At 61.8% G+C, this 57,671-nt stretch carries 47 protein-coding genes and 2 pseudogenes (2 of these 49 only partly in view); 37 read left to right on the top strand and 12 right to left on the bottom strand.

Annotation, left to right across the window (positions count from 1 at the left end; genetic code table 11):
* A protein-coding gene (locus tag AB4O25_RS04455; protein ID WP_460150566.1) for a CheR family methyltransferase crosses the window boundary here: on the top strand, positions 1-2,982 show its 3' portion. 1,116 nt of this gene lie to the left of the window's left edge; 2,982 of the gene's 4,098 nt are visible here — the last part of the coding sequence; its start codon lies off the left edge, out of view; the stop codon is at positions 2,980-2,982.
* A gap of 7 nt (positions 2,983-2,989) precedes the next feature.
* Here AB4O25_RS04455 and AB4O25_RS04450 read toward each other — a convergent pair whose 3' ends face one another.
* From AB4O25_RS04450 to AB4O25_RS04440, 3 genes are read right to left on the bottom strand one after another with little or no spacing between them, the layout of a single operon-like run.
* Entirely contained in the window at positions 2,990-3,433 is a 444-nt protein-coding gene (locus tag AB4O25_RS04450) for a DUF421 domain-containing protein (RefSeq protein WP_017529042.1), read from the bottom strand.
* 8 nt (positions 3,434-3,441) lie between these two features.
* Positions 3,442-3,957 carry a hypothetical protein gene (locus AB4O25_RS04445; protein ID WP_017529041.1) on the bottom strand — a complete coding sequence of 172 codons (516 nt, stop codon included), beginning with the start codon at positions 3,955-3,957 and terminating at the stop codon, positions 3,442-3,444.
* 14 nt (positions 3,958-3,971) lie between these two features.
* Positions 3,972-4,193 carry a hypothetical protein gene (locus AB4O25_RS04440; protein ID WP_065879135.1) on the bottom strand — a complete coding sequence of 74 codons (222 nt, stop codon included), beginning with the start codon at positions 4,191-4,193 and terminating at the stop codon, positions 3,972-3,974.
* Between the two features lie 325 nt (positions 4,194-4,518).
* Here AB4O25_RS04440 and AB4O25_RS04435 point away from each other — a divergent pair, with 325 nt between their 5' ends.
* The 6 genes from AB4O25_RS04435 (at position 4,519) to AB4O25_RS04410 (ending at position 10,558) form a co-directional block, all read left to right on the top strand.
* Positions 4,519-4,695, top strand: a complete 177-nt coding sequence (locus tag AB4O25_RS04435; protein WP_017529039.1) for a con-10 family general stress protein — start codon at positions 4,519-4,521, stop codon at positions 4,693-4,695.
* Between the two features lie 577 nt (positions 4,696-5,272).
* On the top strand, positions 5,273-5,449 hold the full coding sequence (locus AB4O25_RS04430; protein ID WP_460151012.1) for a hypothetical protein: 177 nt from the start codon (positions 5,273-5,275) through the stop codon (positions 5,447-5,449).
* 26 nt (positions 5,450-5,475) lie between these two features.
* Positions 5,476-7,104, top strand: coding sequence for an ABC transporter substrate-binding protein (locus tag AB4O25_RS04425; protein ID WP_460150565.1), 1,629 nt, complete (start codon positions 5,476-5,478; stop codon positions 7,102-7,104).
* Positions 7,101-8,051: an ABC transporter permease gene (locus AB4O25_RS04420; protein WP_017529036.1), complete on the top strand. Its 951-nt coding sequence runs from the start codon at positions 7,101-7,103 to the stop codon at positions 8,049-8,051. Before AB4O25_RS04425 ends, AB4O25_RS04420 begins: the two co-directional genes overlap by 4 nt.
* A 3-nt stretch (positions 8,052-8,054) precedes the next feature.
* Positions 8,055-8,939 carry an ABC transporter permease gene (locus AB4O25_RS04415; RefSeq protein WP_065879136.1) on the top strand — a complete coding sequence of 295 codons (885 nt, stop codon included), beginning with the start codon at positions 8,055-8,057 and terminating at the stop codon, positions 8,937-8,939.
* Positions 8,936-10,558, top strand: a complete 1,623-nt coding sequence (locus AB4O25_RS04410; RefSeq protein ID WP_065879137.1) for a dipeptide ABC transporter ATP-binding protein — start codon at positions 8,936-8,938, stop codon at positions 10,556-10,558. The genes AB4O25_RS04415 and AB4O25_RS04410 overlap by 4 nt, the downstream gene beginning before the upstream one ends.
* A gap of 57 nt (positions 10,559-10,615) precedes the next feature.
* Here the strand turns inward: AB4O25_RS04410 and AB4O25_RS04405 are convergent, their stop codons facing one another.
* On the bottom strand, positions 10,616-11,134 hold the full coding sequence (locus AB4O25_RS04405; RefSeq protein WP_017529033.1) for an SgcJ/EcaC family oxidoreductase: 519 nt from the start codon (positions 11,132-11,134) through the stop codon (positions 10,616-10,618).
* A gap of 154 nt (positions 11,135-11,288) precedes the next feature.
* Here AB4O25_RS04405 and AB4O25_RS04400 point away from each other — a divergent pair, with 154 nt between their 5' ends.
* From AB4O25_RS04400 to AB4O25_RS04315, 18 genes and pseudogenes are all read left to right on the top strand, one after another.
* Positions 11,289-12,455, top strand: a complete 1,167-nt coding sequence (locus AB4O25_RS04400) for a sensor histidine kinase (RefSeq protein ID WP_460150564.1) — start codon at positions 11,289-11,291, stop codon at positions 12,453-12,455.
* Positions 12,452-13,105 carry a response regulator gene (locus AB4O25_RS04395; protein ID WP_017529031.1) on the top strand — a complete coding sequence of 218 codons (654 nt, stop codon included), beginning with the start codon at positions 12,452-12,454 and terminating at the stop codon, positions 13,103-13,105. The genes AB4O25_RS04400 and AB4O25_RS04395 overlap by 4 nt, the downstream gene beginning before the upstream one ends.
* Positions 13,102-15,417 (top strand): ATP-binding protein, encoded by a 2,316-nt coding sequence (locus AB4O25_RS04390; protein WP_460150563.1) that lies wholly within the window; start codon positions 13,102-13,104, stop codon positions 15,415-15,417. Before AB4O25_RS04395 ends, AB4O25_RS04390 begins: the two co-directional genes overlap by 4 nt.
* A pseudogene (locus AB4O25_RS04385) lies at positions 15,414-15,854 on the top strand (response regulator); the annotation flags it as partial. The gene AB4O25_RS04390 and the pseudogene AB4O25_RS04385, both read left to right, overlap by 4 nt.
* Before the next feature lie 84 nt (positions 15,855-15,938).
* Positions 15,939-16,469 carry a sterol desaturase family protein gene (locus AB4O25_RS04380; RefSeq protein WP_017529028.1) on the top strand — a complete coding sequence of 177 codons (531 nt, stop codon included), beginning with the start codon at positions 15,939-15,941 and terminating at the stop codon, positions 16,467-16,469.
* A gap of 119 nt (positions 16,470-16,588) precedes the next feature.
* Entirely contained in the window at positions 16,589-17,797 is a 1,209-nt protein-coding gene (locus AB4O25_RS04375; protein ID WP_026067354.1) for a methyl-accepting chemotaxis protein, read from the top strand.
* Between the two features lie 9 nt (positions 17,798-17,806).
* Positions 17,807-18,175, top strand: coding sequence for a response regulator (locus AB4O25_RS04370; RefSeq protein WP_017529026.1), 369 nt, complete (start codon positions 17,807-17,809; stop codon positions 18,173-18,175).
* A gap of 22 nt (positions 18,176-18,197) precedes the next feature.
* Positions 18,198-18,485, top strand: a complete 288-nt coding sequence (locus AB4O25_RS04365; protein ID WP_017529025.1) for an STAS domain-containing protein — start codon at positions 18,198-18,200, stop codon at positions 18,483-18,485.
* 40 nt (positions 18,486-18,525) lie between these two features.
* Complete coding sequence (locus AB4O25_RS04360; RefSeq protein WP_460150562.1) at positions 18,526-20,568, top strand: chemotaxis protein CheA; 2,043 nt, start codon at positions 18,526-18,528, stop codon at positions 20,566-20,568.
* A 30-nt stretch (positions 20,569-20,598) separates the two neighbouring features.
* Positions 20,599-22,257, top strand: coding sequence for a methyl-accepting chemotaxis protein (locus AB4O25_RS04355; protein WP_460150561.1), 1,659 nt, complete (start codon positions 20,599-20,601; stop codon positions 22,255-22,257).
* 36 nt (positions 22,258-22,293) lie between these two features.
* Positions 22,294-22,833, top strand: coding sequence for a chemotaxis protein CheW (locus AB4O25_RS04350; protein ID WP_460060272.1), 540 nt, complete (start codon positions 22,294-22,296; stop codon positions 22,831-22,833).
* 9 nt (positions 22,834-22,842) lie between these two features.
* A complete protein-coding gene (locus tag AB4O25_RS04345; protein WP_017529021.1) occupies positions 22,843-23,652 on the top strand; it encodes a CheR family methyltransferase in 810 nt (269 codons plus the stop codon).
* Positions 23,649-24,137, top strand: coding sequence for a chemoreceptor glutamine deamidase CheD (gene cheD, locus AB4O25_RS04340; protein WP_017529020.1), 489 nt, complete (start codon positions 23,649-23,651; stop codon positions 24,135-24,137). Before AB4O25_RS04345 ends, cheD begins: the two co-directional genes overlap by 4 nt.
* A gap of 4 nt (positions 24,138-24,141) precedes the next feature.
* Positions 24,142-25,224, top strand: coding sequence for a protein-glutamate methylesterase/protein-glutamine glutaminase (locus AB4O25_RS04335; protein WP_017529019.1), 1,083 nt, complete (start codon positions 24,142-24,144; stop codon positions 25,222-25,224).
* Positions 25,225-25,579: 355 nt separating this feature from the next.
* A complete protein-coding gene (gene mexE / locus AB4O25_RS04330; RefSeq protein ID WP_065876897.1) occupies positions 25,580-26,821 on the top strand; it encodes a multidrug efflux RND transporter periplasmic adaptor subunit MexE in 1,242 nt (413 codons plus the stop codon).
* A gap of 15 nt (positions 26,822-26,836) precedes the next feature.
* Positions 26,837-30,016, top strand: a complete 3,180-nt coding sequence (locus AB4O25_RS04325; RefSeq protein WP_017529017.1) for an efflux RND transporter permease subunit — start codon at positions 26,837-26,839, stop codon at positions 30,014-30,016.
* Positions 30,013-31,428, top strand: a complete 1,416-nt coding sequence (locus AB4O25_RS04320; protein WP_460150560.1) for an efflux transporter outer membrane subunit — start codon at positions 30,013-30,015, stop codon at positions 31,426-31,428. Before AB4O25_RS04325 ends, AB4O25_RS04320 begins: the two co-directional genes overlap by 4 nt.
* A 325-nt stretch (positions 31,429-31,753) precedes the next feature.
* Entirely contained in the window at positions 31,754-32,938 is a 1,185-nt protein-coding gene (locus AB4O25_RS04315) for an MFS transporter (RefSeq protein WP_460150559.1), read from the top strand.
* A gap of 86 nt (positions 32,939-33,024) precedes the next feature.
* On the opposite strand, the gene AB4O25_RS04310 is transcribed toward AB4O25_RS04315, so the two are convergent.
* Positions 33,025-34,041 carry an AraC family transcriptional regulator gene (locus AB4O25_RS04310; protein ID WP_017529014.1) on the bottom strand — a complete coding sequence of 339 codons (1,017 nt, stop codon included), beginning with the start codon at positions 34,039-34,041 and terminating at the stop codon, positions 33,025-33,027.
* A 167-nt stretch (positions 34,042-34,208) separates the two neighbouring features.
* Here AB4O25_RS04310 and efeU point away from each other — a divergent pair, with 167 nt between their 5' ends.
* The 4 genes from efeU to efeO (AB4O25_RS04290) are packed head-to-tail and all read left to right on the top strand — an operon-like array spanning position 34,209 to position 38,432.
* On the top strand, positions 34,209-35,054 hold the full coding sequence (efeU, locus tag AB4O25_RS04305; RefSeq protein WP_460150558.1) for an iron uptake transporter permease EfeU: 846 nt from the start codon (positions 34,209-34,211) through the stop codon (positions 35,052-35,054).
* 10 nt (positions 35,055-35,064) lie between these two features.
* On the top strand, positions 35,065-36,267 hold the full coding sequence (gene efeO / locus AB4O25_RS04300) for an iron uptake system protein EfeO (RefSeq protein ID WP_460150557.1): 1,203 nt from the start codon (positions 35,065-35,067) through the stop codon (positions 36,265-36,267).
* A 14-nt stretch (positions 36,268-36,281) separates the two neighbouring features.
* On the top strand, positions 36,282-37,583 hold the full coding sequence (efeB, locus tag AB4O25_RS04295; RefSeq protein WP_267863824.1) for an iron uptake transporter deferrochelatase/peroxidase subunit: 1,302 nt from the start codon (positions 36,282-36,284) through the stop codon (positions 37,581-37,583).
* A 27-nt stretch (positions 37,584-37,610) separates the two neighbouring features.
* A complete protein-coding gene (efeO, locus tag AB4O25_RS04290; protein WP_017529010.1) occupies positions 37,611-38,432 on the top strand; it encodes an iron uptake system protein EfeO in 822 nt (273 codons plus the stop codon).
* Between the two features lie 62 nt (positions 38,433-38,494).
* On the opposite strand, the gene AB4O25_RS04285 is transcribed toward efeO (AB4O25_RS04290), so the two are convergent.
* Together AB4O25_RS04285 and pssA are read right to left on the bottom strand one after the other, a co-directional pair.
* Positions 38,495-42,310: a hypothetical protein gene (locus tag AB4O25_RS04285; protein WP_460150556.1), complete on the bottom strand. Its 3,816-nt coding sequence runs from the start codon at positions 42,308-42,310 to the stop codon at positions 38,495-38,497.
* A 185-nt stretch (positions 42,311-42,495) separates the two neighbouring features.
* Entirely contained in the window at positions 42,496-43,839 is a 1,344-nt protein-coding gene (pssA, locus tag AB4O25_RS04280; RefSeq protein ID WP_460150555.1) for a CDP-diacylglycerol--serine O-phosphatidyltransferase, read from the bottom strand.
* A gap of 124 nt (positions 43,840-43,963) precedes the next feature.
* On the opposite strand from pssA, the gene AB4O25_RS04275 reads away from it, so the two are divergent.
* On the top strand, positions 43,964-44,527 hold the full coding sequence (locus AB4O25_RS04275; protein WP_017529006.1) for a TetR/AcrR family transcriptional regulator: 564 nt from the start codon (positions 43,964-43,966) through the stop codon (positions 44,525-44,527).
* A gap of 40 nt (positions 44,528-44,567) precedes the next feature.
* Entirely contained in the window at positions 44,568-45,047 is a 480-nt protein-coding gene (locus tag AB4O25_RS04270; RefSeq protein ID WP_017529005.1) for a nuclear transport factor 2 family protein, read from the top strand.
* A gap of 72 nt (positions 45,048-45,119) precedes the next feature.
* Here the strand turns inward: AB4O25_RS04270 and AB4O25_RS04265 are convergent, their stop codons facing one another.
* Positions 45,120-46,268 carry a PQQ-dependent sugar dehydrogenase gene (locus AB4O25_RS04265; protein ID WP_017529004.1) on the bottom strand — a complete coding sequence of 383 codons (1,149 nt, stop codon included), beginning with the start codon at positions 46,266-46,268 and terminating at the stop codon, positions 45,120-45,122.
* Positions 46,269-46,278: 10 nt separating this feature from the next.
* A complete protein-coding gene (locus AB4O25_RS04260; protein ID WP_368949619.1) occupies positions 46,279-46,593 on the bottom strand; it encodes a hypothetical protein in 315 nt (104 codons plus the stop codon).
* Positions 46,594-46,780: 187 nt separating this feature from the next.
* Here AB4O25_RS04260 and ku point away from each other — a divergent pair.
* Together ku and ligD are read left to right on the top strand one after the other, a co-directional pair.
* Positions 46,781-47,619: pseudogene (gene ku, locus AB4O25_RS04255) on the top strand (non-homologous end joining protein Ku).
* Between the two features lie 24 nt (positions 47,620-47,643).
* Positions 47,644-50,142, top strand: a complete 2,499-nt coding sequence (gene ligD, locus AB4O25_RS04250) for a DNA ligase D (RefSeq protein ID WP_460150554.1) — start codon at positions 47,644-47,646, stop codon at positions 50,140-50,142.
* Positions 50,143-50,161: 19 nt separating this feature from the next.
* Here the strand turns inward: ligD and lpxO are convergent, their stop codons facing one another.
* Positions 50,162-51,061 carry a lipid A hydroxylase LpxO gene (gene lpxO / locus AB4O25_RS04245; RefSeq protein WP_460150553.1) on the bottom strand — a complete coding sequence of 300 codons (900 nt, stop codon included), beginning with the start codon at positions 51,059-51,061 and terminating at the stop codon, positions 50,162-50,164.
* 331 nt (positions 51,062-51,392) lie between these two features.
* Between lpxO and AB4O25_RS04240 the strand changes: the two genes are divergently transcribed.
* The 4 genes from AB4O25_RS04240 (at position 51,393) to AB4O25_RS04225 (ending at position 56,197) form a co-directional block, all read left to right on the top strand.
* The gene (locus tag AB4O25_RS04240; protein WP_017528999.1) at positions 51,393-51,797 is read left to right on the top strand and encodes a TIGR03067 domain-containing protein; all 405 of its coding nucleotides are present in this window, start codon (positions 51,393-51,395) and stop codon (positions 51,795-51,797) included.
* A 121-nt stretch (positions 51,798-51,918) separates the two neighbouring features.
* A complete protein-coding gene (locus AB4O25_RS04235; protein WP_017528998.1) occupies positions 51,919-53,157 on the top strand; it encodes an MFS transporter in 1,239 nt (412 codons plus the stop codon).
* A gap of 141 nt (positions 53,158-53,298) precedes the next feature.
* On the top strand, positions 53,299-54,885 hold the full coding sequence (locus AB4O25_RS04230) for an ABC-F family ATPase (RefSeq protein WP_026067350.1): 1,587 nt from the start codon (positions 53,299-53,301) through the stop codon (positions 54,883-54,885).
* Between the two features lie 136 nt (positions 54,886-55,021).
* A complete protein-coding gene (locus tag AB4O25_RS04225; protein WP_460060286.1) occupies positions 55,022-56,197 on the top strand; it encodes an MFS transporter in 1,176 nt (391 codons plus the stop codon).
* Here the strand turns inward: AB4O25_RS04225 and AB4O25_RS04220 are convergent.
* Positions 56,191-57,228 carry an alpha/beta hydrolase family protein gene (locus AB4O25_RS04220; RefSeq protein WP_017528995.1) on the bottom strand — a complete coding sequence of 346 codons (1,038 nt, stop codon included), beginning with the start codon at positions 57,226-57,228 and terminating at the stop codon, positions 56,191-56,193. The genes AB4O25_RS04225 and AB4O25_RS04220 overlap by 7 nt on opposite strands.
* A gap of 213 nt (positions 57,229-57,441) precedes the next feature.
* Positions 57,442-57,671, bottom strand: the 3' portion of a protein-coding gene (locus AB4O25_RS04215; RefSeq protein WP_017528994.1) for an FMN-dependent NADH-azoreductase. 382 nt of this gene lie beyond the right edge of the window; only the last 230 of its 612 coding nucleotides appear in the window; the start codon falls outside the window, past its right edge; its stop codon occupies positions 57,442-57,444.

The raw sequence follows: 57,671 nt of genomic DNA, 5'->3' as shown, positions 1-57,671 counted from the left end.
AACGGTGTGTATCCCGAAGCGATCATCACCGACGTGCCGCCGTCACGCTTGCGCCAGTACTTCGCCAAGGAGAAAAACCAGCACTACCGCGTGCGCAAGGAGATTCGCGAAAAGGTGCTGTTCGCCAAGCACAGTCTGCTGGCTGACCCACCGTTCTCGCAGATAGATCTGATCGTGTGCCGCAACCTGCTGATCTACCTGGACCGAGACGTGCAGCGCGACATCCTGCAACTGTTCCACTTTGCGCTGCGCCCCGGTGGCTACCTGTTCCTGGGTTCATCGGAGTCGGCCGACGGTTGCCTCGACCTGTTTGTGCCGGTGGACAAGCGCAACCGTATCTTCCGGGTGCGCGCCGGCTCCTCCGCGGTGCGTCGCGCGCCCACCATGCCGCGTGGCGGTTACCTGCGCCCGAACACCACCGCCGTTGCCGCCGCGGCGCCGGCGCCCAACAAGGTTTCGTTCGCCGATATCCACCTGCGCGCCCTGGCCAAGGCCGCACCGCCTAGCGTGATTGTCGATATCCACGCCGATATCCTGCACATGAGCGAAGGCGCGGGACGCTTCCTGCGTTATGTCGCCGGGGAAATCACCCACAACCTGCTGGCGCTGGTCCACCCCGACCTGCGCCTGGATATCCGCACTACTCTGTTCCAGGTCCAGCAATCGAACACCTGCGTGACTTCGCGCAAGGTTCGCATCCAACGCGAACAGGGCACTTACCTGGTGGACATCAGCGCCCGCCCCTACCGCGACGAGGCCACCGAAAACGACTATGTGCTGGTGATGTTCCAGGAAGCCGAAATCGACCCGCAACAGTCCGAGGCCGACACCGTCAGCCATGCGGAAAACCAGATCATGAGCAACCTGGAGCGCGAGCTGCAACGCACCAAGCTGCACCTGCAGGACACCATTGAGCATGCGGAAGTCTCCAGCGAGGAACTCAAGGCCTCCAACGAGGAAATGCAGGCGATCAACGAAGAGTTGCGCTCGGCCACCGAGGAACTGGAAACCAGCAAGGAAGAGCTGCAATCGATCAATGAGGAACTGTTGACGGTCAATTACGAGCTCAAGACCAAGGTTGAAGAGACGGACAAGGTCAACGACTACCTGACCAACCTGATCGCCTCCACCGACATCGCCACCGTGTTCGTCGACCGCAACATGCGCATCCGCTGGTTCACCCCGCGTGCCACCGATATTTTCAGCATGCTGCCGGTGGACACCGGGCGCTCGCTGATGGACATCACGCACCGCCTCGACTACCCGCAAATGAGCGATGACGCGACGAACGTGTTTGAGTCGCTGAGCATGATCGAACGCGAGATCAGCAGTAAGGATGCGCGCTGGTACATCGCGCGGTTGCTGCCCTACCGCTCCAGCGAAGACCACATCGACGGCACCGTGCTGACCTTTATCGATATCACCAAGCGGCGCCAGGCCGAAGAGGAACTGCGCCTGGGCGAAGAACGCATGCGCCTGGTGGCCGAAAGCACCCATGATTTCGCCATCATCATCCTCAATGACCACGGCGCCATTACCGACTGGAACACCGGCGCCGAACTGATCTTCGGCTACACCAAGAACGAAGTGCTGGGCGCTTATTACGACCTGATTTTTTCGCCCGAGGACCGCTCCGCCGGCGTGCCGGAGAGCGAACTGCGCGCGGCCCGCGAACATGGGCGTGGCGAAGATGAACGCTGGCATGTGCGCAAGGACGGCAGCCGGTTCTATTGCAGCGGCGAAGTCACCCTGCTCAAGAGCGCAAGCTTGCAGGGCTACGTGAAGATTGCCCGTGACCTCACCGGGCATAAACGCACCCAGGACGAACAGAGTCAGCGGTTGATGGAAACCCAGACCAACAGCCATCTCAAGGATGAGTTCTTCGCGGTGATGTCGCACGAACTCAAGCACCCATTGAACCTGATCCAGCTGAACGCCGAATTGCTGCGGCGCCTGCCCGCCACCAAGTCGGCGGGCCCTGCGATCAGGGCGGTGGATACCATCTGCGAGGCCGTGTCCAGCCAGGCGCGGATCATCGACGACCTGTTGGACGTCGCTCGGGTGCGTACCGGTAAGCTCAAGCTGAAAAAACAACCGGTCGACCTGATTCGCACACTCCAGGATATCCATAGCGTGGTGCTCGCAGACGGGCATCGTCGCCAGGTGACCCTGCAAACGCCATCCGAAGGTGGAGCGCTGATCGTCGACGCAGACCCGACGCGCATCGAGCAAGTGATCTGGAACCTGATCAACAATGCGCTTAAGTTCACGCCGGAGAATGGCCAGGTGCAGTTGGTGGTCAGCCGCAAGGTCGGGCACGCCCAGTTGGACGTGATCGACAGCGGCGCCGGGCTCGCCGACGACAGCCTGGAAAAAATCTTCGACCTGTTCGGGCAAGCCGAAAACCAGCACCAGACCCATCAGCGCGAGGGCCTGGGGATCGGCTTGTCGCTGGTACGCCAATTGGTCGAAGCGCACGATGGCACGGTGAGTGTTCACTCCAAAGGCCTGGGCTTTGGTTGCACCTTCTCCATTCTGTTGCCACTGAGCCTGCAACAACACCACCTGCCGGACGCCAGCGACACTCAGGCCGAGGACGAGCGTTTGAATGGCGTCAAGGTGCTGTTGGTGGACGATTCGGCGGAGGTGCTTGAAGTACTGAATTTATTGCTGGAAATGGAAGGCGCCGAGGTCAGTGCGTTCAGTGATCCGCAGAACGCCCTTGAAAACGCCCGCGAGGCTCAATACGACGTGATTATTTCCGACATCGGCATGCCGAAAATGAACGGTCATGAGCTGATGCGCAAACTGCGCAAGATCGACCATCTGCACAAGGTTCCCGCCATTGCCCTGACCGGTTACGGTGCCAGCACGGACCAGAAAAAGCACGCCGAATCGGGCTTCAACACCCATGTCAGCAAACCCGTGGCCCATGACTCGTTGATCAGCCTGATCGAAAAACTCTGCCGCTCACAGCGGTAGGTGGGGCTTATTCAAAGGGGATAATCGAAATTTTGCCGTTGCGCTCAAGGATCGCGAATTTGATCTGATCAATCGCCAGAATGCCTTGGGCGGAGCGGGCCGCTTCGAGAATATCGCTCTCATCCAGGCGCGCGTGCTTGAGACGTTCAGCGAGCACCTTGCCGTCTTCGACCACAATCGTCGGCCCGCCATCCAACACCCTGGAAAACCAGCGCGAACGCTGTTTGACCAAGGACAAACCGATATCGATGGCGATCAACGTGACAATCACCAGCACGGCGTTGGTCAACGAAAAATCTTCGCCCAGCAACGCCTGCTGAGTCGCCTCGCTGATCACCATCAATAGCACCAGGTCGAAGGTGGTGAGTTCCGCCAGGGAGCGCCTGCCGGCGATCTTGAACAGAATCATCAACACCAGGTAAATCGCGGCTGCGCGCAATACCGAGTCCATGGCGCCCCCTACGGATAGATGAATTGTGAAAAACGCACGGACGCGCCGTTGGCGAGCGCCACCTGGGTGTCGAAGCTACCCACGCCGTCGCTGCGCAACGTCAGGTACAACACCGCATGCCCGTCATCGTCGGTGAGCAGCCACAGTTTCACGCCTTCGCCGGCGGTGCTGGCCTTGAGGGGTTGCGGCTGCAGCATTTCAACATTGAAGCCACGCAACAACTCGCCACTGAGGGCTACCTCCAGGGGCTCGCGCGCCTTGCCCCGCAGATGGATGACCAGCACATCGGACGACCCGTTGCGCAGAAACCGTTGATGCTCGACGCGCAGTTGCCCATCGGCGCTGCGCACGTCGGCGGTGCTGAGCGGCCCCTTGGAGAACAGCCCGGCCAAGGTCAGCGCCATCAACACCACCAACCCATACCAACCCCACCGCTCGAAGTGCCAGACCTTGCGCTGCAGGGTCATGTCTTCATTCACCGGATAGCTCCGGCTGTGCAAGTCGTTATGCGCAGGGGGCTTCATAGGGCACCTTCGGCTCAGCCTTTGCTATGTTCGGGCGAAGATGGGCCTTTGGTCACACCGCGCGGCCCCGCGATACTCCAGATCGCCAGCCCTAAAAACGGCAGCAGCACGACCATAGCCGTCCAGCCCGCCTTGTTGCCGGTTGAATTGTCGCTTCGCCAGACGCTGTTGATGACCCACAGGTCGAGCAACAGCAGGATGACGGCCAGGAAAATCCAGAAATAAGTGAATGGCATGATGCACCTCCCGTTGATACAGGTTTGGTTTAACCAGGACGGCCGGGGTTCATTCTTTTTCGCTGTTCACAGATAAACGTATCCACTCAGCGAAGCGGCACGAACGCTATCCATGCACTCTCCCAGGCCTTGATAAAAGTTAGACGAAGCGGCGGTATTTTATGCACCTTGTATAAGTTCTTTCACACGACCGACCGTTCATCGCCGTTTTTATACATTCACAAAACGTTTTCGCAAGCGGCGTTATCGGAATAAGTACCTGTGACATTCACGGGCAACTAGCGAAGCGACAACCCGCTACCAGCTATTCAATTGGAGAAAGACCATGACGACTAGTAATAAGAACCCAGGCAACTTCGCCAACGATCGCGAAAAAGCGTCCGAGGCCGGTAAAAAAGGCGGTCAAGCATCGGGTGGCAACTTTGCCAACGATCGGGAAAAAGCCTCCGAGGCCGGGCGCAAAGGCGGCCAACACAGCCATGGTGGCGGCCGCAAATCGTAAGTGAGCGAAAAGGGGGCGGCCTTGGCTGCCCCTTTCTTACTGGGCAAAGAAGTTAGTCATTTGACCCGCACGCTCTAGGTTGCCGTGGACAACTAACCCTGCCTGCCCATGCCTAACTGTACCTATTAAGCCTTCTTCTCCTGACACAACTTCATCGCTGTAGATATTTGCCCGCGCTGATAAATACCCACCGCTGGGAAGTGCAATTTAAGTTGCATCCACTTCAATATGACGTCCCCTTCTTTATGCCCCTCCGCACGAGCCGCTGCCCCTTGGAAACAGCAGGCCGCCGCACATGCCCTCGCGCGGATGCGGGAAGACCAATGCTCTGCCCACTGCACCACGCCCCGAACGCCGTCCTGTCAACACGTGAAGGCCAGATCGGAAGCGGCATGCAAGGACCTCAACATAAAAACAAATCATTTTATGATTACGCAAGATAACAATATCTGATAATTAGCTTATTCCTAAAAAGACTTTCACTCCGGTTTTTTATAGGCTTATCTTCGCTTCACAGACCGACCCCATGCCCGGCGGAGGACGTACACACCCCCAGCAGACATGGACCCCTCCCCTCATGCCAGACCTTACCGCCCCCGATCACCTGACTGTCAGCGTCGACGGCACCCACATCTTCGACGTACGCCCCGACCAACACGCGGTGTACAGCAACCTCGGCCTGGCGGCGTACGGCAACCCGCCGTTCTACCCGGGCGGTGGCTACTGGCACACCAAGCTGGCCTACGACTTTTAAGCCAAACCGAACACGAGGGCACTCCATTGAATAGATCGCATCTGCCAAGCCGTCTGCTGGCCGCCGGCGCCCTGGCCTTGAGCCTGGTCGCCTGTTCACCGGGCAGCGACACCCCGGCGGGCAAAACCCTGAACATCGCCTTTTTTGGCGACAACACCACCTTGGTCAGTGTCGACCCGTTCCAGGTGTATTGGCTCGAACACCGTGTGCTGCTGCGCAATGTGGCCGAATCCCTCACCGACCAGGACCCACAGACCGGCAAGATCATCCCGTGGCTGGCCACACGCTGGGAAGTCAGCGAAGACGCGCTCACCTTCACCTTCCACCTGCGCGACCATGTGACCTTCAGCAATGGCGAGCGCTTCAATGCCCAGGCGGTGAAAACCGCGTTCGACAGTAACAAGGCCTTGGCCCGCGAGTTGCCGGCCACTTTCGGCGCCACTTACCTGGCCGGATTCGACCACGCCGAAGTGGTGGACGACCTGACCGTCAAGCTGGTGCTGGCCAAGCCCAACGCCGGTTTCCTGCAAGCGACGTCCACCACCAACCTGGCGATCCTGGCGCCAGCCTCCTACGCGCTCAGCGCCAAGGAGCGCTCGCTCGGCAAGATCATCGGCACCGGGCCGTTCGTGCTGGCCAGCTACACGCCGGAAGTCGGCGCGCACCTGACCAAACGCAAGGGCTACGCCTGGGCCTCGGCCAACATGCAAAACCAGGGCGAAGCGCACCTGGATGCCGTCGACGTCAGCTATATCCCCGAAGAGAGCGTGCGCAACGGCCTGTTCCTGCAAGGCAAAGCCGACATCCTGTGGCCGCGCAACCCGTTCTCCGAGGTGGACCTGAAGCTGTTCCAGGCCAAGGGCGCCACCCTCCAGAGCCGCTCGTTGCCGGGCCCGGCGCTGAACCTGTACCCCAACACCCGTGGCGAGCGGGTACTGGCCGACCAACAGGTACGCCAGGCCCTGCAAAAAGCCATCGATCGCAAGAGCTATGCCAGCACCGTGTACAACGCCGACTTCCCGGTGGTGGACGGCATCTATGACGTGACCACGCCTTACTTCAAGAGCCAAGGCAGCAAGTTGGCGTATGACCCGGAAGCTGCCGCGCGCCTGTTGGACCAGGCGGGCTGGGCCAAGGGCGCGGACGGTTATCGCAGCAAGAACGGCAAGCGCCTGAGCCTGAGCTACAACATCACACCGGCCGAGACCGCCGGCGATGTGTTGATCCAGGACCAACTGCACAAAGTCGGCATCGAGCTCAAGCTCAACGTGGTCACCCGTGCCGAATGGGTCGCCAACAACAGCGCCGGCAACTATGACCTGACCAGCACCTACATGACTCGCGCCGATCCGATCATCCTGCAAACCATCCTCGACCCGCGCACCGCCAACAGCTCGACCCTGGCCACCAACCTTTACGAACCGGCCGCGCTGGACAAAGCCAAGAGCCTGTTCGATGCAGGCATCACCGCCACCCAACAGCAACAACGCGCCACCGCTTACGGCGACCTGCAGGACCTGTTGGTGGAACAAGGCTCGGCGTTCCCGGTGTACGAGCGCGTGTGGCAGGCGGCGACATCGCCCAGGGTGAAGAACTTTCGCTGGACCGCCGAGGGCTTTGCGTTACTGGGTGATATCGACGTGAGCACGCCATGAGCCGCTACCTGATCGGCCGTGTCGGCCAGGCGCTACTGGTGCTCTGGGGCGCGTATAGCATCACTTACTTCATTCTGTATCTGCTGCCGGGTGACACGCTGTCGATCATGCTCAGCGCGTCGGGCATGGAGGCCGATGGGCTGTCGGTGGAAGACCTGGCCAAGGCGCGGGCTTATTACGGGCTGGATAAAGGCGTGTTCGAACAGTACGTCGACTTGCTGCTGGGGGCACTGCGCGGGAATTTCGGCCAATCGTTATCGCTTAACCGGCCGGTGGCCGAGCTGTTGGTCGAACGTTTGCCGCAGACGCTATCCCTGGCCGGCCTGGCCATTGTGCTGTCACTGCTGGGCGGCATCGGCCTGGCTTACCTCACCGCGTATATCCGCTGGCAACCGCTGAAGAAAGCGCTGGCGCGCCTGCCGTCCCTGGGCTTTTCGGTGCCGGTGTTCTGGATGGGCCTGCTGTTGATCCAAGTGTTTGCGTTTGGCCTGGGGTGGTTTCCCGCCACCGGCAGCCGGGGCGTTGAAAGCCTGGTACTGCCGGCGGTCACCCTGGCGATTCCGAGCGCGGCGGTGTACGCCCAGGTGCTGCAACGCAGCTTCCAGGGGGTGTGGAAAGAAGCCTACATCGTCACCGCCTACGCCAAGGGCCTGAGCCGGGGCCAGGTGCAGGCCCGCCATGGGTTCAAGAACGCCGCGCTGCCGATCCTCACGCTGATCGGTTTGCAGGTCGGCAATACCGTGTCCGGCGCGGTGCTGGTGGAGACCATTTTCGCCCGCTCCGGCATCGGCCGCCTGGCCCAGGAAGCGGTGCTGCGCCAGGACATCCCGGTGGTGCTGGCGATTGTCGCGGTGTCGGCGGCCGCGTTTGTGCTGGTGAACCTGTTGGTGGACCTGCTTTACCCCTGGCTCGACCCGCGTATTTCACACACGCCAAAGGTGTCCTGAACCATGACCACACTTAATCGAAACCTGGCGCTTTCGGCGCCGCTCTGGCGCCGCCGCAGCCCCCTGCAACGGGTTGCCGCCACCTTGCGGCCCTTGCTGCGTCGGCCGGGGTTCAGCCTGGCCGTGCTGGTGGTGCTGTTTTCGTTGGTTGCCGCCGTGGCGCCGCAACTGCTGAGCAGCTTCGACCCCTACGCCACCGCGCCGGCGGACAAGCTCAGCGCGCCGAACCTGACGCACTGGTTCGGCACCGATGAGCTGGGCCGCGACCTGTTTACCCGAGTGGTGCATGGCGCCAGCCTGTCGGTGCTGGCCGCGTCGCTGGCGGTGGGCATCGCGCTGGTGGGTGGGCTGGGCCTGGGCATTCTGTCCGGGTTTACCGGCGGGCGTGTCGACGCGGTGATCATGCGGTTTGTCGATGTGTTGCTGGCCCTGCCCGGCCTATTGCTGGCCCTGGCGATTGTCACGGCCATCGGCTTCGGCACGGTGCCGGTGGCCGTTGCCGTGGGGATCGGCATTATCCCGGGGTTTGCGCGCACCACCCGCGCTGAAGTCTTGCGCGTGAAAACCCTGCCCTACGTCGAAGCCGCGCGCCTGGGCGGCGCCAGCTGGAGCCGCACGTTGCTGCGGCACATCCTGCCGAACGCCTGGGGGCCGGTGGCGGTGCTGGCGACGCTGGACTTCGGCGCGGCGATCCTCGCCACCGCCGGCCTCAGTTTCCTCGGTTTCGGCGCCGCGCCACCGGCGGCGGAATGGGGCACGTTGATCGCCAATGGCCGGCACTTTCTGATCACCGCGCCCTGGGTGTCGTTGCTGCCAGGCCTGTTCCTGGTCGCGGTGGTGTTCAGCCTCAACCATATCGCCCGTACGTTCGAGGAGGCCCAGCGATGAGCGCGTTTCTGGTCGATGTACGCCAGCTCGCGGTCGATTACCGCGCCGGCGGCCAGCTCAACCCGGCGGTGCGCGGGCTGTCATTTAGCATCGCCCAGGGCGAAACCGTGGCGATTGTCGGCGAGTCCGGCTCGGGCAAAACCACCCTGGCCAACGCCATCCTCGGGTTGCTGCCGGATAATGCGCGGATCAGCGCCGGTGAGCTGTGGGTCGATGGCAGCGACCTGAGCCACGCCGGCGAGCGCCAGAAACGCAACCTGCGCGGCCGTACCATCGGTCTGGTGCCCCAGGACCCGATGGTCAGCCTCAACCCCACCCTGCGCGTTGGCCAGCAGATCGGCGAAGCGTTGATATCGGCCAAGGGCAAGCGCTACCCCGGCATCGACGCGGACGTTGTCGCGTTGCTGCAACAGGTGGGCATCGATAAGCCGGTACTGCGCGCGCGCCAGTACCCTCATGAACTCTCCGGCGGCATGCGCCAGCGCGTACTGATCGCCATTGCCCTGGCCGGCAACCCGCGCCTGATCATCGCCGACGAGCCCACCAGCGCCCTCGACGTCACCGTGCAGCGCAAAATCCTCGACCACCTGCAACGCTTGGTCAGTGAACGCGGGATTTCACTGCTGATCATCACCCACGACCTGGGCGTGGCCACCGACCGCGCGGACCGCATCCTGGTGATGCAACACGGCGCAGTGGTCGAACAAGGCCCGCCCCGCCAGATCCTCGCCCAGCCCGCTCACGACTACACCCGCGCCCTGATTGCCGCCGCGCCCGCCTTCGCCAAGCGCCGTGCGCCGCTGATCAATCTTGACCTGGGGCGCCAGCCGATCCTGAGCCTGCACCACGTCGGCAAGACCTTCGCGTTGCCCAAGGTCAAGGGCGAGGCCGCTACCTTGCTGGCCCTGGAGGACCTCAACTTACAGGTGTACCCCGGCCAGACCCTGGCCATCGTCGGCGAGTCCGGATCGGGCAAGAGCACCGCGCTGCGTATCGCCCTGGGCCTGGAGAAACCCAGCCAGGGCCGCGTCTGCTTCGAGCAACAGGACGTCACCGACCTGAGCTGGCGCCAGTTCCGCCCGTTGCGCCAACGCCTGCAACTGGTGCAACAAAACCCGTTCGCCGCCCTCGACCCGCGCTTTACGGTGTTCGACAGCATCGTTGAGCCGCTGGTGTCGTTCGGCCTGCTCAAGGGGGCGGCGTTGGAACACGCCGCGCGTGAGTTGATCAGCCGCGTGCACCTGCCGGTGAGCTTCCTCGACCGCCTGCCGCGCGAGCTGTCCGGGGGCCAGTGCCAACGCGTCGCTATCGCCCGCGCCCTGGCCTTGAAACCCGACCTGTTGCTGCTCGACGAACCGGTCAGCGCGCTGGATGTGTCAGTGCAGGCGCATATTCTGGAGCTGCTCGAAACGCTGCAACGGGACATGGGTATTGCCTATGTGCTGGTCTCCCATGACCTGTCGGTGGTCGCCAACTTTGCCCACGAGGTACTGGTGCTGCGCAATGGCCGAGTGGTGGAACAGGGGTCGGTGGAGCAGATCTTCAACCGCCCGGCCACCGCGTACACCCGTGAGCTGATCGCGGCGATCCCAGGCCAGGTGGCCGCCGAGTTCAGTTGAGAACGAACCCTGCACCTATGGCGAGGGAGCTTGCCCCTCGCCACAATAAACACGCCTTTATTGCTTGGCGTGCTTGACCTGCATTTCGGGCATCGCCGACGAATGATGGTTGAGGATCTTCCACTGCCCGCCCACCTGTTCGTAAACGAACGTATAGCGCGCCTGTACCTCACGCTTCTTACCGTTCGCTTCGGTCAGGGTGAAGGTATAGACCCCGCTGTCCATGGCCACATTGCTGCCCAACTGGCGGATCTCGCGGTAATTGATCTGGCCTACCGGCTTGAGCGCCAGGAAGTGGTCGAAGTAATCCTTGATCTGGTCTGGCGTGGTGCGTACCTGGTTCGACACCGTAGGCTGCAACACCGCGCCCGGCGCATACAGGGCAACCACCGAGTCAACGTTGCCGGTCTGCAAGGCGCTGTTCCAGCGGTCGAACAGGCCGGCGATCTCGCGGTCTTTGAGGTTGGTCGGGGCCTGCGCCACCTCACGGTAAACATACGGGGCGGTCTCGGCGGCCTGGGCAAACGGTGCGCTCAAGGCAAACATCAGGGCGATGGCGGCGGGTTTGAATTGCATGACGAAACTCCAGTGGTGATCGGTGAGCCCACTTTGCCAACCTGCCCAGCCGCCGCCATCGGCCAACCGGAGTCATTTGCCTATGCCATTTGGCAGATAGCGCCCAAGGGCCTGGCAAGGTCTAATAAGCGTCCTCGCGACCGGAACATTCAGCATGCACGACACACCTCATGATCCCGGCAGCGCCTTGGCCATGCGCGCGCATTTTCGCCAGTCGCAAAGCCGCGCAGCGCGCCTGCGCCTGTTGGTGGAGACCGGGCAGGAACTGGCTCAACTGGCCCCCGAGGCCATGCGCGAACAGGTGCTTGTCAGGGCCTGTGCGTTCCTCGCGATGGACCACGGGGTGCTGCAGGAATGGGATGCCGAGGGCAGCGCCAGTGCCACCGCCCGCCATGGCAGCCCCGCGCGGGTGGCCAGCCTGGCCGCCCTTGCCGACCGCGACCTGCGTGCGCCACGCTGGCACGACCAGCCGCACAGCGTGCTGCAAGTACCCTTGCGCGGCAGTGACGGCCAGGCCTTTGGCGTATTGGTGCTGGGCAATAGCGTCAGCCTGCGCGCGCCGGAGCATGAAGACAGCGAATCCGTGCAATTGCTTGCCACGCTGCTGGCCACTCACCTGGAAAACCATCGGCTGTTGACCACCCTCAAGGCGCGCGACCGTACGCTGTCCGACCTGGTCAACCGCTTGCTTCGCGCCCAGGAAGACGAACGCAAACGCGTAGCCTACGACCTGCACGACGGCCTGGCGCAAACCCTCGCCGGTTTGCATCAACGGCTGCAAGGGTTCGCCGGCCGCTGCCCGCCCCTGCCACACGCCTTGGCCACGGACTTGCAGGCGATTCTCAGCCTGGCCCAGCACTCCGTCGGCGAAGGCCGCCAACTGATTGCGGGCCTGCGCCCCACGGTGCTGGACGATTTCGGCCTGTTCAAAGCCCTCGACAAAGAAGCCGACCGCCTGCGTGACGTCGGCATCAACGTGGTGTGGCGCTCGCACTGTGCGCAGCGGCTGCCCAGCCAGGTGGAAATTGCTGTGTTCAGGATCGGCCAGGAAGCCATCAATAACGTCCTCAAGCATGCGCGCGCCAGCCAGGTGCAACTGGCCCTGGAGCTGCGCGACGAGATGGCCGTTTTACGGGTGGACGACAACGGCAAAGGCTTCGCACACGACCACCCCCGGGATGAGGCCCGGCATCTGGGCCTGGCCACCATGCACGAGCGCGCCAGCCTGCTGGGCGGGCGCTTCACCTGCGCCAGCGTGATCGATGGCGGCACCCGCCTGCAGGCCAGCGTGCCGGCCGGCCTCAACGGAGTTGCACCATGAGCAAGGTGTTACGCCTGGTCCTGGCGGATGACCATGAAGTCACGCGCACCGGTTTTGTCGCGCTGCTGGCCGGCCACCCGCAGTTCGAAGTGGTCGGCCAGGCGTGTGACGGCCAACATGCCGTGGAGCTGTGCGAACAACTGCTGCCGGATATCGTCATTCTCGATATCCGCATGCCGGTGCTCAACGGCCTGGGCGCGGCGCGCGTGCTGCAACAACGCCTGCCGACGGTGAAAGTGGTGATATTCACCATGGACGACAGCCCCGACCACCTGGAAGCGGCGATGAATGCCGGCGCGCTGGGCTACCTGCTCAAGGACGCCAGCCGTGCCGAGGTGATCCAAGCCTTGCAGCAAGTGGCCGCCGGCGGCGAAGCGCTCAACGCGGCTGTCAGCGCACGCCTGTTACGGCGCATGGCCGAACGCCAGGCCAGCGGCGTGGCGCCCAGCGAACACCTCACCCCACGGGAGCGCCAGGTCCTGGGGCTGGTGGCCAACGGCATGAGCAACCGCGCCATCGGTGAACACCTGGGCATCACCACCGGCACGGCCAAGGCCCATGTGGAACGGGTGATCGGCAAGCTCGGCGCGGCCGACCGCACCCAGGCGGCCGTGCGTGGTATCGCCCTGGGCCTGGTGGCACAACCATGAAGCGCCGTTGGGCCGACCTGCCCCTGCGGGGTAAGGCGCTGGTGGTTATTTCGTTGCCGTTGGTGGTGCTGTTACTGTCCCTGGTGCTGATCTACACCACCGAACGCCAGACCGCGCGCGCCGAAGAAGACGTGCGCCGGGTGCTGCGCGTGCAAGGCGATATCCAGGCCGTGCACACCCTGCTCGCCGAAGCGGCGGCCAGCGTGCGCGGCTACCTGCTGACCCGGCGCGAGGACTTCCTGCCCAGTTACCGCAACGCCAGGCCGCAGATTGACGCCGCGCTGCTGCGGCTCGACCGCAACGTTCGCGATCAGCGGGTGCGCGAGCAACTCAACGCGATAAAGCCGCTGATTGACGGCAAGATCGACGGGCTGCAAGACATGCTCGACGACAGCCACGCCACACCGCACTCGATCAGCGCCATTTTGATCAGCAACAAACACATCCTCGATGCCTTGCGCCAACACATCGGCACCATGCTCACCCTGGAAGCGTCTTTGCTGGCCGAGCGCAGCGCGGCGGCGTACGAGACCCGTCAGCGCTTATTGCTGTCGACCTGGCTGGCGGCGGTGTGCGGCTTGTTCGGCGCCATTGTCGCGGTGCTGTTCCTGTCCAAGGGGATTGTCGCGCGGGTACAGAACGTACAACGCAATGCGCAACGCCTGGCGCTGGGCCACCCGCTGTTGCCGCAACCGCCGGAACAGGACGAAATCGGCCAACTGGGCACGCGCCTGGTGGAAGCCGGCTTGCTGCTGGCCGAACGCGAACGCGCCTTGCGCGACAACGAGGAACGCTTGCGGCTGATCATCGACGGGGTCAAGGACTACGGGATCTTTGCCCTCGACACCGCGGGCCATGTCACCAGTTGGAACAACGGCGCCGAGCGCATCAAGGGTTACACCGAGCAGGAAATCATCGGGCGGCATTTCTCGGTGTTCTACCTGCCCCAGGAGTGCCCGCAGCACCCGGACATGGCCTTGCGCGAGGCCACCGGCAACGGCGATTACACCGAAGAAGGCTGGCGCTGCCGCAAGGACGGCACGCGCTTCTGGGCCAGTGTGGTGATCACCGCGCAGTACGACGGCACCGGCGCGTTGCGTGGCTTCTCCAAGATCACCCGCGACATCACCGACCGCCGCGCCGCCGAAATCGCCTTGCGCACCGCCCGCGAGGAAGCCGAACGCGCCAGCCGCGCCAAAAGCGAGTTTCTGTCGCGCATGAGCCACGAGCTGCGCACGCCACTCAATTCGATCCTGGGTTTTGCGCAGTTGCTGGACATGGACGCGGCCAAGACACAAAAGGCCCAGGTCGGGCATATCCTGCGCGCCGGCCAGCACCTGCTGACGCTGATCAACGAGGTGCTGGACATTGCCAAGATCGAAGCGGGAGGCCTGGCGTTGAACATTGCCCCGATCCCGTTGACGCAGGTGTTGCAAGAGGCGTTGACGCTGGTGTCCCCCATGGCGACCGACGCGGCTATCCAATTGCAGCCCCTGCCCCCGCTGGCGGCCGATATCGGCATCGTTGCCGACCGCCAACGCCTCACCCAGGTGCTGCTGAACCTGCTGTCCAATGCGATCAAATACAACCGCCGCGAAGGCCAGGTGAGCATCGAGGTCACGGTCGACGGGCCGCGTATCGGTGTAGCGGTGTGCGATAGCGGCACAGGCATTGCGGCGGGTCACCTGGGGCAGTTGTTCACCCCGTTCGAGCGCCTGGGTGCCGACCCGAATGTGGAAGGCAGCGGCCTGGGCCTGGCGCTGAGCAAAAGCCTGCTGGAGCAAATGGACGGCCGGCTGACCGTGCAAAGCCAGGTCGGTATCGGCTCACGCTTTACCCTGGAGCTGCCGTTCGCGCGCCTGCCGGGCTCACCGCTCAGGGTGCCCACGGTGATCGACAGCGAATGGAAGCGCCCTGCCCCCGCCGCTTGCCGGGTGCAGGGCAACGTGTTGTGCATCGAAGACAACCTCTCCAGCCTGGCGCTGATCGAAACCCTGCTGCAACGCCGGCCGGGGATAAAGCTGCTGTCGAGCATGCAAGGCCAACTGGGCCTGGACCTGGCCGCACAGCATCGGCCGCAGCTGATTCTGCTGGATGTTTCGCTGCCGGACATCGACGGTTTGAAAGTGCTGCAGCGCTTGCGCGGCTCGGCGCTCACCCGCGACATCCCGGTACTGATGATCACCGCCGATGCCAGCGACCCTACCCGCCGGGCCTTGCAGGACGCCGGCGCAACGGCGGTGCTGAGCAAGCCCATCAACATCCCGGCGTTTCTCGCCCACCTCGACCAGTATTTTCCGGAGCCCGCGTGAACACCGACCTGCGCATTCTGATCATCGACGACCAACGCCCGAACCTTGAACTGGTGGAGCAACTGCTCGCCCGTGAAGGGTTGACCCATGTACTGAGCAGTACCCAGCCGCTGCGCACCCTGGAACTGTTCAACAGCTTCGAGCCGGACCTGGTGATCCTCGACCTGCACATGCCCGAATTCGATGGCTTTGCCGTGCTCGAACAACTCAACCGACGCATCCCCCAGGGCGAATACCTGCCGATCCTGGTGCTCACCGCCGACGCCACCCGCGACACCCGCCTGCGCGCCCTGGCCCTGGGCGCACGCGACTTCATCAGCAAACCACTGGACGCGCTGGAAACCATGTTGCGGGTATGGAACCTGCTGGAAACCCGCGCGCTGTACAAAACCCTGCGCAAGCTGATACCCGCGCAGCAGATCGAGTTGTTGCAACGGCGTGAATCAACGGGCAATCTCCACGCCGCCGGGGACGCTCCGGTCTGGTTCCCCCATCGATCGCACCTCAAGGACGACCCGCACATGGCGGCTTCGAACAAATGGCTGATGTCGTCAGTCGCGTATTACCTGGATTTTTTCACCATCCCCTTGTTCATCGGCTTTGCGCTCTGGCTGGCGCCGCTTGCCCCGTGGCAATTGCTCGCCGGCCTGTTGGCCTGGACGCTGGTGGAGTATTGCGCGCACCGTTTTCTGTTCCATTCGCTGTATCGCCGCGAGCACTGGACCCATCACATTGATGTACTGGCCTATATCGGGGTGTCGAGCTGGAAAACCAGCTCCACCTTTGCCGCGCTGCTGTTGTTTGCCTGGTACACCGGCCTGACCTCGGCGTTCATCGGCGCGGTGACCGGCTACTTCTATTACATCTCGGTGCATTACGTGATGCACCGCCCCGAGCATTGGGCGTATCGCTATATTCCGGGGCTGGTTGCCAACCACGACCTGCATCACCGCCAAGGCATCGAAAAAAACTTCGGGGTCTCTTCACCGCTGTGGGACCACGTGTTTCGCACGTTTATTCGCACGCCGGCACGGGTTGAAACAACGGAGTGAACGTAACGTAGCGGTCATAAACCAGACGGAAGGCATACAGGGAGGTCTAAAGTTACGGCGGTTGGGGCGGATAACTCCTATGTTATTTATATCCGCAACACTGTTCAGGGACCGAACTCATGACCCAGAGTCAATCCAGCCGTACTGCCCTTCCTGGTCATCCGCGTTTTCTTTGGTTCGCTTTCATCCCGGTCATCCCCGCCGCCGCCTGGATACTCGTGCAGTCCGCCTCCCCGGCCAACCTGGCGGCCTGCGTGGGGCTGGCGTTGGTTGGCCTGGGCGCGTGCGCCTGGAGCGCCCGGGCGCAGCGCCAAGCCGTGCAGCGCGCCCTTGCGCTGGCCGCCCCTTGCGCGGCGCAGGCCGGGCAACAGAGCGCGGATGCACGGGCACAACTCGACGAAGTCTTGCTGGGCGCCATGCCGATCTGGGCCAAACACGTGGAAAGCTCGCGCCAGCAGACTGAAGACGCCATTGTCAGCCTGGCGAATCGTTTCACCGGTATTTCCACGCGGTTGCAAGACACCGTGCAGGCCTCGCAGCAAGCCGCCGGCGAGCTCGACGGGCAGGCCGCCGACGGAGCCCTCAAGGTGTTGGCGCGCAGCGACAGCGAATTGAGCCAAGTGATCGACTCCCTCAAGGCCGCGCAATCGAGCCGTGACCAGACCCTGTCCCAAGTGCGCAGCCTCACTGCCTATACCGGTGAGTTGCGCAGCATGGCCGCCGACGTGGCGGCCATTGCGGCACAAACCAACCTGCTGGCCCTCAACGCGGCGATCGAAGCGGCACGCGCCGGTGAAGCCGGTCGTGGTTTTGCGGTAGTGGCCGATGCGGTACGCAGCCTGTCGAGCAAGTCCAGCGAGACCGGCCAGCAGATGTCGGCCAAGGTCGACATCATCAATAACGCCATCACCCAACTGGTGCAAGCGGCCTCCAGCAGCGCCGACCAGGACAGCCACTCGGTCGCGGCGTCCGAGCAGAGTATCCAGCAGGTGCTCGAACGCTTTCAGAACATCACCGGTCGCCTGGCCGACTCCGCCGATCTGCTCAAGCAGGAAAGCTACGGGATTCGCGACGAGATGACCGACGTGCTGGTCAACCTGCAATTCCAGGACCGGGTCAGCCAGATCCTCAGTCACGTGCGCGACAACATGCATGCCCTGCATGAACACCTGCTGCAGGCCAGCCAGTCGCCGGACCAGCCGGTCAACGTGGATGCGCGGCAATGGCTGGCGCGCATGGAGGCCACTTACGCCACCGACGAGCAGCGGCGCACACACCATGGCGACGCCGCTGCGCAACAGACTTCACAAGACATCACCTTTTTCTAGGAGCACAGCATGGCAAAGAATGTATTAGTGGTGGACGACTCCAGCAGCGTGCGCCAAGTGGTCGGCATTGCCTTGAAGAGCGCCGGCTATGAGGTGATCGAGGCGTGCGATGGCAAGGACGCGCTGGGCAAGCTCAACGGGCAGAAGGTGCACTTGATCATCAGCGACGTGAACATGCCCAACATGGACGGCATCACCTTCGTCAAGGAGGTCAAGAAGCTGGCCAGCTACAAGTTCACGCCGATCATCATGCTGACCACCGAATCGCAGGAATCGAAAAAAGCCGAGGGCCAGGCCGCGGGCGCCAAAGCCTGGGTGGTCAAGCCGTTCCAGCCGGCGCAGATGCTGGCGGCGGTGTCCAAGTTGATCCTGCCCTGATCGCCGACGGCCCGGAGGCCCCATGCCTATCACCCATGAAACACTCGACGGCGCCGCCCGCGTGGGCATCGAGGGCGAGCTGACGATCTACACCGTGGCCGAACTGGCCGCTGCGCTGCTGCCCCGGATCAGCACTGCGCCGCGCCTGGAGGTCGACCTGTCAGAAGTCACGGAAATCGACGGCGCCGGCCTGCAATTACTGGCGGTGATCCGCCGTGAAGCCGCCGTCGGCGGCACGCCGGTCAGCCTTGTAGGGCAGAGCCAGGCGATTACCCAAACATTGCATTTATGTGGCGGCACGCTGTTTTAGCGCGCCATAGCCGATCAATGAGCGACAAAGGAATGTCCAGGTGAGTATTAATCTCGATCAGGCACAGCAGACCTTTATCGTCGAGGCACGCGAGCTGTTGCAGGTCATGGAGCAATCCCTGCTGCAATTGGAAAACGAGCCAGGTGATGAGGATGCCATCGGCGCGGTGTTTCGCGCCGCACATACCATCAAGGGCTCCGCTGGGTTGTTTGGCCTGGCGCCCATCGTCGGGTTCACGCATATCGTCGAAGACGTACTCGACCGCCTGCGCGAGGGCAGTGTAACCGTGGATGCGGCGCTGATCGCGCTGCTGCTCAAGTGCGGCGACCACATGCTCGAACTGATCGAGGCGGTCGACCATCACGACGGCGCGCTGCAGCCTGCCACGCTGGAACGCGGTGAGGTGTTGCGCGAGGCGCTGAGCGCCTATCAGCCGCTGCAGGCCGCCCCCGCCGGCGGCGAAATCGCCGTGACGGATGACGCGCCTCAGGCCGAGCTGCTCTGGCATATTTCCCTGCGCTTCGGCGTGGACGTGTTTCGCAACGGCATGGACCCGTTGTCCTTCCTGCGTTACCTCGACACCTTGGGCCAGGTGCTACAGGTCACTACCCTGACCGACAGCATTCCACCCGTGGACGCCTGGGACCCGGAAAGCTGCTACCTGGGATTCGAGATCGACCTGCGTTCGAATGCCAGCCACACAACCCTCAACGAAGTCTTCGATTTCGTGCGCGATGACTGTGAAGTACAGATTTGCGCCGTTGATGAGCCGAGCGACAGTGGCCCCGCCACCGGCACCGAGCTGGTCACCCAGGCCGCGCCCGCCAGCCCCACGCAAGCTGCGCAACAGCGCGTGGCCACGGCCAGCGACGCCAAGCCCCGCGATGGCGCCTACGTGCGGGTCAATGCCGACAAGCTCGACGAATTGATCAACCTGGTGGGCGAGCTGGTTATCGCCAGCGCCGGTGCCAGCCTGCTGGCCCGCTCCTGCAACAACGATCCGTTGCAGGAAGCCACCTCCACCGTGTCGGGGCTGGTGGAAGAGATCCTCGATGGCGCCCTGCACCTGCGCATGATCCCGATCGGCGACACCTTCAATCGCTTCCGCCGCGTGGTGCGCGATGTCAGCCAGGAATTGGGCAAGGACATCGACCTGATCATCAACGGTGCGGAAACCGAGCTGGACAAAACCGTGGTGGAGAAAATCGGCGACCCGCTGATGCATCTGTTGCGCAATGCCATGGACCACGGCATCGAAAATGCCGACGCCCGGCGCGCGGCAGGCAAGTCAGCCAAGGGCCACCTGAGCCTGAACGCATATCACGATTCGGGCAGCATCGTGATCGAGATCGCCGACGACGGTGCCGGGCTCAACCGCGAACGGATCCTGGAAAAAGCCCAGGAGCGCGGGCTGGTCGCCAGCGGCGCGCAGCTCAGCGACCAGGAGATCTACAACCTGATTTTCGAAGCCGGCTTTTCCACGGCCGAGGCGGTGACCAACCTCTCCGGACGCGGCGTCGGCATGGATGTGGTCAAGCGCAATATCACCCTGTTGCGCGGCACCGTCGACCTCGACAGCCGCCCTGGCCAGGGCACCGTGGTGCGCATTCGCCTGCCGCTGACCCTGGCGATCATCAATGGCTTCCTGGTGGGCATCGACCAATCCACTTACGTGATTCCGCTGGACATGGTTCAGGAATGCATCGAACTGGACGAACGCCAGCGCCAATCCAGCCGCGACCAGGGCTACCTGGACCTGCGTGGCGAGGTGTTGCCGCTGGTCGACCTGCGCGAGCATTTCAGCCACGAAGGCCCGGCGGCGCGCCGCCAGAACGTGGTGGTGGTGCGCTATGCCGAGCACAAGGCCGGGCTGGTGGTGGATGACCTGCTCGGCGAGTTCCAGACCGTGATCAAACCCTTGGGCAAGCTGTTCGGCGCGCTGCGCGGCATCAGCGGCTCGACCATCCTGGGCAGCGGCGCGGTGGCCCTGATCCTGGATGTGCCGGCACTGCTCAATCAAATCGTACAACAAGAAACGCGCACGCCTCAGGTGCCCCCCCAGGCCTCGGTCGTCGTGCGCTGAAGCATTTGCAATTTCCATGGAGGTTCCCCGATGAAATGGTTCTACGATCTTAAAATTTCCACCAAGTTGATCAGCTCATTCCTGGTGGTCCTGGCGCTCACGGCGGGGATGGGCGCGTTCGCCATCCTCCAACTGGGCGCCGTCAACCATGCGGCGCAGGAGATCCGGGGCAACTGGATGCCGTCGATGCGCGCGGCGGCCGGCATGCGCTTTTTTGCCGCCAACTACCGGCTGAAGGAAAACCGCAATATCAGTACCGAAGTGGCCGAGGAGAAAGCCCAGGCCGAGCGCGAAGCAGTGGAAGCGCGCCAGCAGTTCGAAACCCGGCTGGACACCTACGAACAACTGCTGTCGAACGACGAAGACCGTCAGTTGCTGGCCGGAGTGAAAAGCGCCTGGAACGCTTACCTCGCGGCCAGCCAGCAATTGCTGGAGCTGTCCCGGCAGAACCAGGAAGCCCAGGCGCGCGCCCTGCTGCGCGGCGAATCCAAGACGCACTTCGATGAGTTGACCAACCGCCTGCAGAAAATGGTCGAACTCAACGATGCCGGCGCCACGGTAGCCGGTGACCGGGGCTCGGTGCTGTATGAAGAATCACGCCTGTTGATCATCGTGACACTGGGCGCGGCGCTGCTGATCGGCCTGGGCCTGGCCCTGTTCATCGCGCGGATTATTTCGCGCCCGCTGCGACTGGCCGCGACCGCCGCCGAACAATTGGCCGAAGGCAATCTCACTGCGCCCATCGCGCCCGGCTCGAAGGATGAAACCGGCATGGTGCTCAACGCCATGCGCGATATGGTCGGCAAGCTCGCGCATATCATCGGCGAAGTGCGCAACGCTGCCGACAACCTGGCCAGCGCCTCGGAGCAAGTCAGCGCCACCGCGCAGTCGATGAGCCAGGCCACCAGCGAACAGGCCGCCAGCGTCGAGGAAACCAGCGCGTCGGTGGAGCAGATGAGCGCGAGCATCAACCAGAACACCGAAAACGCCAAGGTCACCGATGGCATGGCCAGCAAGGCCGCCAAAGAAGCCACCGACGGCGGCGAGTCGGTGCAGCAAACCGTGGTGGCGATGAAGAAAATCGCCCAGCGCATCAGCATCATCGATGACATTGCCTACCAGACCAACCTGCTGGCGCTCAACGCCGCCATCGAGGCCGCGCGGGCCGGCGAGCACGGCAAAGGCTTTGCCGTGGTGGCCGCCGAAGTGCGCAAACTGGCGGAGCGCAGCCAGGTGGCCGCCCAGGAAATCGGCGAGTTGTCGTCCAGCAGCGTGGACATGGCCGAAAAAGCCGGCAAGTTGCTCGACGAAATGGTGCCCTCGATCAACAAGACCTCCGACCTGGTGCAGGAAATCAGTGCCGCCTCCGAGGAACAGGCCGCCGGTGTCGCGCAGATCAACACGGCCATGACCCAGCTCAACCAAGTGACCCAGCAGAACGCCTCCAGCAGCGAGGAACTGGCCGCCACCGCCGAAGAAATGAGCAGCCAGGCCGAGCAACTGCAACAAGCGATGAGCTTTTTCGTGCTCGACTCCGCCCCGAAGGCCGCGGTGCAAAACAGCAACCCCGACAGCCCGGGCAGCAAGCCCAGCCGTCAGCCACCGCGCCCGGCCCCGCAGGCCCCGCGCAAAGCCTTCGCCTACAACATGGCCAGCGCCCCGGACGAATCGGAATTCACCCGTTTCTGATGGCAACCCTCAATGCGGGCTCACAGGGAGAATGACATGGGTGCAGTAATGACTACCCGGCAGGCCGTGGTTGCGGCCGATGAGGATGCGCAATACCTGACCTTCATGCTTGGCGGCGAGATGTTCGCCATCGGCATTCTGGGCATCAAGGAAATCATCGAATACGGCAGCCTGACCGTGGTGCCGATGATGCCCGCGTTCGTGCGCGGCGTGATCAACCTGCGCGGCGCCGTGGTGCCGGTGGTTGACCTGTCGGCGCGTTTTGGCCGGGCTAACTCGTCGATTACCCGGCGCTCCTGCGTCATCATCATCGAAGCCAGCACTGACGATGGCCCGCACCAGGACATTGGGCTGCTGGTGGACACGGTCTCTGCCGTGCAGGAGATCCCGGCGGCGCAGATCGAGCCGCCGCCCAGCTTCGGCGCGCGGATTCGCGCCGACTTTATCGGCGGCATGGCCAAGGTCGATGGCAAGTTCGTGATTGTGCTGGAGGTGAACAAAGTGCTGTCTATCGATGAGATGTCCAGCCTGGCTGAAAGCACCCAGGCGCCGACGCTCGACCTCGACGCGCGTTGAGGCTCGATCATGGCAGACACCGCCTCGCTCAACGACCGTGAATTCGGTCAGTTCCAATCCTGGCTGTACCGTGCGGCAGGCATCAACCTGTCGTCGGCCAAGAAAGCCCTGGTGGCCGGGCGCCTGTCCAAGCGCCTCAAGCACTATGAGCTGCAGAGCTATGGGGATTATTTCCAACTGATCATGAGTGACCAGCGCCAGGGCGAGCTGCAAGTCGCGCTGGACCTGCTGACCACCAATGAGACCTACTTTTTTCGCGAACCCAAGCACTTTGACTTTCTGCGCCAGCAGGTATTGCCCAGGGCCGCGCCAGGCAAAGTGTTTCGCGTATGGAGCGCGGCCAGCTCATCGGGCGAAGAACCCTACAGCCTGGCGATGACCCTGGCCGAGGCGCTGGGCACCACGCCCTGGGAAGTGATCGGCTCGGACATCAGCACCCAGGTACTGGCCAAGGCGCGCACCGGGCATTATTCGATGGAGCGCGCCGGCACCCTGCCCCAGCCGCTGCTGACCAAGTACTGCCTCAAAGGTATCGGCCGCCAGGAAGGCACCTTCCTGATCGACAAGAGCCTGCGCAACCGCGTGAGCTTCGTGCAGGTCAACCTGAACGAACCGTTGCCCGGCCTTGGTGAGTTCGATGTGATTTTCCTGCGCAACGTGATGATCTACTTCGACCAGCAGACCAAGCGCCAAGTGGTTGCGCGCTTGTTGCCGCAGCTTAAACCCGGCGGCCATTTCATCATCAGTCACTCCGAAAGCCTCAACGGTGTGAACGACACCTTGAAGCTGGTGGCGCCGTCGATTTACCGCAAGCCATGAAAAAGCCGGTCGATGCCGCCGAAGTGGTCCTGGCGCCAGGCCAGGTCAGCTTTGTGACGCGGCCGACACGCCTGCGCACGCTGTTGGGATCCTGCGTGGCGTTCACCTTCTGGCACCCGCAACGGTTGATCGGCGGCATGTGCCATTTCATGTTGCCGGCGCGCATGCGGGTTGATCAGCCACTGGATGGCAAATACGGTGACGAAGCGCTGGAGCTGCTGCTTCAACACGCGCACGCCCACGGCACGCGGCCACAGGATTATCAGGTAAAGGTGTTCGGCGGCGGCGAGATGTTCCCCACGCAGGTGTACCTGCCGGCGCGCAATGTGGCCAGCCTGAACGTCCTCGCGGCGCTGGCCCTCGCCGAGCGCCATGATTTGCACCTCACGGCCCAGGACATGGGCAGTACCGGCTATCGCACTATTGTGTTCGACCTGTGGAACGGCAACGTCTGGGTCCGGCATCAACCAATGGGAAAACGTTAAAACCATGCCTTCCAAAAAAATCAGTGTATTGCTGGTCGATGACTCGGCCGTGGTACGCCAGGTGCTGCTGGCGATCTTCAACGACACGCCGGACATCCACGTCATGGGCGCGGCCTCCGACCCGATCTTCGCCATGGACAAACTCGCCCGGGAATGGCCGGATGTGATCGTGCTGGACGTGGAAATGCCGCGCATGGACGGCATCACTTTTCTGCGCAAAATCATGAGCGAGCGGCCGACGCCGGTGGTGATCTGCTCCTCACTGACCCAAAAAGGCGCGGAGACCTCCCTGCAGGCGCTGTCGGCCGGCGCGGTGGAAGTCATCACCAAACCCACCACTGGCTTGAAAAATTTCCTGATCGAGTCGGCGCCGGAATTGGTCGCCGCGATCCGCGCGGCCGCCCATTCCAACGTCAAGAACCTGGGCAAGCGCAGCGCACGGCCGACACCCGCCCCCGCACCGGCGGGCAAACTCAGTGCCGACGCGATCCTGCCCGCCGCCAGCGGCCAGGCCATGGCCCAGACCACCGAACGTATCGTCGCCATCGGCACCTCCACCGGCGGCACTCAAGCGCTGGAAGCGGTACTCACGGCGCTGCCGAGGGTGTGCCCGGGCATGGTGATCGTGCAGCACATGCCGGAGAAATTCACCGCGTCATTCGCCGAGCGCCTCAACAGCGTGTGCCAGATCGAGGTGCGCGAAGCCCGCAACAACGACCGCATACTCCCCGGCCTTGCGCTGATCGCCCCTGGCGGCAAGCACCTGATGGTCACCCGCAGCGGCGCCTTCTATCACGCCCAAGTCATCGACGGGCCGCTGGTCAACCGGCACCGCCCCTCCGTCGATGTGCTGTTTCGCTCGGTGGCCAAGTTTGCCGGCAAGAACGCCACGGGCATCATCATGACCGGGATGGGCGACGACGGCGCCCGCGGCCTCAAGGAAATGCTCGACGCCGGCGCCGCCACGGTGGCCCAGGACGAGGCCAGTTGCGTGGTGTTCGGCATGCCCAAGGAAGCCATCAAACTCAATGCCGCCCAGCGCATCATGGCGTTGCAGGATATTCACCAGGCGATTTTGCATAAGTAAACCGCCCGTGGCGCAGGCAGCTTGCTCCCGATGAGGGCGTGTCAGTGAATGCATCCGTTCCTGACCCACTGCCATCGGGAGCAAGCCCCCTCCTACACTTGGATCTCTACCCGTGAGCCAGATATGTGTCGGCTATCAGGGCGTCACAGGAGTAAGCTCGGCCGCCAGGCCCCACTGCTTCGTCGGTATTGCTATCACGGCCATCGATAGCACCCTAACGAAAGCCCCAGGCTAGAGGGCTCATCCCGTGCTTATATCATTCCGAATGATAGTTACCTTTGCTTCATTCGATTCGTGACATACCGCGTCCCCGCGCATGATCCGCCCATCTCAAATACATTGGCGGATGCACCTCATGGAACAGTCACTCAAACATTTGCGCTTCCCCCTGGCGATTTTGGCCGTGGTGGTGATGAGCGCGTGCGGCAAGACCCCGGAACAAGCGGCCGCCATGCCGGCGGCCAAAGTCAGCGTGGCCAAGGTACTTGAGCAACCGGTCAATGAGTGGGACGAGTTCACCGGGCGCCTGGAAGCACCGGAAACCGTACAGATCCGCCCACGGGTTTCCGGCCAGATTGACCAAGTCGCTTTCACTGAAGGCGCTTTGGTCAAGAAAGGCGACCTGCTGTTCCAGATTGACCCGCGTCCGTTCCAGGCTGAAGTGCGCCGCCTTGAAGCCCAGCTTGCCCAGACCAAAGCCGCTGCCACCCGCAGCGACAACGAAGCCCAGCGTGGCGAACGCCTGCGCCAGAGCAATGCGATCTCCGCCGAACTGGCCGACTCGCGCACCACCGCCGCCCAGGAAGCCCGCGCCGCCGTCGCCGGGATCCAGGCGCAGTTGGACCTGGCCAAGCTGAACCTGAGCTTCACCCGCGTGACCGCGCCGATCAGCGGCCGCGTCAGCCGTGCCGAAATCACCGCCGGCAACCTGGTGACCGCCGATACCACCGCGCTGACCAGCGTGGTCTCCACCGACAAGGTCTACGCCTACTTCGACGCCGATGAGCGCGTGTTCCTCAAGTACACCGAGTTGGCCCGCCAGGGCCGTCGTGGCGCCACCACCCCGGTGTACCTGGGCCTGTCGAACGAAACCGGCAACCCGCACCTGGGCCAGATGAACTTCGTCGACAACCAGGTCAACCCGGCCACCGGCACCATCCGTGGGCGCGCGGTGTTCGATAACAGCAAGGGCGAATACACCCCCGGCCTGTATGCGCGCCTCAAGTTGGTGGGCAGCGGCACCTACTCCGCCGTGCTGATCAACGACGAAGCCGTGGGCACCGACCTGGGCAAGAAGTTCGTGCTGGTGATGGACGGCGACAAGCCGGCGTATCGCTCGGTAGAGCTGGGGCCGAAGATCGAAGGTTTGCGCATCGTGCGCAGCGGCCTGAACAAGGACGACACCATTATCGTCAAGGGCCTGCAGCGTGTGCGCCCAGGCTCGCCGGTCGCCCCGGAAACCATCCCGATGGCCAGCAAGGAAACCCTCGCCGCCTTGGCCCAACAACGACAAGCGCTTGAAGCCAGCAACCTGGAACAAGTGGCGCCGGAAAAACCCGCGCCCAAGCTGGCCAGCGTCGCGACTCCACGCGGTTAAGGGATACGACTCAAGATGAATTTTTCCAAGTTCTTCATTTCGCGGCCGATCTTCGCAGCGGTACTTTCGCTGTTGATCCTGATCGCCGGCGCGATCTCGCTGTTCCAATTGCCGATCAGCGAATACCCGGAAGTGGTGCCGCCGACCGTCGTGGTACGCGCCAACTTCCCGGGCGCCAACCCCAAGGTCATCGGTGAAACCGTGGCGGCCCCGCTTGAGCAGGCCATCACCGGCGTCGAGAACATGCTGTACATGTCCTCGCAGTCGACCGCCGACGGCAAGCTGACCCTGACCATCACCTTCGCCCTGGGTACCGACCTGGACAATGCGCAGGTGCAGGTACAAAACCGCGTCACCCGTACGCAGCCAAAACTGCCCGAGGAAGTGACCCGCATCGGTATTACCGTGGACAAGGCCTCCCCCGACCTGACCATGGTGGTGCACTTGACCTCCCCGGATCAGCGTTACGACATGCTCTACCTGTCCAACTACGCCTTGCTCAATATCAAGGATGAGTTGGCGCGCCTGGGGGGCGTGGGTGATGTGCAGCTGTTCGGCATGGGCGACTACTCGCTGCGTGTATGGCTGGACCCGAACAAGACCGCTTCGCGCAACCTGACCGCCACCGATGTGGTAACGGCCATTCGCGAACAAAACCGCCAGGTGGCTGCCGGTGCCCTGGGCGCGCCGCCCGCACCGAATGCCACCGCGTTCCAGTTGTCGGTGAATACCCAAGGCCGCCTGGTCACTGAGGAAGAGTTCGAGAACATCGTTATTCGCGCCGGCGATAACGGTGAAATCACCCGCCTCAAGGACATCGCACGGGTGGAGCTGGGCTCCAGCCAATACGCCCTGCGTTCGTTGCTCAACAATCAGCCGGCCGTGGCGATCCCGATCTTCCAGCGGCCGGGTTCCAACGCTATCGAGATCTCCAACGAAGTGCGCGGCAAGATGGAAGAGCTGAAAAAGAGCTTCCCGCAAGGCATGGACTTCAGCATCGTCTACGACCCGACCATCTTCGTCCGGGGTTCCATCGAAGCGGTGGTGCACACCCTGTTTGAAGCACTGATCCTGGTGGTGCTGGTGGTGATTCTGTTCCTGCAAACCTGGCGCGCCTCGATCATTCCGTTGGTGGCGGTGCCGGTATCGTTGATCGGTACGTTTGCGGTGATGCACCTGTTCGGCTTTTCGCTCAACGCCCTGTCATTGTTCGGCCTGGTATTGGCCATCGGTATCGTGGTGGACGACGCCATCGTGGTGGTGGAGAACGTCGAACGTAACATCGAGCTGGGCCTGGAACCGTTCCCGGCCACTGAAAAAGCCATGAGCGAAGTGACCGGCCCGATCATCGCCACCGCGTTGGTGCTGTGTGCGGTGTTCATCCCAGCGGCCTTCATCAGCGGCCTGACCGGGCAGTTCTACAAACAGTTCGCCTTGACCATCGCAATTTCCACGGTGATCTCGGCCTTCAACTCGCTGACCTTGTCCCCTGCCCTGGCCGCCGTGTTGCTGCGCAGCCACGACGCGCCAAAGGACCGCTTCTCCAAGGTGCTCGACAAGATTTTCGGCGGCTGGTTGTTCCGTCCGTTCAACCGCTTCTTCGAGAAAGCCAGCCACGGTTATGTCGGCACCGTACGCCGAGTGATTCGCGGCAGCGGCATCGCCCTGTTCCTGTACGCGGGCCTGATGGTGCTGACCTGGTTCGGCTTTGCCCACACTCCGACCGGTTTCGTACCGGCCCAGGACAAGCAATACCTGGTGGCCTTCGCGCAACTGCCGGACGCCGCGAGCCTGGACCGCACCGAAGACGTGATCAAGCGCATGTCCGAGATCGCCTTGAAACAACCGGGCGTGGACAGCGCGGTGGCGTTCCCCGGCCTGTCGATCAACGGTTTTACCAACAGCCCGAACAGCGGCATCGTGTTCGTGACCCTCAAACCGTTCGACGAGCGTAAAGACCCGAGCATGTCGGCCGGTGCGATTGCCGGCGCCTTGAACGGCCAGTACAGCAACATCCAGGAAGCCTACATGGCGATCTTCCCACCGCCGCCGGTACAGGGCCTGGGCACCATCGGCGGGTTCCGCCTGCAGATCGAAGACCGTGGCAACCTGGGTTACGACGAGCTGTACAAAGAAACCCAGAACATCATCGCCAAGAGCCATAACGTGCCGGAGTTGTTCGGCCTGTTCACCAGCTACACGGTCAACGTGCCCCAGGTCGATGCCGCCATCGACCGCGAAAAGGCCAAGACCCACGGCGTGGCGATCAGCGACATCTTCGACACCCTGCAGATCTACCTGGGCTCGCTGTATGCCAACGACTTCAACCGCTTTGGCCGCACCTACCAGGTCAACGTGCAGGCTGAGCAGCAGTTCCGCCTGGACGAAGACCAGATCGGCCAATTGAAAGTGCGTAACAACAAGGGCGAGATGATCCCGCTGGCGACCTTTATCAAGGTCAGCGACACCTCGGGGCCGGACCGCGTGATGCACTACAACGGTTTTATCACCGCCGAAATCAACGGCAACGCCGCACCGGGCTACAGCTCGGGCCAGGCCCAGGCCGCGATCGAAAAACTGTTGAAGGATGAACTGCCCAACGGCATGACCTACGAGTGGACCGACCTGACCTATCAGCAAATCCTCTCGGGCAACACCGCGCTGTTCGTGTTCCCGCTCTGCGTATTGCTGGCGTTCCTGGTACTGGCCGCCCAATACGAAAGCTGGAGCCTGCCGCTGGCGGTGATCCTGATCGTGCCGATGACGCTGCTGTCGGCCATTACCGGGGTGATCATGTCGGGCGGCGACAACAACATCTTTACCCAGATCGGCCTGATCGTACTGGTGGGCCTGGCCTGTAAGAACGCGATCCTGATCGTGGAGTTCGCCAAGGACAAACAGCAGGAAGGCCTCGACCCGCTCGCCGCGGTACTGGAAGCCTGCCGTCTGCGTCTGCGGCCGATCCTGATGACGTCGTTCGCGTTCATCATGGGCGTGGTACCCCTGGTGTTCTCCAGCGGTGCCGGTGCCGAGATGCGTCATGCCATGGGTGTGGCGGTGTTCTCCGGGATGATCGGGGTGACCTTCTTCGGTCTGTTGCTGACGCCAGTGTTCTACGTACTGATCCGTCGCTATGTGGAGCGCCAAGAAGCGCGCAAAGCGGCCAAGGCCTTGAAGCTGGAGACACAGCAATGAGTGTGAACGTGTTTTTGCCAAGCTTGCTGGTACTGGCGCTGAGCGCCTGTGCCGTGGGCCCGGACTACAAAGCCCAAACCCCGGAGGCGGCGAACATCACCGCCGCCGCGGATGCCAAGCAATATGACCACGCCAAGTTCGAAGGCATCTGGTGGCAGCAGTTCGAAGACCCGACCCTGAACCAGTTGGTGACGCAATCCCTGCAAGGCAACCGTGACCTGCGCGTGGCCTTTGCCCGCCTGCGGGCGGCACGGGCGATCCGCGATGACGCCAGCAATGACGCCATGCCGACCATCACCAGCCGCGTCAGCAGTGACCAGGGCAAAGGCCAGATCCCCGGGCAAACCACGCGCAGGGTCAAGACCGAGCGTTACGACCTGGGCCTGGACATGGCGTGGGAACTGGACCTGTTCGGCCGCATCCAGCGCAACCTGGAAGCCACCGACGCCGACCAGCAGGCCGCCGAAGCTGACTTGTACCAACTGCAAGTCAGCATGATTGCCGAACTGGTCGACGCCTACGGTCAACTGCGCGGCGCGCAACTGCGTGAACGCATTGCCCTGGACAACCTGAAGAACCAACAGGAATCGCGCACCATCACCGAAAGCCTGCGCGATGCCGGGGTGGGTGACCAACTCGACGTGGAGCGCGCCGACGCCCGCCTGGCGGCGGTTGAAGCCAGCGTGCCGCAACTGCAGGCCGAGCAGGTGCGCGAGCGCAACCGCATCGCCACCCTCCTCGGCCAGCGCCCCGACAAACTGAGCGTAGACCTGAGCCCCAAAGACCTGCCGGCGATTGCCAAGGCGTTGCCGATCGGCGATCCAGGACAACTGCTGCAACGGCGCCCGGACATCCTCAGCGCCGAACGCAAACTGGCCGCCGCCACCGCGCGCATCGGCGTGGCCAAGGCCGACCTGTTCCCACGGGTCAGCCTCAGCGGCTTCCTCGGCTTTACCGCCGGGCGCGGTTCGCAGATCGGCTCGTCCGCGGCGAATGCCTGGGCCCTGGGCCCGAGCATCACCTGGGCCGCGTTTGACCTGGGCAGCGTGCGTGCTCGCTTGCGCGGCGCGGATGCCGAAGCGGATGGCGCGCTGGCCACCTATGAGCAACAAGTGCTGCTGGCGCTGGAAGAATCGGAAAATGCCTTCAGTGATTACGGTAAACGCCAACAGCGCCTGGTCTCGTTGATCCGTCAGAGTGAGTCCAGCCGCGCCGCCGCCGACCTCGCCGCGATCCGCTACCGCGAAGGCACCGTGGACTTCCTGGTCCTGCTCGACGCCCAGCGCGAACGCCTGGCCGCCGAAGACACCCAGGCCCAGGCCGAAGTGGACCTGTATCGCGGGATTGTGGCGATCTACAAGGCGCTGGGCGGTGGATGGCAGCCGGATACGGTCGTAGCGACGGCCAAATGATGTAAAGAGCTCCTTTGGTTGGTCGCATCCAGCCAATTTTAGCCCCGTGGTCCATTCGGCCATGGGGCTTTTTTTTGGAGCGTCCTAAAATGTTGAAGGTTGCTTCTGTAAGTTAAAAACGAAGTACCTTGTAAGAAAACTCTTAATACTGCGCTGCGCCTGGCGATCAGACTCAAGTCATTTATTCGTCGAAAAATGGACTTTCAAAAACAGATAAATATGCCTTAACCTTAAAGCTCAATGTCTAGGGCGCCAACAAAAAATGAGAAGATGGGGATTCTTAAAAAACAAAAACGACAACTTATATTATTCTCTATCGATATTTATGAACCTGGACGTTCAGAGAAGCCTGTTTGTACTTTACTTGCTGCAGCTGGGTATCACACAGGGCGAGATAGGCATTCTGCAATCCTTTTTATTCTTCTCTTGCGTAGCCTTGGAAATCCCATCCGGTTTACTCGCAGATCGCTATGGGCGTAAATGCTCTCTTATCATTGGTTTTTCAGGGTTGTTTTTAAGTGGCATTGGCTTTTTACTGTTTTCTTCTTTTATTCCTTTCGCCATTCTATTTTGTCTATTTGGCGCAAGTATTGCCATGGGCTCCGGCTCCGATAGGGCGTTACTGTATGACAACTTACTCGCTGAGAACCGCACAGCGGAATATCCTAAAATACTGTCACGCGCCCGTGCTATTGGCGCTGTGTCATTAGGCTTGTCCATGCTTGTGGGCGGCGTACTACAGGACACCTTGTCCTGGAACAGTGTTTACATTGTTTTTGCGGTATCAAAACTGATCGGTGCTTTTGTTGTTACATTGATTACTGAAGCCAAGCCCCCGCCCACCTCACTGACGCCCAATGAAAAAATCAATATACGCAATGAGGAAACCGAGGGGGTTTTTACTTCACTAACTAGGTTTTTCCGCTCGAAAAAAGGTGCCTTTCTTATACCCTTATTTATTGGATTCGCGTTATTCGAGCTATCAACGATCCCCTTGTTTATTTATGGTCAGCCATTTTTTTCAATGCAGGGATTGGAGATACCTACCATTGCCGGCATTTATGCTGCCGTTGAAGCCGTCTCGGCATTGATGTTCATGGCTGCGGGTTTTATTTGCAGCCGACTTTCTCTGGGCATCATTGCCTTCACTACAACCGGCATCGTCACGCTTCTGCTTTTCATTTTGTCATTCAACATCGGCATCGTTACTTCAATTGCTGCCTTCCTACTTATTATGTCGCTGCCTGCTCTATATGAGACTTCCTATGAAACCTATATTCATGACAATGTTGAGTCACGTATTCGAGCCTCTTGCCTGTCTGTTGCGAATCTAGTCAACTCGATCATCATCGGCATCTCCTACAGCGTGTTTGGAGGACTAGTAGATGTCTACGGCTTCTCGCTGACGTTGATCATAGTTGCGGCCTTCTGCCTGGTTGGTTTGTTGGGTGTAAGCGCCACGTTGCTGTTAGGTGGACAAAAAAACCGTTTAAACCAACAAAACGCTTGAGATACGCAGTTTCATTTGCGAGCTGATCATCACACTGACAGGCATCCGACTGAAAACCTGACCTGTTTTGTCCGTACCCTTACGCCCTACATAGCATCGTTAAGAATCAAACTCCGATAATGCCCCGGATTCGACCCACTCCACTTGCGAAACGCCTTATAAAACGAACTGGTATCGGCAAATCCCAACCGCTCGGCTATCTCGGCAAAGCTGATCTGCGGTTCGGCCAGCCACACAATCGCCAGTTCCTTGCGCACGCTGTCCTTCAACCCCTGATACGTCTGCCCTTCTTCGGCCAGGCGCCGCCGCAGGGTCGAGGCGGAGATACAGTGGGCCGCCGCCAGGCCATCGGTTTCCGGCCAGGTGTCGGGCGGCATTTGGCGCAGGTCGTGCTTGATGCGGGTGGCCAGGCTGTCGGGGTCGCGGTATTTGACCAGGATGTTGGCCGGCGCGTGGGCCAGGAAACGTTGCAGTTCTTGCGGGCTGCGCTTGATCGGCAGGTCGAGGCAATCGGCGGAGACGATCATGCGCGTGCGTGGCCGGTTAAAGCGCAGGTTGTCGGAAAACATCACCCGGTAGTCATCACAATAATCCGGCGGCGGGCAGCGCAACTCGATGGCCAGGATGGGGATGCGCCGCCCCGCCAGCCAACAGGCAACACCGTGGACAATCATCCAATAGGTGAAGTAGGTGAAGGCGCGATTGGGCTCGGCATCCGGTTCCAGCAGCACGATTTCCGCCAGACTCTGTTGGCGCACCAATTGGGCGGGCAGGCGCTCCAGCATCAGTGAGAGAAACCCCAAGCCGGTTTCCAGGCCGGCCGCCAGGGTCGGTTGCGCGATGGCCGCCCGGCAGAGAAACGCCAGGCTACCGGACTTGAGCCTGCGCGGGTCCATGCCGAAGAACTCATCGTCGCAACGCCTTGCCAGCAAGCGCCACAGGCGTGCATAGGCCGTGGCCGGTACACGGGCGGCGGGCTCTTGCAGCAGCGCCGGGTCGATCCCGACTTTGCTCAGGGCCTCGACGGTGGCCGCCCCCGGCGCGCAACTCTGCGACAAGGCCTCGCGCACGAGGTGGATGGAGATGGTGTCTTTTTCCGCCATGGAAGTTGGGCAATCCGGTCGTGCATGAGGTGGCGTGCATCATAAGGGCGCTTGCGCTTTGCCACCACCGTTCAGCCGGCGTTCAGCTAAAGTCAATATTTCCTGTTTGGCAATGAGTATCATTATGTTACAACTTAGCACCCTAACTAATTGCCCTGCGGTGCCGAATGCTTGTCCCCTTTCTCATCATGCTGCGCGAAGGCATTGAAGCCGCATTGATCGTCGGCATCATCGCCAGTTACCTGCAACAGACCGGCCGTGGCCAATGGATGCCCGCCGTGTGGATTGGGGTGTTCCTTGCGGCAGCGCTGGCCTTGCTGGTGGGCGGCGGCCTGGAATGGGTCAGCGCGGAGTTCCCGCAGAAACAACAGGAGCTGTTCGAAGGCATCGTCGGCCTGGTTGCCGTGGGTATCCTCAGCTCCATGGTGTTCTGGATGCGCAAGGTTGCGCGCTCCATCAAGCATGCGTTGCACGCCTCCCTTGATCAGGCGTTGACCGGCTCCAGGCACCAGGTCACCGCACTGATCCTGATGGTGTTTTTCGCCGTGGCCCGCGAAGGCCTGGAAACCGTGTTTTTCCTGCTGGCGGTGTTCCAGCAGAGCGAAGGCCCCGGCGCGCCGATGGGCGCCCTGCTCGGCCTGGTGTTGGCGATTGTCATCGGCTGGCTGATTTACACCGGCAGCATGCGCCTGAACCTGGGTGCGTTTTTCCGCTGGACCGGCCTGTTCATCCTGGTGGTCGCGGCCGGCATCCTCGCCAACTCGGTGCAGGCTCTGCACGAGGCCGGGGTGTGGAACCATTGGCAAACCGTACTCTTCGATTTCAGCGCTGTATTGCCGATGGACAGCCCATTGGGTTCGGTGCTGGCCGGCATGTTCGGCTATCAGGAAGCACCGACCGTCAGCACGCTGGGTGCCTACCTGATTTACCTGGTGGTGGCGCTGGTGATGTTCTTCCTGCCCGCGACGCCGGCCAAGCCTGCCGCCACCCCCTCCTCCGTTTCCAGCCAGTAAGGACCGTCTCTTGTCCAGCCCAACGCCTCAACCTGCCTCGCCACCCCGCGCCCTGCGCTGGGCGGTGGCCGGCTCGGTGGTCGTGATGATCGCCGCCGGTGGCCTGTTCTACTACGCCTCGCAGATGGCCGCCGCCAAGCGCCAGGCCAACGGCAATGAAATTGCCGTGACCATCCACGGCCACGCCTGCGGGCCCAACGCACTGACCGTTCCGGCCGGGCGCGCGAGCTTTCGTATCATCAACCGCTCCGACCGTGCCGTGGAATGGGAAATCCTCGACGGCGTGCTGGTGGTTGAGGAGCGCGAAAACATCGCCCCCGGCCTTAGCCAGGTTATCAACGCCAACCTGTTGCCCGGCGACTATGCCATCACCTGCGGCCTGCTGAGCAACCCGCGTGGCACTTTGCATGTGACGCCCACGGCGCAGTCCGACGCCCAGGCCAAGGCCAAGCCGTCGATGGTGGCGTTTATCGGCCCGCTGTCGGAGTTCCGCGTGTACCTGAGCAGCCAGGGCAATGCGCTTATAAAGGCCACGACGGCGCTGCAACAGGCGATCGAGGCCGGTGACCTGGCCCAGGCGCAGGCGGCGTATGTACCAGCCCGTGAGGCTTATCAACGGCTGGCGCCGGCGTCGCAACGCCTGGCGGAACTGGACAACGCCATCAACGCCCGCGCCGATTATTTTGAAAAACGCGAACAGGACCCGGCGTTCAGTGGCTTGCATCGCCTCGAATACAGCCTGTTCCAGCAACGCAGCCTCGCTGGCCTGGCCCCGGTGGCGCAGCGCCTGGTGACCGACGTCAGCGGCCTCAAACAACAACTGCTGGCCCAGTCGCTGCCGCCGGAGCAACTGGTGAGCATCGTGGTGCGCAACCTCAACAGCCTGGCGGATGTGCGCGCCATCAGTGGTGAGGAAGAGCGCTACAGCCACATCGACCTGAACGGTTTCGCCGCCAACCTGCAAGCCTCGCACAAGGTGGTCGAGTTGATGCGCCCGCTGCTGGCCAAGTCTGCCGCTGACCTGCTCCCCAAAGTCGACAGTGCCCTCGCCGCGTTCGATGCCGAACTCGCAGGCTTTAAGGTCAATAACACTTACCGCACGTACGACAGCGTTACCGCCGATCAGCGTCAGCAGATCGCCGACAAGGCCAAGGCTCTGGCCGTTGCACTCGATGGAATCGACCCCGCCCTTGGCCTTTCCGGCCTGCAGTGAAGACGACCGAATTTATGAGCGATTCAGCACACTTTTCAGCACAACGTCGCCGCGTCCTGCTGGGCATGGCCGCCACCGGCGCGGCGATTGCCGGCAGCAGCCTGGCCTGCCCGGCGATGGCCGCCGCCGAGCAAGTCACCACGGCGCCACGCAGTGACAAGACCCAGGACCACCATGACTTTTTCGGCCAGCACCAAAGCGGCATCGTCACGCCGCGCCCGGCCTGCGGCATGCTCGTGGCGTTCGACGTGCTGGCCGGCGACCGCGACGACCTGGAGCGGCTGTTTCGCACCTTGAACGAGCGCATCAGCTTCTTGATGACCGGCGGCGCCGTGGCACAAGTCGACCCGAAACTGCCGCCCACCGACTCCGGGATTCTCGGCCCGGTGGTGACGCCGGACAACCTGACCATCACGGTTTCGGTCGGTGAATCGCTGTTCGATGAGCGCTTTGGCCTTGGCGCGGTGAAGCCCAAGCGCCTGAGCCGCATGGTGGGTTTTCCCAACGACGCGCTGGAGCCGACGCAGTGCCATGGCGACCTCAGCGTGCAGTTTTGCTCCAACACCCCCGACACCAATATCCATGCCCTGCGCGACATCGTGAAGAACCTGCCCGACCTGCTGCTGGTGCGCTGGAAGCAGGAAGGCAGCGTGCCGCCCCAGGCCCCTGCCAAACCCGGCACGCCTGCGCAGAGCGCGCGTAATTTCCTGGGGTTTCGTGACGGTTCGGCCAACCCCGACTCCAACGACGACAAGGCGATGAACCAGATTGTGTGGGTACAGCCGGGCAGCGACGAGCCAGCCTGGGCGGCTCATGGCAGCTATCAGGCGGTGCGCATCATCCGCAACTTCGTCGAGCGCTGGGACCGCACGCCCCTGCAAGAACAGGAAAGCATCATCGGTCGGGTCAAGACCACCGGCGCACCCATGGATGGCCAGCAAGAAAGCCAGGTGCCCGACTACAGCCAGGACCCGCACGGCAAGTTGACCAAGCTCGATGCGCATATCCGCCTGGCCAACCCGCGCACCCCGCAGACCCAGGCCAACCTGATCCTGCGGCGGCCGTTCAACTACTCCAACGGCGTCAATAAAAACGGTCAGCTCGACATGGGGCTGTTGTTCATCTGCTACCAGGCTGACCTGGAGAAAGGCTTTATCAGCGTGCAGACCCGGCTCAACGGCGAACCCCTGGAGGAGTACCTCAAGCCGGTGGGCGGCGGGTACTTTTTCAGCCTGCCGGGGGTCACCGGGCCCAAGGATTTTCTTGGACGCACACTGCTTGCGGCCGCGCACCCTCAAACCACTGCCAATACCTAAAACAAACCCCACAGCGGAAACCGTCCCATGAAGAAGTCGACTCTCGCGTTGTCGTTGTTAATGACCCTTTCGCCCCTGGCCGCCTTCGCCGCCACCACGGCGCCGCTGGACCTGGTAGGCCCGGTGTCGGACTACAAGATCTACGTCACCGAAGAAATCGGTGAGCTGGTGACCCAGACCCAGGCCTTCACCGACGCCATCAACCAAGGCGACCTGGCCACCGCCAAAAAACTCTACGCGCCGACCCGTGTGCACTATGAGTCCATCGAACCGATCGCCGAGCTGTTCAGCGACCTCGACGCGTCCATCGACTCCCGCGTGGACGACCACGAAAAAGGCGTGACCGCCGAAGACTTCACCGGTTTCCACCGCATCGAATATGCGCTGTTTTCGCAGAACTCGACCAAAGGCCTGGAGGCGCTCACCGCCAAGCTCAACACCGATGTCAACGACCTCAAGACCCGCGTCGATGGCCTGACCTTCCCGCCGGAAAAAGTCGTGGGCGGTGCCGCCGCCCTGCTTGAAGAAGTCGCCGCCACCAAGATCTCCGGCGAAGAAGACCGCTACAGCCACACCGACCTGTACGACTTCCAGGGCAACATCGACGGCGCGAAGAAAATCGTCGACCTGTTCCGTGGCCAGATCGGGCAGCAAGACAAGGCTTTCCTGGCCAAGGTCGACAAGAACTTCGCCAGCGTCGACAAGATCCTGGCCAAGTACAAAACCAAGGACGGCGGGTTCCAGACCTATGACAAGGTCAAGGAAGCCGACCGTAAAGCCTTGGTCGGCCCGGTCAATACCCTGGCTGAAGACCTCTCGATGTTGCGTGGCAAGCTGGGCTTGAACTGATTGGCCGCCTCGACATGCGCGCAGCCTGTACGGGCTGCCGCGGGGCCTCGGCCGCCGTGGTCTCAACTTGCCTGCGGCACGAACCGCTCCAGAGGGCTCCCTTCGGGTCTTTGGGTCAGGGGATTGATCGCATACCAGGAACCCTGTTTCTGAACCGCATCGACCTGTTGATTACCGATGAAGCCTTTGCGCGATCCCGCCCAGTGATTGGCCGAGGTGCCCGGGCCGGCGAAGAGGGCATCGCGCGCACCCATGGTCCATCGCCACTGCTCAAAGGTTTTCACCGGCAATAGGGCGCTTGATCCAATGCGAAATGGGCGCCCTAGCGCAAACGTTGCAAGGGCGTTCGGAGTCGCGCGCAAAATCTCGGGGACGCTTTCCACTGGATTGAATACCCCACGCAAAAATGTACCTGCCCCTTTCAATGCAACCGTGCTGAACGGCTTGCCATTGAAGCGCATCAGCAACTTCACCCCCTTGGCAAAGCTCTTAGCTCCCGCCAGCCCACCGGTGGCGACAAAAGATGCCAAGTCTATCAGCAGCCCTTTTACCCCCTCGCCGGTATTGCCCTCGACCAAATCAGTCAATGCGCCCACAAAAGGGATCAGGCTGAGTACCGTACGCACATTTTCAGCGGTAAAAATATTCTTGCCGGAGGGGAATGGGTAGGCACGGCGCCATTCGAGGTTGGTGGGTTGGTTAGCGTAGTCGATCAGCGCCTCACGCTTATCGTCAAAGCCATAGGCCAACATTGTTTCCACAAGCTTAGAGGTCGTGGAAGAAACGAAGGTATCGGGTGTGCGTTGATTTGTCTTGTCCACTGCTCCGCGCAATGGGCTGCCGTACTTTTCAATGATCACCTGCGAATTCATCCCGGGGCGTGGCACGGAGCCTGAGCGATAGGCCTCAAAATCATAGGGCAGCGACACACCGTCCTGCACGTTGATTTGATAATAGCCACCCAGCCCAGTGGGCTCACTGCCTTTGGTGATCTTGTCGCCAAGCGGAAGATTATCGGGCAAGTCCGTTCGTTCGATCATTTTCATCGAATTGGGGAACACTTCGTAATAGCCATATTTGGGGTTGGCCTGACCCGTTTCGTAGCGCATCAACAGGCCGTGAGTGCCGCGTTTGTTGGCCACGTTCGAGTCCGGCGCCTTATCTTTTTCCAGGCGTTCCCCGGTCCCTGTCCGAAGGCTAAAAAACTGGATCTCGTTTGACGATTCCAGCGCCATGCGCTGTTTCAGTGGTAATTCAGCGAAAGCCAGTTTCATCGCCGTAGCCTGGGCCTTTCGGATGTCGGCGATGTATTTGTCAACGGCGGGTTCCACCAGGGGCGCGATCGGCGGCAGCTGGCTAATACGCTGGAAGAAAGTCGCCTGGGAAATAGCGGGGTGATTGAAGTTGTATTTCTTGTCACCTATGAACAGAGCGTCGAGAGAAGAACTGAGCTTGAGCCAAAAGCTCTCATCTTCGGCCTGCCCCGCCAAAATGAAGTCAACCAGCAACGGCTGGCGAGTCTCCAGGTGTCCATGATTGCGAGGGTCATAAGGTTCATCGGTAATGAGGTCCAGCTTAGCCGTGCGAATTTCTTCCTCGGTCATTTCAGGAAACAACAAGGCCAGTTGTTTGACCAATACACTGGCTCGGGTAGGCGGCTCACCCGTCAACACTTCGAATGCACCGCGCGTGGTGTTTTCTCGCTCAGTAAAGGCGTTAGATGCCGCTTCATAATCCGTACTGGAGTAGGTGCGATCCGAAGTTGCCGGATAGACGCCCACCATGACGCCCCAGTCCAACAGTGCCCGGGCCCCCAACGCTTTGATCAATTTTTCTTGGTTAGGCCCTGCCGACTCCTGGCGTGCCAAAGCCAGGGCTTGCTGAAGGTTCAACCGCGAATCGCCTGCCATTGCACTGGCCAGGCGTAAGTTCATCCAGGCCGTGGAGCCAACCTTGATAGCGCCCGGGTCTGGGTTGAGTACGTTCAGGGGTTCGGCAGCCAAGCCTGGGTCTCTCTTGATCAGCATCTCCGGCGCCGCCTGGGCCAGATACAGGTGAGCCATCAGCGCCGAGACCTTGGGATCAACGCCTTTGTCTGCCAAGTGCCGCTCGACGTCGCCACGTACCTCTTTAAGCGTGCGGCCCCTATTAGCGGGCTGGTACAGATCGTAGCCTGCCACAACCCCTGGCAGGCCCGGCACCGGCGCGTTCACACTGAATTTGAGGGCCGTAGCCAAAACTTGATGGCGGTCGGCCCTTGTCGGCGTTTGACCATCGGCCACGGCAAACAGCTTGAGGGATTTAGCGATTGTGTCGGCCAGCGCGGTGGCGCCAGGGGAATCAAAAAAAGCCGCGAGTTGGCTGTCCGGATCGGGAAAGGATTGGAAACCCGACGAGGCAGGGGAAAAGTCCTTGAACAACGCCATGACCTGCGTCGAGGCGCTTCTGAATGTTTGACTGGAGGCGTCAGACAGGGCTTCCGTGCCCTGCCCATAGGGCGTCATGCTTGCGTAATTACCGGCCAGTGGAGGGTTGGGTAATTTCACGTTGAAACCGCTCAGGGCCGCGCGCATCTGGCCGACGGTCTGCGGAACGTCGAGGGCGTAGTGCGCCATGACCTGACGGGCGTCATAAGTACGCGTGGAATACAATGCATCACCGATTTTTTTACTCAGCACCACTAACGATTCCAGCTCCGCCCCCATCGTTCGCGCTGCAGCTTGCTCTTGCGCACTTTCCCAGCCTGACAGCTTCCCGACCTCGTCGTCGAAAGCACGCCGCAGCGATACCCACTGACCTGCACCGTCGCGCGCCTGCAAGTCGCCGTCGGACAGCCTGTATTCATGCCGCCTGAATTCACCGTCCTGCCTTTGAAAGCCGGCCTTATGCAAAAAGGCTTCGAACCGGGGCGATGCCAGGAATTTCAGAAACCGTTCACGGGGCTTTTTACTGCGCTGGTCCAAGGTGGAGCCGGGGGCGGCAACCAAGCTCAGCTCTTTCAGATTCAGCGTATCGTTGTCACCTTTGCCCTCAACCAAGGGTTGTAACAGTTCGGACAGACGCCCCCGTAAGGCACTGTCCTCGTGGGACCGCCGCTGTTGTTTGAATTGCGCCTCCCACTGATCACGCTGCGCCTGTGATATTTGCGGCCAGCCACCACGCTTGAGCTGTTTGCCCAATAGGGGTGCGGCTTTTTCATTGTGCGGTGGCGCAACCCCGTAAAACTCCAACAGCACGGTCAGTGGGATATTCGCCTGGGCCGCACCCGTGGCGATCGGAATGCCTCGGTTGTTCGGCGAGAGGATCCTTTGCAGTGCGGATACTCTTAGGCCGACTTGCCCCCAGCCGGAACCGTCAGTGGCGGTAAAACGTTGGAACGTTTCCTTGCCCTCGCGCACCACTATCCCCACCACGGCGTCGTCGAGCACCCGTATCGTGGCGGGCTTGAAGCCTGTGGATTTGAACCAGGCCTGCAGGGCCGGCTCTTTTATCGCATCGTTGTATAAGGAAATAAAGGGCGCGATTGAGGCTTTTTTCGGCACTGCGTTATCAGGAGCGGTACCGGAATGCAGCCACCGCATCAGGTTCTTTTGCAGCCTTTTGTCGGCATCCTGAGCATCTGCGACGACCGGGAAAAGACCTCCCGCGCCGGCAGCGCTGGCGGGAGACTCCTCCGTCACAGAGCCCGCATGACGCTTGACTCGGGTTTTCGAGTCGCTCGACGGGCCGGCGAGCCCGTCCATACGCAACGCGCGCAGCGAACGACTGTTGTGTGCAAGACCTTGAGGTTGAGTTGGAAACGCGGGTTGTGGCGCCGCGTGAGCCTGGGAGGTTTCTACGGCGGGAAGCGGCGTTTCAGCCGCATGGAGAACGGACAACGCCGGCGCAACAGGAGCTCTGTTTATGGCTATCATTCTGACGAACGCTCTCTATACCAAGGGAATGGCGAGAGTCCTGTCCCTAGAACTGTCAGCAGAAAACGTACAGACCAACACCTAAACAAAACGTAGGGAAATTCCCAACGCTGTGAGTGCAATGCCTGAGCCGCGCGATAGACCCAGGCTTACAAGATGCGATAGAGCAAACGTTCAATCCGCACCCGGCTGACACGCCGTAGGAATTTGCCGACCGCCTCCGGGTAATCCGGCAGCGTCTCCAGTTGCTGGTAGCGCTCGATACGCGTGGTGTGCTGGAAAATCTGCCCCAGCTCACTTCGGCGCGGCGCCAGCCACTGCCCTTGCGGGTCATCGATCAACAAGGCGTTTTCCAGGTCGAGGCGGAACGCACGCGGGTTGAGGTTGTTGCCGGTCAGCAAGGTGTAGCGCTCATCGACCCACATGCCCTTGAGGTGGTAGGTGTTATCGCCGTCGCGCCACAGGTGCAGGTTGAGCTGGCCTTTGTCGATCATCGGCTGATGGCGCTTGGCGAAGCGACGCAGGCTGATTTCGTACAGGTAAGGCAAGGCCGCGATGACCTTGAACGGCTCGCTGGGTGGGATGTAGAAGTCGTTGGCGGTCTTGTCGCCCACGATGATGTCGATCTTCACGCCACGCGCCAGGGTGCGGTTGATCTCGCGGGTCACCGGCAGCGGCAGGTTGAAGTACGGTGTGCAGATGGTCAGTTGATGCTGGGCGCCGGCAATCAGCTCCAGGATCACCCGGCTCAGCGGGTTGTTCTTGCCCACGCCGAGCAGCGGGCTGACCGACAGCTGGCCGTTGGGCAACTGCCCCGCCGTGGTGTCATAGGCCGCGTGTTTGAGACGGCTGCGCAGGTCGCCGATGTCGTTGCGCAGGCTGCGGGTAGTCGGCGGGTTCGGCAGGTCCAGGCGGTGCACGGCCTTGGACGCCACCAGGCCGTGTTCCACCAGGTGTTGCATCGAGTCGGCCAAGGGTTTGCTGTGGATCAGGTGGTACCGGTCGAAGCGGTATTTGTCGAACTTGTGCAGGTACACATTATTCAGGCTGGCGCCGCTGTACAGCACGCTGTCGTCGATCACAAAACCCTTGAGGTGCAGCACCCCGAACAGTTCGCGGGTTTGCACCGGCACCCCATACACCGGCACTTCGCTGGCGTGGCGTTGGGTCATGGCCTGGTACCAGGCGCTGTTGCCCGGCTGTTTGCCGGCACCGATCAGGCCGCGCTGGGCGCGCAGCCAGTCCACCACCACCACGATGTCCAGTTCCGGGCGCGCGGCCTTGGCGGCGTGCAAGGCGTCGTAGATTTCCTGCCCCGCTTCGTCGTGCTGCAAATACAGCGCAACGATGTAGATGCGGCGGGTGGCCTGGGGGATGAGCTCCAGCAGGCGACGACGATACGCGTCAGCACCGGACAGCACTTCAAGGGTGTCTGGCGTGAGGGCAAAACCACGTAGTTTGGGCAACAGGGAGCGTTTGAAGAACGACGGCATAAGGCTCGCAATGGGTCGAATCCGAAGAGGCCCCGAGCTTACACCATGGGTGTGCTCAGGTCTCGCTGCCTGACATGGAAAAAGCCGATTGACCAAGAAGAACGATCGTTCTACTGTCACGAGCATGAACGACATGACCCGTAATGAAACGCGCGACATCATCCTCGACGTCACCGAAAAACTGCTCTATCGCCATGGCATCGCCGCCACTGGCATGGACTTTCTGGTGAAAACCGCCGGTGTGTCGCGCAAAAGTATCTACCGCTACTTCGCCAATAAAGACGAGTTGGTGATGGCCGCCCTGCAACGTCGCGATCAGCGCTGGATGGATTGGCTACGTGGCGAAGTGGAACGCGTCGACAACAGCGGCGAGCGCCTGCTGGCGCTGTTCGGCGCGCTGAAAACCTGGTTTGCCTCAGCGGACTTTCGCGGCTGCGCCTTTATCAACACCAGCGGTGAAACCGGCGACCCGCACGACCCGGTCCGCCTGCTGGCCAAGGCCCATAAACAGAAACTGTTCGAGTACGCGCTCGAACTGTGTCAAGTCCATGGCACCCCCGAGCCCGAACGGCAGGCCGCGCAACTGCTGATCCTGATCGATGGCGCCATTACCGTTGCCCTGGTGATGGGCGACTCAACCGCCGCCGATAACGCGCAATGCATGGCGCGAACCTTATTGGGGCTATGAATACACCGCTGCGCAACTTCGTTTTAACAGGAGCCGTCAAATGTCAGCCACCCCACAAACACGCCCGCCGCTGCCGCCGTTCACCCGTGAATCGGCCATCGAAAAAGTCCGCCTGGCCGAAGACGGCTGGAACTCCCGGGACCCGCAACGGGTATCCCTGGCCTACACCCCGGACACGCAATGGCGTAACCGCGCCGAATTCGTCTCCAGCCGCGAAGAAGCCAAGGCGTTTCTCACGCGCAAGTGGGCCAAGGAGTTGGACTATCGGCTGATCAAGGAGCTATGGGCCTTCACCGATAACCGCATCGCCGTGCGCTATGCCTATGAATGGCACGACGACTCGGGCAACTGGTTTCGTTCGTATGGCAATGAGAACTGGGAGTTCGACGAGAACGGCCTGATGGCCCACCGCTTTGCCTGCATCAACGATAGGCCGATCAAGGAAAGCGAACGCAGGTTCCACTGGCCGTTGGGCCGGCGCCCGGACGAACATCCGGGGCTGTCCGACCTGGGCCTGTAAACCTGTGGGAAGGGGCTTGCTCCCGATAGCTGCCCTGCTGTCATCGGGAGCCGGCCCCCTTGCCTGTGGTGGCTAGTCCTGGTTCAACCCCACCCGATACAGCGCGCCGTCATCCTCGTCGGTGAGCACGTACAGAAACCCGTCAGGCCCCTGCCGCACGTCGCGAATACGTGCCTTCAAGCCGCCTAGCAAGCGTTCCTCATGCACTACTTTGTCACCCTCGAACTGCAAGCGAATCAGTTCCTGGCTGGCCAGCGCGCCGATAAACAGGTTGTGCTGCCACGCCTTGAAGCGGTCACCGTCATAGAACGCCATGCCACTGATGGCCGGCGACTTCTCCCACACATGGTGCGGCGCCACGGTGCCTTCGGCGGTCTTGCCCTTGGCTTCGGGAATCGGCGCCAGGGAGTAGTTGATGCCGTGGGTGGCCAGCGGCCAGCCGTAGTTTTTGCCACGTTCGATGATATTCACCTCATCGCCACCCCGTGGGCCATGTTCGTTTTCCCAAATCGTGCCGCTCCAGGGGTTCAGCGCCAAACCCTGCGGGTTGCGCTGGCCGTAGGACCAGATTTCGGGGCGCACGCCCGGCTGGCCGACAAAAGGGTTGTCATCCGGCACGCGACCATCCGGGAAAATCCGCACGACCTTGCCTTGCAGCTTGTCCAGGTCCTGGGCGGTAGGCCGTTCGTTGTTTTCTCCCAGGGTCACGAACAGGTAGCCATCGCGATCAAACGCCAGGCGCCCACCGAAGTGGTTGCCGGTGGAGAGCTTCGGCTCCTGGCGCAGGATCACCTTGAAATCCACCAAGCCGCTGAGGTCGGCCGCCAGGCGTCCACGGCCCACGGCGGTGCCGGCCGTCCCGCCTTTGCCGCCGCCTTCGGCATAAGACAAATACACCGTGCGGTCCTGCTTGAAGTCCGGCGACAGCACCACATCAAGCAAACCACCCTGCCCCTTGGCCCAGACGTCAGGCACGCCACTCAACGGGGCGGAGAGTTTGCCGTCGGGGCCGACAAACCGCAGGTGCCCTGGCCGTTCGGTAACCAGAAAGCCCTGCCGGTCCGGCAGGAAGGCCACCGCCCAGGGGTGGTCCAGGCCTTTGGCGATCGGAGTTACCGTGATACTGCCTTGCTCACTGGGGAACTGCTGGATATCGGCCGCATAAACAGGCGTCAGGATCATTGCGCACAAGGCGGCTGACAGGGTTTTGCGTAGCAACATAGAGGAATCCTTACCGGCGATTGCCGTTGGCATCATAAGTGGGGGCTTTGGTCTCGGTGGCCGGGCGGCTGGGGGCGGCTTCGCGCTGGGGATAGCGGTTGCCGATGCCGCGGTTTTCCAGGGTGGGCGGGCGCGTGGTCGGCCCGGTCTGAATACCCCGAACCGCCGGCGCACTGGGCTGGGTGCCCTGCATGCTGTTGGGGTTGGCCCGGTGGATCGGGCCGTTGTTCGGGTTGTTGTTGCCGGGCAGGTTTTGCGCCTGGGCGAACGACCCCAGGCTCAGGCCCAGCAATAACGCGGCGACATGGCGTACACAGGTGTTCATGACAAAGCCTCTCTGGGACGCGGAGTACGTGCTTTCGATGCCACGCTACGCCTGGGGTTCGGCTTTGGTAACTAAATACTTCCTCATCAGATGTAACACGATCTGTCCGCATATCCGTCCGGCGAAACTTTTCCCACCGCGTTCAAGTCACCAGAACACACAGGCTTCTTATAAAGGAATCGTACTTATGCCACGGGCAATCTGGAAAGGCGCCATCAGCTTCGGCTTGGTTCATATCCCCGTGTCACTGGTCTCGGCCACATCCGCCCAGGGCGTGGACTTTGACTGGCTGGACAAGCGCAGCATGGACCCGGTGGGCTACAAGCGCATCAACAAAACCACCGGCAAAGAGGTGACCAAGGAGAACATCGTCAAGGGCGTGGCGTTTGAGAAAGGCCGCTATGTGGTACTCAGCGAAGAGGAGATTCGCTCGGCGCACCCCAAGTCCACCCAGACCATCGAAATCATCGCCTTCGTCGCCAGCGACCAGATCCCTTGCCGAACATCGACACCCCGTACTTTCTGGCCCCGGATAAACGTGGCGGCAAGGTCTATGCGTTGCTGCGCGAAACCCTCAAGAAAACCCGCAAGGTCGCGCTGGCCAACGTGGTACTGCACACCAAACAGCACTTGGCGGCCGTGATGCCCCTGGAGTCCGCCATGGTGCTGGTGATGCTGCGCTGGCCCGCCGAAGTGCGCAGCCTGGACCAACTGGAACTGGGCAGCGACGTCACCCAGCCGAGCCTGGCCAAAGGCGAACTCGACATGGCCAAGCGCCTGGTGGAAGACATGAGCGCCGACTGGCAGCCTGACGAATACCGCGACACCTTCCAGGAAAAAATCATGGCCCTGGTGGCGAGGAAGGCCAAGGCCGGCAAGATCGAAGACGTGGAATCCCAGGAGGCCGGCGAAGAACGCAAGTCGGCCGATGTGGTTGACCTCACCGAGCTGCTCAAGCGCAGCCTGGCGGGTAAGCCGGCGGCGAAAAAAACGGCCGCGAAAAAGTCCACCAAGAAGGCCTCCTGAGCCCGCCGTACGTTGGAGAAAGCCATGGCAAAGCCTCTGAGTGAATACAACCGCAAGCGTGATTTCAACATCACCGCCGAACCCTCCGGCAGCGCGCCCGCCGGCAAGCGCAAGGCGTCGGCGCTGTCGTTCGTGATCCAGAAACACGATGCGCGCAACCTGCACTATGACTTTCGCCTGGAACTTGACGGTGTGCTCAAGAGCTGGGCGGTGCCCAAGGGCCCCAGCCTGGACCCCAGCCAGAAACGCCTGGCCGTGCATGTGGAGGATCACCCGCTGAGCTATGGCGCGTTCGAAGGGAGCATCCCGGCCGGCCAGTATGGCGCCGGCGATGTGATCGTCTGGGACCGTGGCGTCTGGCAACCCCATGACGATCCGCACAAGGCCTACGCCGCCGGCAAGCTCAAATTTACCCTGGTCGGCGAAAAACTCTCGGGGGACTGGGCCTTGGTACGCACCCGCTTAAGGGCCAGCGGCGACAAGCAACAATGGCTGCTGATCAAGGAAAAAGACACACAGGCACGCCCCGCCGCCGACTACGACATCGTAGAGGCCGAACCGAAAAGCGTGCTCAGCGATGCCTCGGTCGGCACATCCAAGGTCGACAAACCCAAGCCCAAGCCCAAGCGCCGGGCAACAGCGCAAAAGGCCGCGGCCGACCTCCCCGAACACTTCACGCCGCAGTTGGCGACCCTGGTGGACCGCGCACCGGAAGGCGACTGGCTGTATGAAATCAAGTTCGACGGTTATCGCATGCTGACGCGCATACGCGATGGCGAAGTGCGCCTGTTCACCCGCAACGGCCATGACTGGACTGACCGCTTGCCGCGCCAGGCCAAGGCGCTGCAGGCGCTCAAGCTCAAGGACAGTTGGCTCGATGGCGAAGTGGTCAGCCTCAACGGCGAGGGGTTGCCGGATTTCCAGGCGCTGCAAAATGCCTTCGACATCGGCCGCAGCCTGGACATCGTTTATTACGTGTTTGACGCGCCGTTCCTCGCGGGGCAAGACATGCGCCACAAACCCGTAGAAGAACGCCGCGCGGCACTCAAGTCGGCGCTGGCGGGCAGCAACAGCAAGCTGCTGCGGTTTTCCGAAGCGTTCACCGCCCATCATCAGGATATTTTTGAAAGCGCCTGTGACCTCGCCCTGGAAGGCGTGATCGGCAAACGTCGGGGCAGCCCCTATGTGTCCAGCCGCAACGCTGACTGGATCAAACTCAAATGCCGCTTGCGCCAGGAGTTTGTGATCGTCGGTTACACGCGCCCCCAGGGTTCGCGCAGCGGTTTTGGCGCCCTGCTGCTGGCGGTCAATGACGATGCCGGGCTGGTCTATGCCGGCCGGGTGGGCACCGGTTTCGACCAGGCGTCGCTGGCCAGTATCCACGCGCAACTCAAGCCATTGGAGCGTACGTCTTCGCCGCTGCAAAAACCCTTGACCAGCGCCCAGGCGCGCGGAGTGCATTGGGTAGAACCGAGCCTGGTGGGCGAGGTGCAGTTCGCCGAATGGACCCGCGAGGGCGTGGTGCGGCAGGCCGCTTTCGTGGCGCTGCGCAGCGACAAACCCGCCGCGCAGATCGTGCATGAACAGCCGCGCACGGCCAAATCGCTCAAGGCGCAGCCCGCCAAAAAGGCCACCAGCGGGGTGAACATCACCCACCCCGAGCGCGTGATCGACCGGCAAAGCGGCACGCAAAAACAGCAGCTGGCGCAGTTTTACGACAGCATCAGTGAGTGGATCCTGCCCTTTCTGCGCAATCGACCGGTGTCGTTGTTAAGGGCGCCGGAGGGCATCGAGGGCGAGCAGTTCTTTCAGAAGCACGCCGAACGCCTGGCGATTCCCAATATCACCCAGCTGGACCCTGCGCTGGATCCAGGCCATGCGCGGCTGATGCAGATCGACAATGCCCAAGCGCTGGTGGGCGCCGTGCAAATGGGCACCGTCGAGTTGCATACATGGGGCGCCACCACGGACAAAATCGAAACGCCGGACCTGTTTGTACTCGACCTCGACCCGGACCCCGCCCTGCCCTGGAAAACCATGCTGGAAGCGGCGCGACTGAGCTTGTCGGTGCTCGACGAGCTGGGGCTTGATGCGTTCGTCAAAACCAGCGGCGGCAAAGGCCTGCACCTGGTGGTGCCACTGGCGCGGCGTGATGGCTGGGACACGATAAAGGCCTTCGCCAAAGCCATTGCCCAGTTCATGGCGCAACAACTGCCCGAGCGCTTTACCGCCACTTCGGGGCCGAAAAACCGGGTGGGCAAGATCTTTATCGACTACCTGCGCAATGCTCGCGGCGCCAGCACCGTGGCCGCCTATTCCGTGCGTGCGCGGCCGGGGCTGCCAGTGTCGGTGCCGGTCAGTCGCGAGGAGTTGGAGCACGTGCGCGGCGCCCAACAGTGGACGGTGGCCAACCTGCAGCAGCGCTTGCAGGCGTTGAAAGACGATCCCTGGGCGGGGTATGCCAACCGGCAGAAGATCAGCAAAAAAATGTGGGACAAGCTGGGCGCCCGCCCCCCGCAGTAAAGGGCGCCCCAGCCAGGTCTCAGATCAGGATAAAAACCAGCGCCAATGCCGCGAAGATCGCCCACTTCTCCAGGTAGTAGCGCATGCGGTTGCGCTTTTTCAGCTCTTTGCCGCGCAAGCGAATTTTGTACAGCCGGGTGAAGGCGCGGTTAAGCCCGCCGGTCTTGTCGCCATCATCGTTGGGGGAGCCCGCGGCAGCCATCACCGTGCGGCTGAACCAGCGATTGAACGCGGCAGCCCAGCGGTACTTCATCGGGCGTTCGATATCGCAGAACAAAATGATGCGGTTGTGCTGCGTGGTGTTCTCGGCGAAATGGATATAGGTCTCGTCGAACATCACCGGCTCGCCGTCGCGCCAGTAGTAGTTTTCGCCGTCCACATTGATGTAGCAGCCCGGATCATTTGGCGTGTCCAGGCCCAAGTGATAACGGTAGGAACCCGCATAGGGGTCGCGATGACGCACCAACTTGGAGCCCGGCGGCAACTCGGCGAACATCGCCGCCTTGATCGAACCGATGCTCTGCACCAACTGCGTGGTACGCGGGCACAGCTTCATCGCCGATGGGTGGCTGTCGCCGTACCACTTGAGATAGAAACGCTTCCAACCCGATTTGAAAAACGAGTTGAAGCCCACGTCGTTATATTGCTCGGAGCGCTTGATCGCCCCGGCGCGCATCAGGTCCTGGCCTTCCTGGCGGATCTCTTCCCAGTGTTCCTGCAACGGGCTCAGGTCGGGGAAGTCACTGGGCGACAGGTAAGGTCGGCTGGGCAGCTTGGAGAAGAGATAAAGCAAGCAATTGACCGGCGCCAGGAAGGTCGAATGATCACTGAGCTGGCGGCCCAGCTTGTGTCGCACCCGGCCGCGCAGATGAACATACGCAATGGAGGCAACATAGACAGCAACAATGATGAGTTTCAAGGGATTTCGTCACACGTCAGAAGAGAACAGGCTGCTCCCGCGTGCCCACGACGGCCGGGGATTGGATGCAGCACCTGAAATCACAATTCAAACCGTCATCACGAAGCGGTTGGAGGGCGCCGGTTCGTGACCATTGGTAGTTATTTAGCCACAGATTGTAACCAAAAGTTAATCAAGAATTGTGAAAAGCTGTCTATTGGCCAGTCAAGTCGGCCAAGCCGCCGCGCGCAAAAAAGCAGACATTTTTCTACGCCCGGTTACACTTCAGCCGGTTCAGTACGCGGCAACCGGCTACCGCCGTCGCTTAGCCCTTCAGCAAAAAGGAAGTTGCATGTCATCCCTTTCAGACCCCGACTTTCAAGCCCTGCAAGGTACCTGGGAGCAAACGCGCCTCGAAGACAGCGGCGTGCTCAACCCCGCCGACGCCCACAGCGCCCCTGGGGCAATTACCACTATTTCGGGTGACCGCTTCGAAGTCCGAACAGTCGACGGCGCGGTGTTGCTCAAGGGCCGTTTTTTGCTCGACAGCACCACCACGCCCAAGAGCATTACCTGGGTAGACGCCATCGGGGATGACGCCGGCAAATACCTGCCCGCCAGTTATCGCCTGGAGCAGGACGAGTTTGTGTTTATTGCAGCGGACGAGCACCAGCCCAGACCGCAGGTATTCAGCACGGGCCCCGGCCAAACCATGCGTACGTTCATACGGCGTGCCCCGCATAACCGTGGCGCCTAGAAAAGAAGCCCGCCGGCCCGGGATTGAAAACACTGGGCCGCGCGCGAAACTAATCCGCAGCCTTACAAGTCATTAAAGCAATCCGTGTTCAGCCGTTGAACGCGCTTCGGAAGATCTCGCCGTGGCCCATCGCTCCGACCTGCGTAATACCTTGTCCCTGGACAGCCTGAATTTCTTCCTGGCGGATGTGCGTGACGGCCTTGGCCCCTACCTGGCAATTTACCTGCTGGCGGTGCACCAATGGGACCCGGCCAGCATCGGTGTGGTCATGACGCTCGCCGGTATCGCGGCCTTGATCACCCAGGGCCCGGCAGGCGCGCTGATCGATCGTACCCGCAGCAAGCGCGCGGTGATCGCCGTGGCGGCGCTGCTGGTGACGGCCAGTTGCCTGATGCTGCCGTTTGTCAGTTCATTCGGATGGGTCGCGTTGACCCAGGCCGCCAGTGCCGTCGCCGCCTCGGTGTTCGCGCCGGCAATCTCGGCGATTTCCCTGGGCATTACCGGGCCGCGCGCGTTTACCCGTCGTACCGGACGCAACGAAACCTTCAACCACGCCGGTAATGCGGTGGCCGCGCTATTGGCCGGCGGCCTGGCTTATCTGTTCGGTCCCGTGGTGGTGTTTTACCTGATGGCCTTTATGGCGGTGGCCAGCGTTATCGCAGTCAGTTGCGTGTCGGCCAGGGCAATCGATCATGACGTCGCGCGCGGCTTCGACCCGGCCCATCACACCGACCACGAGCAACCCTCGGGCCTTGAGGTGTTGCTGGCCAACCGCCCGCTGCTGCTGTTCGCCATTTGCTGCGCGCTGTTTCACCTGGCCAATGCCGCGATGCTGCCGCTGGTCAGCCAGAAGCTGTCGCAGATCAACCTGCAGATGGCCACGCCCCTGACCTCGGCATGCATCGTCGCCGCGCAATTGGTGATGGTGCCGGTGGCCTGGCTGGTGGGGGTCAAGGCCGATGTGTGGGGGCGCAAGCCGCTGCTGCTCGCCGGTTTCTTGATCCTGCCATTGCGCGGCGTGCTGTACACCTTGTCGGGTGATCCCTACTGGCTGGTGGCGGTGCAGTTGCTCGACGGCGTGGGCGCGGGAATCTTCGGCGCGCTGTTCCCGGTGATCGTCAAGGACCTGACTCAAGGCACCGGACGCTTCAACGTCAGCCTGGGTGCCCTGTCGACGGTGTTTGGCCTGGGCGCGGCGTTGAGCAACAGCCTGGCCGGTTTCGTGGTGCAACAGGCGGGCTACAACGCGGCGTTCCTGACCCTGGCCGGCGTAGCAGCCGTGGCATTGGCGCTATTGTGGCTGGCGATGCCGGAAACCTTGGCAAAACCATCTTTCGCGTGCCATACAACTGTCGCCTGACATATGCGACAATGCGCGCCAAATTCCACACACATCCCCCATTTTTTGCTCAGCGACCGGGTTTCGCGCCTTGATGTCGCTGTTGATGCCTGCCTGACGGCGCTTGCCGCCATGCTCGCAACCCATTGATAGGTAAAGTAATTGATCTCCACAGCTAACATCACCATGCAGTTCGGCGCCAAGCCGCTCTTCGAGAATGTCTCGGTCAAGTTCGGCGCCGGTAACCGTTATGGTTTGATCGGTGCCAACGGTTGCGGCAAGTCGACCTTCATGAAAATCCTCGGTGGCGACCTTGATCCGTCCGGTGGCCAGGTCATGCTCGAGCCGAACGTGCGCTTGGGTAAACTGCGCCAGGACCAGTTCGCCTACGAAGAATTCACCGTGCTCGACACCGTGATCATGGGCCACGAGGAGCTGTGGAAGGTCAAGGCCGAGCGTGACCGTATCTACTCGCTGCCCGAAATGAGCGAAGACGACGGCATGGCCGTGGCCGAGCTGGAAACCGAGTTCGCCGAAATGGACGGCTACACCGCCGAATCCCGCGCCGGTGAGCTGCTGCTGGGCCTGGGTATTCCCCTGGAACAACACTTCGGCCCGATGAGCGAGGTGTCGCCTGGCTGGAAGCTGCGCGTATTGCTGGCCCAGGCGCTGTTTTCCGACCCTGAAGTGCTGTTGCTCGACGAACCGACCAACCACTTGGACATCAACACCATCCGCTGGCTGGAAAACATCCTGACCCAGCGCTCCAGCCTGATGATCATCATCTCTCACGACCGTCACTTCCTGAACAGCGTGTGCACCCACATGGCTGACCTGGACTACGGCGAGTTGCGCCTGTTTCCGGGCAACTACGACGAATACATGACCGTGGCGACCCAGTCGCGCGAGCAACTGCTGTCGGACAACGCCAAGAAAAAGGCGCAGATCTCCGAGCTGCAATCGTTCGTCAGCCGCTTCTCGGCCAACGCCTCGAAAGCCAAGCAGGCGACTTCCCGTGCCAAGGCGATCGACAAGATCCAGCTGGCCGAAGTCAAGCCGTCGAGCCGTGTGAGCCCGTTCATCCGTTTCGAGCAGAACAAAAAGCTGCACCGCCAGGCGGTCATGGTCGAAAAGATGGCCAAAGGTTTCGACGGCAAGCCGCTGTTCAAGGATTTCAGCTTCCAGGTTGAAGCCGGCGAGCGCGTGGCGATCATCGGCCCGAACGGTATCGGCAAGACCACCCTGCTGCGCACCCTGGTCAACGAACTGACCCCGGACGCGGGCAGCATCAAGTGGACCGACGCCGCGGAGCTGGGCTACTACGCCCAGGACCACGCCCACGACTTCGAAGACGACATGAGCCTGTTCGACTGGATGGGCCAGTGGACCCAGGGCGAACAAATGATCCGTGGCACGCTGGGCCGCATGCTGTTCTCCAACGACGAGATCCTCAAGTCGGTCAAGGTGATCTCCGGTGGTGAGCAAGGCCGCATGTTGTTCGGCAAGCTGATCCTGCAAAAGCCGAACGTGCTGATCATGGACGAACCGACCAACCACTTGGACATGGAGTCCATCGAAGCACTGAACCTGGCGTTGGAGAACTACCCGGGCACGCTGATCTTCGTCAGCCACGACCGTGAGTTCGTGTCGTCCCTGGCCACCCGCATCATCGAGCTAAGCGCCGATGGCGTGATCGACTTCAGCGGCACCTATGACGATTACCTGCGCAGCCAGGGCGTGGTGTTCTAAGTACAACGCTCAGCGGCAAGCACAACGCAGGACCCACATGTGGGAGGGGCAAGCCCCTCCCACATTGATATTGCGGTGGCGTCAGAGTCGGGTTATGCCATCATGGCCCTCACCGCCCGCCAGCGAACGAATGTCCATGCCCAACGCCGCCCCCTCCTCCCTGTCGATCACCCTGCAGATCGTCTCCATCGTCTTCTACACCTTTATCGCCTTTATCTGCATCGGCCTGCCGATTGCGGTGATCCCTGGCTATGTACATGAGCAACTGGGTTTCAGCGCGGTGGTAGCGGGGCTGACTATCGGCTCGCAGTACCTGGCCACCCTGCTCAGCCGCCCGATGGCCGGGCGGATGTCGGACAACGTCGGCACCAAGCGTGCGATTGTGCTGGGACTGGCCGGCATCCTGATCAGTGGCGTGCTGACATTTTTCGCGACGCTGCTGCACGGCATTCCCGGCTTGAGCCTGGGCATTCTGATCGTCGCCCGGCTGTTGCTGGGCGTGGCCCAAGGGTTAATCGGCGTGGGCACCATCAGTTGGTGCATGGGCCAGGTTGGCGCGGAGCATACGGCGCGTTCGATCTCCTGGAACGGCATCGCCTCTTATGGCGCCATCGCCATTGGTGCGCCGCTGGGCGTGGTGATGGTCGCCGAGTACGGCTACAACAGCCTGGGGCTGGCACTCACCGTGCTGGCGGCGTTGGGCCTGGTGCTGATCCGCAACAAGCCATCGGTGCCGGTGGTGCGCGGCGAACGCCTGCCGTTCTGGGCGGTGTTCGGGCGTATCGCCCCGTTTGGCGCCAGCTTGTGCCTGGCGTCCATCGGCTACGGCACCCTCACCACCTTTATCACGTTGTATTACCTCAATCGCGGCTGGACCGGCGCGGCGTACTGCCTCACGGTGTTTGGCCTGTGCTTTATTCTGTCGCGGCTGGTGTTTATCTCGGCGATCAGCCGTTTTGGCGGCTTTCGCGCGGCGATTGCCTGCATGGTCATCGAAACCCTGGGCCTCACGCTGCTCTGGCTGGCCCCTACCACCGGCGTAGCGTTGATCGGTGCCGGGCTGACCGGCTTCGGTTTATCGCTGGTGTACCCGGCGCTGGGCGTGGAAGCCATCAAGCAGGTGCCCAACAGCAGCCGTGGCGCCGGGTTGAGCGCCTACGCGGTGTTCTTCGACCTGGCCCTGGCGATTGCCGGGCCGTTGATGGGCTTTGTAGCGCTGAACCTTGGCTATGGCTGGATTTTCTTCTGCGCCGCGCTGCTGTCGGTCACGGCATTGGGCTTGACCTTGCTGCTTCAGCGGCGCGCTTACTGATCAGCCGTTTGCAGGCCGGCGCGGGTAGGTTCGCTGAGGGTGTGGGCGAAAAAGCGTCCGGCCTCGGAAATCAGGTCGCGGTGAATGCCTTCGCGGTCGACGCCGTCGGCATCCGTGCAGATGGCCGGCATTGCCGCCAGTTGGTCGCTGTCGCACGGAGCCATGAACACGAAGTGCCCTGCCCCGGCCAGCAGTTTGAAATCCGGCGGCTGCGGCAGTTTGCGCGCCAGGGCCGCAGCGTTTTTGTCCACGGCCACCAGCTTGTCACCGTCACCGCTGTAGAGCAGCACCGGCACATGCACGTCGGCCAGGGTGTGCCGACCAAACATCAGGCTCAGGGGTGCCATCAACATCAGCGCGTGGATACGTGGGTCGGACTGCGGCTGCAAGTCATCCCGGTCGACCACCAGCTCGCCTTTGGTGGTACAGGCATCACGGTCTTCGGGGCGCTCCTGGCAATAGCGGCGCAGGCGATCGAAATCCGGCTTGGCACCCGCCAGGATCAATGCCGTCTCGCCGCCGGCGGAATAGCCGATAACGCCCACTTGGTCGACGTCAACGAAGGGGGACAGCATCGGGTCCGCCAGGGTCGCGGTGATGGCTTCGGAAATCTGGATCGGCCGCCCATACAGGTTGCTCAGCGTCCCCAGGCGGCTGTGATCTTTATAGTTGTCGCCGGGGTGCAGCACCGCCACCACCACAAACCCTTTGCGCGCCAGCGAGGTGGCCAGGTCATGCAACGCCAGTGGCGTGCCGGTGTTGCCATGGGACAGCATCAGCATCGGGAAACGGCCGATGGCGATCTTGGAGTCTTCCGTGGCGGCGACGTGATAGGCGCCCACCTGCGTGCTGTGCTCGGTGTCGGTGGAGGGATAGAACGCGACGGCCTTCATTGGCTGCAAATCCAGCGGGTCGAGAAACGTCATGCGATGAAAGCCCACACTCCAATGAGGGTGCGGCGCGGGCGCGGCGTGCACTGAAATCAGGCTGCCTAGCAGGGAAAGAACCATAACAGCACAAAGACGCATCATGGGGATGTCCACCTTTGCTGCGTGAGAACCGACATGTCGAATGAAAAGCCCAGGGTGTCGAACCCATGCTTGCACAACCTGGGCCACATTAAAAAAAGACCGCGGGCAAACGAAAAAACTCCGCACTCCGGTCGCGTTCAGGCGAGCAGAATACAGAGTTTGAAGCGCCCGGTTTCAGATTGAAACCGGGGGACAGCGAAATTTACACAAGCCTTACGCGGCGGCAAACAATTGTTCGTTGATCAGTACGTTGGCGTCGCTCATGGACTTGCTGCGCACTTCATCACCGTAGGCCAGGCCTTCGGCACGCACGATTTCGATATCGGTGATGCCAAGGAAGCCGAACAGCAGTTTCAGGTAGCCCTCGTGGGCCGCACCGGTGGCTTGACCGGCATGCATGCCACCGGAGGTAGACACGATGATGACTTTTTTGTTGCCGCACA

The sequence above is a fragment of the Pseudomonas sp. S3_A03 genome (assembly GCF_054668275.1).
This window is presented reverse-complemented; position numbering and strand designations above follow the sequence as displayed.

Coding starts and splice junctions, on each gene's coding strand:
- AB4O25_RS04450 (WP_017529042.1), bottom strand. CDS start 3,433: ATGGACTCGGTATTGCGCGCAGCCGCGATTTACCTGGTGTTGATGATT.
- AB4O25_RS04445 (WP_017529041.1), bottom strand. CDS start 3,957: ATGAAGCCCCCTGCGCATAACGACTTGCACAGCCGGAGCTATCCGGTG.
- AB4O25_RS04440 (WP_065879135.1), bottom strand. CDS start 4,193: ATGCCATTCACTTATTTCTGGATTTTCCTGGCCGTCATCCTGCTGTTG.
- AB4O25_RS04435 (WP_017529039.1), top strand. CDS start 4,519: ATGACGACTAGTAATAAGAACCCAGGCAACTTCGCCAACGATCGCGAA.
- AB4O25_RS04430 (WP_460151012.1), top strand. CDS start 5,273: ATGCCAGACCTTACCGCCCCCGATCACCTGACTGTCAGCGTCGACGGC.
- AB4O25_RS04420 (WP_017529036.1), top strand. CDS start 7,101: ATGAGCCGCTACCTGATCGGCCGTGTCGGCCAGGCGCTACTGGTGCTC.
- AB4O25_RS04415 (WP_065879136.1), top strand. CDS start 8,055: ATGACCACACTTAATCGAAACCTGGCGCTTTCGGCGCCGCTCTGGCGC.
- AB4O25_RS04410 (WP_065879137.1), top strand. CDS start 8,936: ATGAGCGCGTTTCTGGTCGATGTACGCCAGCTCGCGGTCGATTACCGC.
- AB4O25_RS04405 (WP_017529033.1), bottom strand. CDS start 11,134: ATGCAATTCAAACCCGCCGCCATCGCCCTGATGTTTGCCTTGAGCGCA.
- AB4O25_RS04400 (WP_460150564.1), top strand. CDS start 11,289: ATGCACGACACACCTCATGATCCCGGCAGCGCCTTGGCCATGCGCGCG.
- AB4O25_RS04395 (WP_017529031.1), top strand. CDS start 12,452: ATGAGCAAGGTGTTACGCCTGGTCCTGGCGGATGACCATGAAGTCACG.
- AB4O25_RS04390 (WP_460150563.1), top strand. CDS start 13,102: ATGAAGCGCCGTTGGGCCGACCTGCCCCTGCGGGGTAAGGCGCTGGTG.
- AB4O25_RS04380 (WP_017529028.1), top strand. CDS start 15,939: ATGGCGGCTTCGAACAAATGGCTGATGTCGTCAGTCGCGTATTACCTG.
- AB4O25_RS04375 (WP_026067354.1), top strand. CDS start 16,589: ATGACCCAGAGTCAATCCAGCCGTACTGCCCTTCCTGGTCATCCGCGT.
- AB4O25_RS04370 (WP_017529026.1), top strand. CDS start 17,807: ATGGCAAAGAATGTATTAGTGGTGGACGACTCCAGCAGCGTGCGCCAA.
- AB4O25_RS04365 (WP_017529025.1), top strand. CDS start 18,198: ATGCCTATCACCCATGAAACACTCGACGGCGCCGCCCGCGTGGGCATC.
- AB4O25_RS04355 (WP_460150561.1), top strand. CDS start 20,599: ATGAAATGGTTCTACGATCTTAAAATTTCCACCAAGTTGATCAGCTCA.
- AB4O25_RS04350 (WP_460060272.1), top strand. CDS start 22,294: ATGGGTGCAGTAATGACTACCCGGCAGGCCGTGGTTGCGGCCGATGAG.
- AB4O25_RS04345 (WP_017529021.1), top strand. CDS start 22,843: ATGGCAGACACCGCCTCGCTCAACGACCGTGAATTCGGTCAGTTCCAA.
- cheD (WP_017529020.1), top strand. CDS start 23,649: ATGAAAAAGCCGGTCGATGCCGCCGAAGTGGTCCTGGCGCCAGGCCAG.
- AB4O25_RS04335 (WP_017529019.1), top strand. CDS start 24,142: ATGCCTTCCAAAAAAATCAGTGTATTGCTGGTCGATGACTCGGCCGTG.
- mexE (WP_065876897.1), top strand. CDS start 25,580: ATGGAACAGTCACTCAAACATTTGCGCTTCCCCCTGGCGATTTTGGCC.
- AB4O25_RS04325 (WP_017529017.1), top strand. CDS start 26,837: ATGAATTTTTCCAAGTTCTTCATTTCGCGGCCGATCTTCGCAGCGGTA.
- AB4O25_RS04320 (WP_460150560.1), top strand. CDS start 30,013: ATGAGTGTGAACGTGTTTTTGCCAAGCTTGCTGGTACTGGCGCTGAGC.
- AB4O25_RS04315 (WP_460150559.1), top strand. CDS start 31,754: ATGAACCTGGACGTTCAGAGAAGCCTGTTTGTACTTTACTTGCTGCAG.
- AB4O25_RS04310 (WP_017529014.1), bottom strand. CDS start 34,041: ATGGCGGAAAAAGACACCATCTCCATCCACCTCGTGCGCGAGGCCTTG.
- efeU (WP_460150558.1), top strand. CDS start 34,209: ATGCTTGTCCCCTTTCTCATCATGCTGCGCGAAGGCATTGAAGCCGCA.
- efeB (WP_267863824.1), top strand. CDS start 36,282: ATGAGCGATTCAGCACACTTTTCAGCACAACGTCGCCGCGTCCTGCTG.
- efeO (WP_017529010.1), top strand. CDS start 37,611: ATGAAGAAGTCGACTCTCGCGTTGTCGTTGTTAATGACCCTTTCGCCC.
- pssA (WP_460150555.1), bottom strand. CDS start 43,839: ATGCCGTCGTTCTTCAAACGCTCCCTGTTGCCCAAACTACGTGGTTTT.
- AB4O25_RS04275 (WP_017529006.1), top strand. CDS start 43,964: ATGAACGACATGACCCGTAATGAAACGCGCGACATCATCCTCGACGTC.
- AB4O25_RS04270 (WP_017529005.1), top strand. CDS start 44,568: ATGTCAGCCACCCCACAAACACGCCCGCCGCTGCCGCCGTTCACCCGT.
- AB4O25_RS04265 (WP_017529004.1), bottom strand. CDS start 46,268: ATGTTGCTACGCAAAACCCTGTCAGCCGCCTTGTGCGCAATGATCCTG.
- AB4O25_RS04260 (WP_368949619.1), bottom strand. CDS start 46,593: ATGAACACCTGTGTACGCCATGTCGCCGCGTTATTGCTGGGCCTGAGC.
- ligD (WP_460150554.1), top strand. CDS start 47,644: ATGGCAAAGCCTCTGAGTGAATACAACCGCAAGCGTGATTTCAACATC.
- AB4O25_RS04240 (WP_017528999.1), top strand. CDS start 51,393: ATGTCATCCCTTTCAGACCCCGACTTTCAAGCCCTGCAAGGTACCTGG.
- AB4O25_RS04225 (WP_460060286.1), top strand. CDS start 55,022: ATGCCCAACGCCGCCCCCTCCTCCCTGTCGATCACCCTGCAGATCGTC.
- AB4O25_RS04220 (WP_017528995.1), bottom strand. CDS start 57,228: ATGATGCGTCTTTGTGCTGTTATGGTTCTTTCCCTGCTAGGCAGCCTG.